General features: G+C 66.6%; 50 protein-coding genes and 6 pseudogenes (2 of these 56 cut by a window edge). 27 read left to right on the top strand and 29 right to left on the bottom strand.

Annotated elements, in window-relative coordinates:
• Together FDZ84_RS39040 and FDZ84_RS40040 are read right to left on the bottom strand one after the other, a co-directional pair.
• Window positions 1-159, bottom strand: the beginning of a protein-coding gene (locus FDZ84_RS39040) for a GNAT family N-acetyltransferase (protein ID WP_256413764.1). The gene continues 204 nt to the left of window position 1, outside the view; the window shows 159 of its 363 coding nt (coding positions 1-159); it begins with the start codon at window positions 157-159; its stop codon lies beyond the left edge, outside the window.
• Window positions 160-162: 3 nt separating this feature from the next.
• Window positions 163-291: a hypothetical protein gene (locus tag FDZ84_RS40040; RefSeq protein ID WP_256413549.1), complete on the bottom strand. Its 129-nt coding sequence runs from the start codon at window positions 289-291 to the stop codon at window positions 163-165.
• Between the two features lie 99 nt (window positions 292-390).
• On the opposite strand from FDZ84_RS40040, the gene FDZ84_RS20210 reads away from it, so the two are divergent.
• Window positions 391-951 carry a VOC family protein gene (locus tag FDZ84_RS20210; RefSeq protein WP_168587187.1) on the top strand — a complete coding sequence of 187 codons (561 nt, stop codon included), beginning with the start codon at window positions 391-393 and terminating at the stop codon, window positions 949-951.
• Between the two features lie 511 nt (window positions 952-1,462).
• Here the strand turns inward: FDZ84_RS20210 and FDZ84_RS20205 are convergent.
• The 5 genes and pseudogenes from FDZ84_RS20205 to FDZ84_RS20190 form a co-directional block, all read right to left on the bottom strand.
• Window positions 1,463-1,813, bottom strand: coding sequence for a MazG nucleotide pyrophosphohydrolase domain-containing protein (locus tag FDZ84_RS20205; protein ID WP_168587186.1), 351 nt, complete (start codon window positions 1,811-1,813; stop codon window positions 1,463-1,465).
• Between the two features lie 72 nt (window positions 1,814-1,885).
• On the bottom strand, window positions 1,886-2,311 hold the full coding sequence (locus tag FDZ84_RS39035) for a DNA glycosylase AlkZ-like family protein (protein WP_371812637.1): 426 nt from the start codon (window positions 2,309-2,311) through the stop codon (window positions 1,886-1,888).
• A pseudogene (locus FDZ84_RS40780) lies at window positions 2,311-2,523 on the bottom strand (DNA glycosylase AlkZ-like family protein); the annotation flags it as partial. The gene FDZ84_RS39035 and the pseudogene FDZ84_RS40780, both read right to left, overlap by 1 nt.
• Before the next feature lie 56 nt (window positions 2,524-2,579).
• The gene (locus tag FDZ84_RS20195) at window positions 2,580-3,635 is read right to left on the bottom strand and encodes a trans-acting enoyl reductase family protein (protein WP_168587184.1); all 1,056 of its coding nucleotides are present in this window, start codon (window positions 3,633-3,635) and stop codon (window positions 2,580-2,582) included.
• A gap of 375 nt (window positions 3,636-4,010) precedes the next feature.
• Window positions 4,011-4,757, bottom strand: coding sequence for an IclR family transcriptional regulator (locus FDZ84_RS20190; RefSeq protein WP_168587183.1), 747 nt, complete (start codon window positions 4,755-4,757; stop codon window positions 4,011-4,013).
• Between the two features lie 320 nt (window positions 4,758-5,077).
• Here FDZ84_RS20190 and FDZ84_RS20185 point away from each other — a divergent pair, with 320 nt between their 5' ends.
• A complete protein-coding gene (locus tag FDZ84_RS20185; RefSeq protein WP_168587182.1) occupies window positions 5,078-5,461 on the top strand; it encodes a hypothetical protein in 384 nt (127 codons plus the stop codon).
• A 337-nt stretch (window positions 5,462-5,798) separates the two neighbouring features.
• On the opposite strand, the gene FDZ84_RS20180 is transcribed toward FDZ84_RS20185, so the two are convergent.
• The 6 genes from FDZ84_RS20180 to FDZ84_RS20155 form a co-directional block, all read right to left on the bottom strand.
• The gene (locus FDZ84_RS20180; RefSeq protein ID WP_168587181.1) at window positions 5,799-6,266 is read right to left on the bottom strand and encodes a hypothetical protein; all 468 of its coding nucleotides are present in this window, start codon (window positions 6,264-6,266) and stop codon (window positions 5,799-5,801) included.
• Between the two features lie 421 nt (window positions 6,267-6,687).
• Window positions 6,688-7,470 (bottom strand): putative hydro-lyase, encoded by a 783-nt coding sequence (locus FDZ84_RS20175; RefSeq protein WP_168587180.1) that lies wholly within the window; start codon window positions 7,468-7,470, stop codon window positions 6,688-6,690.
• 91 nt (window positions 7,471-7,561) lie between these two features.
• Complete coding sequence (locus FDZ84_RS20170; RefSeq protein ID WP_168587179.1) at window positions 7,562-8,443, bottom strand: biotin-dependent carboxyltransferase family protein; 882 nt, start codon at window positions 8,441-8,443, stop codon at window positions 7,562-7,564.
• Entirely contained in the window at window positions 8,440-9,048 is a 609-nt protein-coding gene (locus FDZ84_RS20165; RefSeq protein WP_168587178.1) for an allophanate hydrolase subunit 1, read from the bottom strand. Before FDZ84_RS20165 ends, FDZ84_RS20170 begins: the two co-directional genes overlap by 4 nt.
• Entirely contained in the window at window positions 9,048-9,809 is a 762-nt protein-coding gene (locus FDZ84_RS20160; protein ID WP_210435013.1) for a LamB/YcsF family protein, read from the bottom strand. The genes FDZ84_RS20165 and FDZ84_RS20160 overlap by 1 nt, the downstream gene beginning before the upstream one ends.
• 7 nt (window positions 9,810-9,816) lie before the next feature.
• Complete coding sequence (locus FDZ84_RS20155; RefSeq protein ID WP_168587176.1) at window positions 9,817-11,037, bottom strand: NRAMP family divalent metal transporter; 1,221 nt, start codon at window positions 11,035-11,037, stop codon at window positions 9,817-9,819.
• 174 nt (window positions 11,038-11,211) lie between these two features.
• Here FDZ84_RS20155 and FDZ84_RS20150 point away from each other — a divergent pair, with 174 nt between their 5' ends.
• Window positions 11,212-11,913 carry a GntR family transcriptional regulator gene (locus FDZ84_RS20150; RefSeq protein ID WP_168587175.1) on the top strand — a complete coding sequence of 234 codons (702 nt, stop codon included), beginning with the start codon at window positions 11,212-11,214 and terminating at the stop codon, window positions 11,911-11,913.
• 352 nt (window positions 11,914-12,265) lie between these two features.
• On the top strand, window positions 12,266-12,976 hold the full coding sequence (locus tag FDZ84_RS20145) for a maleylpyruvate isomerase family mycothiol-dependent enzyme (protein WP_168590203.1): 711 nt from the start codon (window positions 12,266-12,268) through the stop codon (window positions 12,974-12,976).
• 9 nt (window positions 12,977-12,985) lie between these two features.
• Here FDZ84_RS20145 and mshB read toward each other — a convergent pair whose 3' ends face one another.
• On the bottom strand, window positions 12,986-13,810 hold the full coding sequence (gene mshB, locus FDZ84_RS20140; RefSeq protein WP_168590202.1) for an N-acetyl-1-D-myo-inositol-2-amino-2-deoxy-alpha-D-glucopyranoside deacetylase: 825 nt from the start codon (window positions 13,808-13,810) through the stop codon (window positions 12,986-12,988).
• Between the two features lie 208 nt (window positions 13,811-14,018).
• Here mshB and FDZ84_RS20135 point away from each other — a divergent pair, with 208 nt between their 5' ends.
• Together FDZ84_RS20135 and FDZ84_RS20130 are read left to right on the top strand one after the other, a co-directional pair.
• Window positions 14,019-14,909, top strand: coding sequence for an endonuclease/exonuclease/phosphatase family protein (locus FDZ84_RS20135; RefSeq protein ID WP_168590201.1), 891 nt, complete (start codon window positions 14,019-14,021; stop codon window positions 14,907-14,909).
• Between the two features lie 437 nt (window positions 14,910-15,346).
• Window positions 15,347-16,219, top strand: coding sequence for a DUF559 domain-containing protein (locus FDZ84_RS20130; protein ID WP_168587174.1), 873 nt, complete (start codon window positions 15,347-15,349; stop codon window positions 16,217-16,219).
• Between the two features lie 627 nt (window positions 16,220-16,846).
• Here the strand turns inward: FDZ84_RS20130 and FDZ84_RS20125 are convergent.
• Window positions 16,847-19,999: a discoidin domain-containing protein gene (locus FDZ84_RS20125; RefSeq protein WP_168587173.1), complete on the bottom strand. Its 3,153-nt coding sequence runs from the start codon at window positions 19,997-19,999 to the stop codon at window positions 16,847-16,849.
• 881 nt (window positions 20,000-20,880) lie between these two features.
• Window positions 20,881-21,330 carry an Lrp/AsnC family transcriptional regulator gene (locus tag FDZ84_RS20120; protein ID WP_168587172.1) on the bottom strand — a complete coding sequence of 150 codons (450 nt, stop codon included), beginning with the start codon at window positions 21,328-21,330 and terminating at the stop codon, window positions 20,881-20,883.
• Between FDZ84_RS20120 and FDZ84_RS20115 the strand changes: the two genes are divergently transcribed.
• Window positions 21,329-24,928: an indolepyruvate ferredoxin oxidoreductase family protein gene (locus tag FDZ84_RS20115; RefSeq protein WP_256413548.1), complete on the top strand. Its 3,600-nt coding sequence runs from the start codon at window positions 21,329-21,331 to the stop codon at window positions 24,926-24,928. The genes FDZ84_RS20120 and FDZ84_RS20115 overlap by 2 nt on opposite strands.
• Before the next feature lie 130 nt (window positions 24,929-25,058).
• On the opposite strand, the gene FDZ84_RS20110 is transcribed toward FDZ84_RS20115, so the two are convergent.
• The 3 genes from FDZ84_RS20110 to FDZ84_RS20100 form a co-directional block, all read right to left on the bottom strand.
• Entirely contained in the window at window positions 25,059-25,517 is a 459-nt protein-coding gene (locus FDZ84_RS20110; RefSeq protein WP_168587170.1) for a GreA/GreB family elongation factor, read from the bottom strand.
• A gap of 98 nt (window positions 25,518-25,615) precedes the next feature.
• The gene (locus FDZ84_RS20105) at window positions 25,616-26,347 is read right to left on the bottom strand and encodes a Clp protease N-terminal domain-containing protein (RefSeq protein ID WP_168587169.1); all 732 of its coding nucleotides are present in this window, start codon (window positions 26,345-26,347) and stop codon (window positions 25,616-25,618) included.
• 49 nt (window positions 26,348-26,396) lie between these two features.
• Entirely contained in the window at window positions 26,397-26,711 is a 315-nt protein-coding gene (locus FDZ84_RS20100) for a hypothetical protein (RefSeq protein WP_210435012.1), read from the bottom strand.
• A gap of 1,218 nt (window positions 26,712-27,929) precedes the next feature.
• Here FDZ84_RS20100 and FDZ84_RS40775 point away from each other — a divergent pair.
• Both FDZ84_RS40775 and FDZ84_RS40770 read left to right on the top strand, forming a co-directional pair.
• A pseudogene (locus FDZ84_RS40775) lies at window positions 27,930-28,082 on the top strand (transposase); the annotation flags it as partial.
• 7 nt (window positions 28,083-28,089) lie between these two features.
• A pseudogene (locus FDZ84_RS40770) lies at window positions 28,090-28,236 on the top strand (transposase); the annotation flags it as partial.
• Window positions 28,237-28,503: 267 nt separating this feature from the next.
• On the opposite strand, the gene FDZ84_RS20090 reads toward FDZ84_RS40770, so the two are convergent.
• Entirely contained in the window at window positions 28,504-28,794 is a 291-nt protein-coding gene (locus FDZ84_RS20090; RefSeq protein WP_210435011.1) for a hypothetical protein, read from the bottom strand.
• A 238-nt stretch (window positions 28,795-29,032) separates the two neighbouring features.
• Here FDZ84_RS20090 and FDZ84_RS20085 point away from each other — a divergent pair, with 238 nt between their 5' ends.
• A complete protein-coding gene (locus FDZ84_RS20085; protein ID WP_168587167.1) occupies window positions 29,033-30,418 on the top strand; it encodes a PLP-dependent aminotransferase family protein in 1,386 nt (461 codons plus the stop codon).
• An 81-nt stretch (window positions 30,419-30,499) separates the two neighbouring features.
• On the opposite strand, the pseudogene FDZ84_RS40765 reads toward FDZ84_RS20085, so the two are convergent.
• Window positions 30,500-30,592: pseudogene (locus tag FDZ84_RS40765) on the bottom strand (aminodeoxychorismate/anthranilate synthase component II); the annotation flags it as partial.
• A 160-nt stretch (window positions 30,593-30,752) separates the two neighbouring features.
• On the opposite strand from FDZ84_RS40765, the gene FDZ84_RS20075 reads away from it, so the two are divergent.
• From FDZ84_RS20075 to FDZ84_RS20035, 9 genes are all read left to right on the top strand, one after another.
• Window positions 30,753-30,980, top strand: a complete 228-nt coding sequence (locus FDZ84_RS20075; protein ID WP_246868292.1) for a 3-deoxy-7-phosphoheptulonate synthase — start codon at window positions 30,753-30,755, stop codon at window positions 30,978-30,980.
• Window positions 30,981-31,219: 239 nt separating this feature from the next.
• The gene (locus FDZ84_RS20070; protein ID WP_168587166.1) at window positions 31,220-32,515 is read left to right on the top strand and encodes a prenyltransferase/squalene oxidase repeat-containing protein; all 1,296 of its coding nucleotides are present in this window, start codon (window positions 31,220-31,222) and stop codon (window positions 32,513-32,515) included.
• 66 nt (window positions 32,516-32,581) lie between these two features.
• Entirely contained in the window at window positions 32,582-33,817 is a 1,236-nt protein-coding gene (locus FDZ84_RS20065) for a cytochrome P450 (RefSeq protein WP_168587165.1), read from the top strand.
• A gap of 72 nt (window positions 33,818-33,889) precedes the next feature.
• Window positions 33,890-34,735, top strand: coding sequence for a terpene synthase family protein (locus FDZ84_RS20060; RefSeq protein ID WP_168587164.1), 846 nt, complete (start codon window positions 33,890-33,892; stop codon window positions 34,733-34,735).
• Between the two features lie 290 nt (window positions 34,736-35,025).
• Window positions 35,026-36,027, top strand: coding sequence for a family 2 encapsulin nanocompartment cargo protein polyprenyl transferase (locus FDZ84_RS20055; RefSeq protein WP_168587163.1), 1,002 nt, complete (start codon window positions 35,026-35,028; stop codon window positions 36,025-36,027).
• 194 nt (window positions 36,028-36,221) lie between these two features.
• A complete protein-coding gene (locus FDZ84_RS20050) occupies window positions 36,222-38,594 on the top strand; it encodes a LuxR C-terminal-related transcriptional regulator (RefSeq protein WP_168587162.1) in 2,373 nt (790 codons plus the stop codon).
• A gap of 307 nt (window positions 38,595-38,901) precedes the next feature.
• Complete coding sequence (locus FDZ84_RS20045) at window positions 38,902-39,474, top strand: helix-turn-helix domain-containing protein (RefSeq protein WP_168587161.1); 573 nt, start codon at window positions 38,902-38,904, stop codon at window positions 39,472-39,474.
• Between the two features lie 43 nt (window positions 39,475-39,517).
• Window positions 39,518-40,957, top strand: a complete 1,440-nt coding sequence (locus tag FDZ84_RS20040; protein WP_168587160.1) for an FAD-binding oxidoreductase — start codon at window positions 39,518-39,520, stop codon at window positions 40,955-40,957.
• On the top strand, window positions 40,954-42,471 hold the full coding sequence (locus FDZ84_RS20035) for a peptide MFS transporter (RefSeq protein ID WP_210435010.1): 1,518 nt from the start codon (window positions 40,954-40,956) through the stop codon (window positions 42,469-42,471). Before FDZ84_RS20040 ends, FDZ84_RS20035 begins: the two co-directional genes overlap by 4 nt.
• Window positions 42,472-43,515: 1,044 nt before the next feature.
• Here the strand turns inward: FDZ84_RS20035 and FDZ84_RS20030 are convergent.
• A complete protein-coding gene (locus FDZ84_RS20030; RefSeq protein ID WP_168587159.1) occupies window positions 43,516-43,755 on the bottom strand; it encodes a hypothetical protein in 240 nt (79 codons plus the stop codon).
• A gap of 116 nt (window positions 43,756-43,871) precedes the next feature.
• On the opposite strand from FDZ84_RS20030, the gene FDZ84_RS20025 reads away from it, so the two are divergent.
• A complete protein-coding gene (locus tag FDZ84_RS20025) occupies window positions 43,872-44,666 on the top strand; it encodes an energy-coupling factor ABC transporter ATP-binding protein (RefSeq protein WP_210435009.1) in 795 nt (264 codons plus the stop codon).
• Between the two features lie 79 nt (window positions 44,667-44,745).
• On the opposite strand, the gene FDZ84_RS20020 is transcribed toward FDZ84_RS20025, so the two are convergent.
• The 4 genes from FDZ84_RS20020 to FDZ84_RS20010 form a co-directional block, all read right to left on the bottom strand.
• Window positions 44,746-45,303 carry an Lrp/AsnC family transcriptional regulator gene (locus FDZ84_RS20020; RefSeq protein WP_168587158.1) on the bottom strand — a complete coding sequence of 186 codons (558 nt, stop codon included), beginning with the start codon at window positions 45,301-45,303 and terminating at the stop codon, window positions 44,746-44,748.
• A 78-nt stretch (window positions 45,304-45,381) separates the two neighbouring features.
• A complete protein-coding gene (locus FDZ84_RS39030; protein ID WP_256413763.1) occupies window positions 45,382-45,906 on the bottom strand; it encodes an oligopeptide/dipeptide ABC transporter ATP-binding protein in 525 nt (174 codons plus the stop codon).
• Window positions 45,837-46,571 carry an ATP-binding cassette domain-containing protein gene (locus tag FDZ84_RS39025; protein ID WP_246868290.1) on the bottom strand — a complete coding sequence of 245 codons (735 nt, stop codon included), beginning with the start codon at window positions 46,569-46,571 and terminating at the stop codon, window positions 45,837-45,839. Before FDZ84_RS39025 ends, FDZ84_RS39030 begins: the two co-directional genes overlap by 70 nt.
• Window positions 46,572-46,618: 47 nt before the next feature.
• Window positions 46,619-46,831 carry a hypothetical protein gene (locus FDZ84_RS20010; RefSeq protein WP_168587157.1) on the bottom strand — a complete coding sequence of 71 codons (213 nt, stop codon included), beginning with the start codon at window positions 46,829-46,831 and terminating at the stop codon, window positions 46,619-46,621.
• Between the two features lie 809 nt (window positions 46,832-47,640).
• Between FDZ84_RS20010 and FDZ84_RS20005 the strand changes: the two genes are divergently transcribed.
• The 7 genes from FDZ84_RS20005 to FDZ84_RS19975 all read left to right on the top strand — a co-directional run bounded on the left by FDZ84_RS20005 (window position 47,641) and on the right by FDZ84_RS19975 (window position 53,716).
• The gene (locus FDZ84_RS20005; protein ID WP_168587156.1) at window positions 47,641-47,964 is read left to right on the top strand and encodes an urease subunit gamma; all 324 of its coding nucleotides are present in this window, start codon (window positions 47,641-47,643) and stop codon (window positions 47,962-47,964) included.
• A 2-nt stretch (window positions 47,965-47,966) separates the two neighbouring features.
• Window positions 47,967-48,518, top strand: a complete 552-nt coding sequence (locus tag FDZ84_RS20000) for an urease subunit beta (protein ID WP_168590197.1) — start codon at window positions 47,967-47,969, stop codon at window positions 48,516-48,518.
• Window positions 48,518-50,446 carry an urease subunit alpha gene (ureC, locus tag FDZ84_RS19995; RefSeq protein ID WP_210435007.1) on the top strand — a complete coding sequence of 643 codons (1,929 nt, stop codon included), beginning with the start codon at window positions 48,518-48,520 and terminating at the stop codon, window positions 50,444-50,446. Before FDZ84_RS20000 ends, ureC begins: the two co-directional genes overlap by 1 nt.
• Window positions 50,447-50,456: 10 nt before the next feature.
• Entirely contained in the window at window positions 50,457-51,116 is a 660-nt protein-coding gene (locus FDZ84_RS19990; RefSeq protein ID WP_168587155.1) for an urease accessory protein UreF, read from the top strand.
• Window positions 51,117-51,129: 13 nt separating this feature from the next.
• Window positions 51,130-51,831 (top strand): urease accessory protein UreG, encoded by a 702-nt coding sequence (gene ureG / locus FDZ84_RS19985; RefSeq protein WP_371812905.1) that lies wholly within the window; start codon window positions 51,130-51,132, stop codon window positions 51,829-51,831.
• Window positions 51,828-52,640: an urease accessory protein UreD gene (locus tag FDZ84_RS19980; protein WP_168587153.1), complete on the top strand. Its 813-nt coding sequence runs from the start codon at window positions 51,828-51,830 to the stop codon at window positions 52,638-52,640. Before ureG ends, FDZ84_RS19980 begins: the two co-directional genes overlap by 4 nt.
• 506 nt (window positions 52,641-53,146) lie before the next feature.
• Window positions 53,147-53,716 carry a DUF6431 domain-containing protein gene (locus FDZ84_RS19975; RefSeq protein ID WP_168587152.1) on the top strand — a complete coding sequence of 190 codons (570 nt, stop codon included), beginning with the start codon at window positions 53,147-53,149 and terminating at the stop codon, window positions 53,714-53,716.
• A 166-nt stretch (window positions 53,717-53,882) separates the two neighbouring features.
• Here FDZ84_RS19975 and FDZ84_RS19970 read toward each other — a convergent pair.
• From FDZ84_RS19970 to FDZ84_RS19960, 3 genes and pseudogenes are all read right to left on the bottom strand, one after another.
• Window positions 53,883-54,392: pseudogene (locus FDZ84_RS19970) on the bottom strand (ATP-binding cassette domain-containing protein); the annotation flags it as partial.
• A 322-nt stretch (window positions 54,393-54,714) separates the two neighbouring features.
• Window positions 54,715-56,064, bottom strand: a complete 1,350-nt coding sequence (locus FDZ84_RS19965) for an MFS transporter (RefSeq protein ID WP_168587150.1) — start codon at window positions 56,062-56,064, stop codon at window positions 54,715-54,717.
• 376 nt (window positions 56,065-56,440) lie between these two features.
• Window positions 56,441-56,992: pseudogene (locus FDZ84_RS19960) on the bottom strand (SDR family NAD(P)-dependent oxidoreductase) (it continues 136 nt past the right edge of the window).

Genomic DNA, 56,992 nt, shown 5'->3' with positions numbered 1-56,992 from the left:
CGCTCGGCCCACGCCGCGCCCCGAGCTGTCCGGGGCGACCATGAAGCTGGCCGTCGCGACGTGCGCCGCCGGGCCCTCGTGGTGCGGGCCCGACACCGCCGTGCCCAGCACCCGCCCCTTCTCGTCGACGGCTACGACCGTGCGGCCCGGCCGGGGCAGGAATCAGCGCTGCCTGGCCCGCTGCTCGTCGATGTCGCGATCCCAGGAGAATGTTTCCCCCGCCGTCACGATCTCCTGCATGAACGGCCGGATCTCCGGCCAGTCGTCCTGGTGCGCATCGCAAATCCGCATGGGCCGGAAGCTACGACTACCGCCGGACAGTTCGCCACCTCGCCGTTGGCTGCCGAGGCGGAGTTGTGCGCACCCGTGGGGTGCCCGTACTTTCGCGGCATGGCATCGGTCGTCGTGGAGTTCTCGGCGCAGGAGCCGGAGCGGCTCGCGCGGTGGTGGGCCGACGTGCTCGGATGGCACCTCGACACGCGCGCCAGGACCGTCGTCCAGCCGACTGGCCCCGGGGTGCCGCTGCGGTTCGTCGGGAGCGCCCGCGCCAAGACCGGGAAGAACGGCGTGCACCTGGACCTGCGCAGCGAGTCGCACGACGAGCAGAACAGGATCGTGGAGCGGTTGTTCAACGCCGGCGCCCGGTTCGCCGACATCGACCAGAGTAGCGACGTGCCGTGGGTGGTGATGGCCGACGTCGAGGGCAACGAGCTGTGCGTGCTGGAACCCCGGAAGGTATACGCCGACACCGGGCCGGTCGCCGCAGTCGTGATCGACACCTCGGACCCGCGCTCGGACGCCCGGACCATTGCGACGGCGACCGGTATGGAACTGGCGGGCGAACGCTCCGAGTTCGCGTCGCTGCGCCCGCCGTCCGGCGAAGGGCCCTTCCTGGAGTTCCTGGAGAGCGAGTCCGGGCCGGAGGGCATGCTCCGCGTCCTCGTGGAGTGACCCCGCGGGGCCTCGGCTAGCAAGCCTCGTGCCGATACATGACTCCACAGTGGATGTTCCGATTCCACATTGCGGAGCCAGCCAGCAAAGCAGGTCGGTTCCGCCTCGAAAATGCACGCGCCAACCTCGGTTCTCGCCACACTCGTGCCATCCGGCGCCGTCGCCTCCGCGTACACCTCGACCCAGCTGCGGCAGGTCGGCAAGTCGCCGCATGGTGGTGATCAGGTGCGGGAGGTCTGCGGAACCTGGCGTGTAGTCCCTCGCGCTACTGGGTAATTACGCTTCTCGTCCCGCTGCGCAACCCTTTCACGAACACACGGCCCTGCGGCGTGTCCAGGGTCGCGGCTACGGCGGAGTTCTGGCCGGGGCCGACCGTCGTGGCCGACAGCACGGGGCCGGTCAAGGCTTCAACGACGCTACATGCGCGGGATGAGACCTGCTCCCAGGCAATACGCGGAATGGCCATCCATCTGTCCCTGTTTCGCACTCGGGCTGCACGGGCACTGAATGATCAGTTCAGCCCAAGATCATGGCTAGCACTCTCGGCTGTCCAGATTCGCGTTTCGTTGAGGAGTTCCTTTGCTCGCAGCGCCTCATCAAGGCTGATGCCAAGGCGGTTGGCGATTGCGCACACGTAGATCAGGACGTCGGCTAGCTCCTCGTCCACGGTCCCGGTGATCGAGCTGTGGTTCATCGAGAGGTGTTCCCGCTTGCGGATGGCCTTGAACAGCTCGCCCACCTCCTCACCAAGTTTGAGGGACTGCTCCAGCACGGTGCTGTGGGAGAACCCGCGCTCGGTCTCCATGTCGGCCACGTAGCGCTGAAGGTCGGCGAGGGTCGCGCCGGAACGGAGCGGCAGCATGCTGCTGGTCCTCCTGGACTCGGTGGGCGGATGGGGCACTGTACCCGGCTGGCTGTCTGAAGCATGGTCGGGTCACAACAACGCCAACTGGTCTTCCGCAGGTGTGTGCAGCGTGCTGGACCATCCCAGCCGGAGAGCGCCGCTCAACAGCGTCGCGTGGTCTGCGACTGCCTTCCGCTGCTGCGGAGTGGTTCGGCGTCGTGCGAGGGTGTACGCAACGGTCTTGGTGGCTCCTTGCCACGACCACGTGCCGATAACCTGGCCGTCCCAGATGATCGTGGGAAGTACCTCGCCGATCTGGTTGAACGCCTGCCGTGGAGGTAACGAACCGAGATAGCGGCTCCTGGTCTCGAAGTAGGCTTTGAGCGCCACGTCCTCGTGGGCCAAAAGTTGAGACCGGAGGATGATTGCTCGGGCGTGCTGGCCTGGAACTCTTCCCACCGTCGATGGGGCATGAACATCGGCGACGGACTCCACGGCGCGAGCACTCGCACCCATTCGTCACGTGCTTCCGTCATCGCGGAGAGGATCGCGGTCCGGCTGAGCCCGGACCACCACATCGCGTCCCTGAGCGTGGCCGGGCCATAGCGGTCGAAGTAGGTGGAGATCAGTTCGTTGGTCGCGGTGTCCCGTTCAGGAGTCATGTCGAGTCCGGGATGCCGCTTCGCGGTCACCGCGAACGTACGGTGTTCCCTGTTCCAGCACCCGGACGAGTTGACGTAGGTGAGGAGTCGATCTCGTCACGCTTCGTGCATTGTGGACGGTGTCAGCGGCGGGCCGGTTCGATGATCTTGACCCCGTGGAGGCGGCGGACGAAGTCCGCGCCGAACGCCGTGGAGGGGGTGTGAGCGCCGGGCGCCGGGGGTTCCGCGCTCAGGGAGTGGACCGCCCGGAGCACCGCGTCCGCAGTGAGGTCGTAGGTGTCCGGGCCGATCAGGGCCGCCGACACGCTCGCGCCGTCCGGTGCCGTCGCCTCCGCGTAGACCTCGACCCAGCTGCGCGAGCGGGTGGCCCGACCGGGGCCGCGCACGATTACGCCGATCGCCGCCTTGCCCAGCCGCTGCACGATGTGCGACCCCATCACGACCTGCGACAACCGGGTCGAACGGCGGCCGGTCCGGTCGAGTCCGGGCAGGTGGGCGAAGGCTGTGATGTTGCCGATCCCGGTGCTGCGGTAGGCCGTGCTGACATCACCCCAGGGCAGCGAGGTGACCCGCCGCGGCCCGGACGGGAACGGGATCTCACGTCGACGCCACGCCAGCGGCACGGTGCGCACCTCGCCGTCCACGCGCGCCCTGCCGCCCAGCGCGGCACCCTCCAGCGCGCTCTTCAACGTTCCGCCGCTGATCCCGCCGCTGGTGTGGAAGGCAAGGTCCAGATGGGTCGCGGTGGGCAGGTCGGCTGCAACCATCGCGGCCAGGCAGTCGGTGGGCACCACGTCGAAGCCCGAGCCCGGCAGGAGCACCACACCGGCGCGCCGAGCGTCCTCGTGGCGCGCGAAAACCGCCTCGAAAACGTCGATCTCGCCGGTGATGTCGAGGTAGTGCGCGCCGGCTCGCAGGCAGCCTTCGACCACCGGCGCCGACGTCGCGGAAAACGGACCGGCGCAGTGCGCGACTATGTCGATGCCCCGCAGCCCCTCGGCGACCGCGTCGGGGTCGCCGAGGTCGAAGACCCGGTACGGCAGGCCCCTGGGCGTGGCGAAGGCCGCGATCTTCGCCGGGGAGCGACCGGCCAGCACCGGCCGCTCCCCGCGGTCGAGCGCCCGGTCGGCGACCAGCCGACCGGTGTAGCCGCTCGCTCCGTAGATCATCCAGGTCATCGCGATCCTCCCGGGTAATACCGAACATCCTGGTAACGAACACCGCTGGGAACGGTCACGGGTTGCCCGGAGTTGTTCCGATCACCCGACATCGCGAACTAGGACGTGATTTATAAGCGGCGGCAGCCGCTTGCGGTGTGGGACTCAACTGGCACGCAACTTGGCACCGCCGCGGGTTCTCAGGGGCTGTGCCCGCCGGAGGGCTCTCGGCGAGGCCAGTCCCCGACGCGATGAATTGGCATTCATGATGTCGGGGAACACATGCGCGAGAAGGCCTCTGAGGTTCCGCTACCCGCACCGCTACGCAAACCACTTCCGAAACAGGCCTTAGGAAAGCCCCGGCCTCCTTCGGACCCGGCACACCCCGACCGGTGTTCAACCCGCCTGGTGGCCGAGGGCAACGGCGATCGCGGTGGCCGTGTCCCGGACCTGGCCGAGGAGGCTGCCGAGCTCGGGCAGATTTGTGTCGGCGCGCACCGTCGTCAGCGACACGGCCGCCAGGAGCTGCCCGGTGACGTCCGGGATCCGGACGCCGATGCAGTGCACCAGCGGCTCAAATTCGGCCTGGTCGGTGGCGTAGCCGAGCCGCGCGACCTCGACCAGGTGGTCCCGGAACTCGGCTTCGCCGGTGATGGTGCGCTCGGTGTAGCGGGTGAAGGCGTGCGCGGACAGCAGGCGATCCCGGTGGTCAGCCGGCAGGGCGGCAAGGATCACCTTGCTGGCGGCGGCGGTGTGCAGCGGCACTGCCCGTCCAATCCGCGACCAGGTGCGGATCGACGCGGCGCCCTCGATCTTGTCGACGTAGACGATCTGGTCGTCCACCAGTTGCGCCAGGTGCACCGTCGAGCGCGTGGCGTCCGCGAGCGAGATCAGGTGCGGCCTGGCGACCGCGCGCAGGTCCATCTCCTCCAGCACCTGCTGGCCGAGCTCGACCAGCCGGAACCCGAGGCGGTATCGGCCGTCCGGTCCGCGGGCGATCAGGCCGCCGTCGGCCAGCGGCTGCAGCATCCGCAGCGCGGTCGAGCCGTGCACCCCGAGCTCGCGCGCCAGCTCCGCGACGGTCTTGGGCGCTCCGGCAAGGGTTTCGAGCACGTGGACCGCCTTGGCGACCGTCTTCGACATCCACACCCCCTCGATCGGGCTTGCGATATTAACAGAGGCATTGCAAATATTGCAGGCGCGCGACGGCTGCCGTCCGAGATCACCCGGACGCCGCGAACCGGCCGCAAATCGCGTTCAGAAAAACGCCCAATCCGTCCTCCTCCCCTGGCGTCCGGCCAAGCCGGCCGGGCAAACCTCCATCCTCTGAACAACTACTAATGACTAGCCTCGCCCGGGTGAAAAACTGCGCTCCGACCAATTCCAAATTGACAGCCATCGTGGCGGGTGATCGACTCCGCCTTGTATCCGTCAGCAATTCGGTACACGGAAGAAGGCCCCGAATGCGACACTCGCCCGTCCTGTTCAGCGCCGCGTTGACGCTTGCGGCGTTCGCGGTCGCGCCCGCCGCCCCGGCGGTCGCCGCCGAGTCCGCCCCGGCGTGCGCACTGTTCGCCTACCAACCCACGCGCGAGGGCAACACCCTGACCGCCACCGGCGGGCGCACCGGTTGCCTGAACACCGCGACGGTCACCGTGCGGATCGTCGTTGAGCAGAAGGACGCGACGCCCAAGGTGCTCGGCGAGCTGGCGCAGAGCGGCACCGAGATCAACCTGGCCACGAAGGCACCATGCAACTCCGGCGCGACCGTCAAGGTGCACACCGAGACGATCAGCTCCACCGGCGCAATCGCCCACTCCCCGACGAGCACCTTCGAGAAGTGCTGACCCGGATCTGAACGGGACAGCCGAGGACGATACCCCGGCGACGATCCTGCAGATCCCCCATGCACCGCCTCGCACGGACCTCCCCGACAGCGTGCACTCGGGGCCCTCCGGCGAGGCGGTGCCTTCTTTTGCCGACTGGCGCGGGCGAAACAACTGCGATATCGGAACCACTCGCCTTCTCACCTCGCAAACCCTCCTCCCAATTTCCGCAGAATGGCAATTCCCCGATTCCCGCGACCGCGTATCGAGCGGGAATCGATTCCAGGTTCAACAATTCTTCGACGCCCGGCGAATGTCCGATTCGCCATTCCCACCGATCTCGACGCCGGGCCGCGGGTCAGGTCTCAGCGAGCATCCGTCCCGGGACGTCCGAGTCGCAGCCCAGTCGGGGCAGCTGTGCGCGGACCGCTCCGCGGGTGCGGCCGAACTCCTCGGCCAACTCCTCGATCAATCGGCTCGCGGGCTCACCCAGCGAACCCAGCCACCGCTCCCGGAGCCGCTCGCCGTCGGGCTCGGTCCACGGTCGACCGGCGTTGGGCGGGCGTGGTCGGCTCCGCCCGTGCCCGGCCGTCCAAGGCACGTGCAGCGCGGCCAGCCTGTCCAGGGTCTGGGCCAGGAACGCGTTCGCGTCGCCCAGCCCATCGACGGCGATCAGTAGGTTGCCTTCGGCGACGACGCGGCCGTCTGCATCCGCTCCGGTGAACTCCACCGCGACGGTGGCCGGCTGATCCGCACTGACCGGTTCGCGCTTGGCGGTGACTCCGTAGGTGTGTTGTCCGACTCGTACTTCGTTGCTGAAATCCATGCCTCGAAGCTACGAGCCGCGGTCGCCGAATCCCGGGAGTCAAGCATCGAACCGACGCGTGTCGGGACGACTTCTCGATCGAGTGAGGGGCGGCTCACACCGGAAGCCGGAACACCGCCTCGGGTCCGGCCGTTGAACGGTCCGGTCGGTGCGCCCGTGTCCCCCGGGCCTCAATCACCGCCTTCGCGGAACACCGTTCGGCTGGAGCCGCGTAGCGCCAATCGCCGCAGAGGCGACCGGCGCATCGGCCGCCAAGCGAAACAGACCGCGCTAAGGAGATTATCCCGGGGTCGAAGGCTCGATCGGGGTTTTCTCCCTAATCATCGTGTTGTCAACATGGAGGACAGCGGAGTTCGCCGCTGCCCTCCATGTTGTTGATGCGTGCTTGCTGGTGTCTCAGTCTCCGAGTCCTGGAGGCCTCTTACGGGACGAGAAAACGGCTGTCGCGGGCGTCGGTGATCGCCATGAAGCCGGGCGCGTGGCCGATGACGAACGGCAGCTTGGACTGCATCACGGCCGCCTGTGGCGTCACCCCGCAGGCCCAGAACACCGGGACCTCCCCGGGCCGGATCTCCACCGCGTCGCCGAAGTCCGGCCGGTCGATGTCCAGGATTCCCAACGCTTCCGGCGCGCCGACGTGCACCGGGGCACCGTGCACCGCCGGGTACCGGGAGGTCACGCGAACCGCGGTGGACACCAGCTCCGCCGGGATCGGCCGCATCGACACCACCATCGGTCCCGCCAACCGGCCCGCCGGGCGGCATTCCCGATTCGTCCGGTACATCGGCACGTTGCTGCCCGCCTCGACGTGGCGCACCGGGACCTCGGCCTCCAGCAGCGCCGCCTCGAAGGTGAAGCTGCAGCCGACCAGGAACGACACCAGGTCGTCCCGCCACAGGTCGGTGACCTCGGCGCGCTCCCCGGCCAGCTCGCCGTCCCGGTAGACCGTGTAGGCGGGCAGGTCGGTGCGCAGGTCGCCGGCGAAGACCGAAGCGCTGGTCTCGCCGGGCTCGGTCACGTCGAGCACCGGACACGAGCGCGGATTGCGCTGCGCGAACAGCAAGAAGTCGTAGGCGTACTCGCGGGGCAGCGCGATAAGGTTCGCCTGGGTCCAACCCGCGCTGTAGCCCGAGGTCGGTACGCGCAATCCGACGCGGAACGCCGCGCGGGCCTGCTCCGGCGACATCGCTTTCGGCTGCGTCATCGAAATCTCCCTACCTCTGCTGTTGAAGCCGATCTGATCTGCTGCCTTGAAGCGGCGGGGATCCGCGGACCGGGCGGCGTCTGAGGTCCTGCTATGCGGAACGAGGTTTGAAGCCGTTCCTCAACCGGAAGCGGATTCGCTGGCCTGGCCTGGCCTGCGCCGCATTGTCCACGTCCGCCGCGGTGACCACCGCGATCACCGGGTAGCCGCCGGTCACCGGGTGATCGGCGAGGAACAGCGTGGGGCGCGCCGACGGCGGCACCTGCAGCGCACCGGCGACCATGCCTTCGCTGGGCAGTTCCTCGGTGCGGCTGCGCTCCAACGCCGGTCCGTCCAGCCGCATGCCGATCCGGTTGCTGTCCGGGGTGACCTCGTACGGACGGCTGACCAGAGTCGCCAGGGCGTCGCCGGCGAACCAGTCGTGGCGCGGTCCGGGCTCCACGCGCAGCACGATCTCGCCGGCCGCGCACATCGCCACCGGGGCCACGTCCACCAGCGGAAACCGCGCGGGCGCCGGGCCGACCGGCAGCAGCGCGCCGGGGGTCAGCGGGTCCGGGCCAAGCCCGGCGAGCACGTCGGTGGCCCGGGAACCGAGCACCGGTGGCACGGCGATGCCGCCGCGCACCGCGAGATAGCTGCGCAGACCGCGGCCGGGCACGCCCATCCTCAGCTCGGCACCGGCCGGGATCCACAGCACCGAGTTCACCGCCACCACCCGACCATCCACAGTGGTCGGACAGGGGGCGCCGGTCACCGCGGCGGTGAGGTCGCGGGTCGCGCGGACCGCGAGCCCGCCCAGCGTGACCTCGATGGCCGCCGCTGTCTCGTCGTTGCCGACCAGCCGGTTGGCCAGCCGGAACGCGCCGCCGTCGGCCGCACCGGAGCGACCCACGCCGATCCCGGCCAGGCCCGGCCGGCCCAGGTCCTGGATCGTCGACAGCGGACCCGCGGCCAGGACTTCCAGGCAGCTCATGGGACCTCGCGGAACTGCACACGCACGCCGGGCCGCAGCAGCGCCGGCGGTTCCCGGTCGACCCGCCAGATCTCCAGGCCGGTGCGCCCGATCAGCTGCCAGCCCCCGGGCGATTCGCGCGGGTAGATGCCGCTGAACGCGCCGGCGAGGCCGACGGAGCCGGGCGGCACCTTGGTCCGCGACTCGGTGCGGCGCGGCACCACCAGCTCCGGCGGGCCGCCGGCGAGGTAGCCGAAACCGGGGGCGAACCCGCCGAAGGCGACCGTCCACTCCGCACTCGTGTGCCGGTGCACGACCTCCCACTCGGTCAGACCGGTCAGCTCCGCGACCTCAGCCAGATCCGCGCCGTCGTAGACCACCGGCACCTGCAGCAGGTCGCCGCTGGCGGGTGCGCCCTCGCGCGGCTCGACCGCACGCACCGCCGCCTCGACCGCCGCGGTATTGGCGCGCGGGTCCAAGTGCAGCAGCAACGTCCGGGCCGCCGGGACGAGGTCCGTGACGCCCTCCGGCGGATCCTCGACGAGCACCGCGTAAAGCGCTTGCACGGCTTCGAGATCGGCCAGCTCGATGAGCAGCCCCGAGTCGGCGCATCGCAGGAAACGCATCACCGGCCTCGCACGGTGAACGGCTCCAGCGCCACTCCGCCGGCCACCAGCCGGGCCCGCACGGCCTCGGCGATGGCCACCGCGCCCGGGCTGTCGCCGTGCACGCAGATCGAGTCGGCGCCGATCTTGATCTCGGACCCGTCGACGGCCTCGATCGGCTCCCCAGCGACCAGCTTCAGGCAGCGGTCAGCGATGACCTCCGGGTCGTGCAGCACCGCGCCGGGCTCGCGGCGCGACACCAGGGTGCCCTCCGGGGTGTAGGCGCGGTCGGCGAAGGCCTCGCGGAACACCTGCAGCCCGGCCCGCTCAGCCTGGGTCAGCCACTCCGAGCCCGGCAGCCCGAGCACGGCCAGCGACGGATCGTAGCTGCGCACCGCCTCGACCACGGCGGACGCCTGTTCGGCGTGGTGCACGATCGCGTTGTACAGCGCGCCGTGTGGCTTGACGTAACCGACCTCGGTGCCCGCGACGCGGGCGAACCCGGCCAGCGCGCCGATCTGGTAGATCACGTCGTTGGCCAACTCCACCGGCGGCACGTCGATGAACCGGCGGCCGAACCCGGCCAGGTCCCGGTAGCTGACCTGGGCGCCTACCACGACGCCCAGCTTCGTGGCCTGCTCGACGGCCTGACGGATCACCGTGGCGTCGCCCGCGTGGTAACCGCAGGCCACGTTGGCGCTTGTGACGATGCGCAGCAGCGCCCCGTCGTCGCTGAGCTCCCAGCGCCCGAAGCCCTCCGCAAGGTCCGAGTTGAGGTCCATGCCCACCTCACTTCCACAGCGCGGCGATGCCGCCGAGCGAGTTGTATCCCAAGTACAAGGTCAGCAGCCAGGCGACCACACCCACGATCAGCAACCAGCTCGGGTACCGGTATCCGCCGAGCAGGTCCCGCCGCTTGGCCGCCACGAACACCAGCACCCCGAAACCGACCGGCAGGATCAGGCCGTTGAGCGCGCCGGCCAGCACCAGCAGCGTCGTCGGGGCCTGGTCCATCAGCAGAAACGCCACGGCCGACACCGCCACGAAGCCGACGACCAGCCAGTTGCGGGCGCGGGCCAGCTTTGGCGAGAAGGTCACCAGGAAAGACACCGAGGTGTAGGCGGCGCCGACGACCGAGGTGATGCTGGCCGCCCAGAGGATCATGCCGAACAGCCGCAGGCCGACCTCGCCCGCCGCGTGCTGGAAGGCCTCCGCGGTCGGGTTCGACGAGGCCAGCGTGACGCCGCCAGCCACCACGCCGAGGACCGCGAGGAACAGCACCAGCCGCATCACGCCGGTTACCAGCAGCGAGATGACCGAGGTGCGGCTGACGTCGACGATCCGCTCTGGGCCGGTCACCCCGGCGTCGACCAGGCGGTGCGCGCCGGCGTAGGTGATGTAGCCGCCGACGGTGCCGCCGATCAGGGTCGTGATGGACAGGAAGTCGACCTCCTCCGGCCACACCGCCTGGACCAGGGCCTGCCCGACCGGCGGGTGCGAGGAGAACGCGACGAACGCGGTCAGCAGGATCATGACCACGCCGAGAACGACGACGATGCGGTCCATCGCCACCCCGGCCTTCTTGCTCAGGAAGATCCCGATGGCGATGACGGCCGAGACGGTGCCGCCGATCTTGGCGTCCAGACCGAACAGCGCGTCCAGGCCCAGCGAGGTACCGGCGATGTTTCCGACGTTGAACACCAGGCCGCCGAAGACCACCAGCGCGGCCATCAGGTAGCCCAGGCCGGGCACCACGCGGTTGCCCAGGTCCTGGGCCCGCATCCCGGAGACGCCGATGACCCGCCACACGTTCAGCTGCACGGCGACGTCGACCAGGATCGACACCAGGATGGCGAAGGCGAACGCCGCGCCGAGCTGGACGGTGAACTCCGTGGTCTGGGTGATGAAACCGGGGCCGATGGCGCTGGTGGCCATCAGGAAGACCGCACCCAGCAGCGTGCTGCGCTTGGCCGCCGAAGGCTTGTTCTCGGCCGTGGACGTCTGGGCCATGGCACTCCGATCAGCAGGTACACCGGTTCACCACCGGTATCGGGGATGTCGCGTGTCAGCCGCGCGAACCGCGGTTCCGGCCAACATAGTGAGTTGTTGAACAATTCTGCAATCCCCCGTGCGCACCTTTCTCGTTAGACTGCGATCAACTGCTGCACGTCGTTAGGAGCTCGATTGACCACCTCGGATCCGTGGGTGGACCTGCTCACGGCCGACCGGGCGCTGCTGGACCGCACGAGCACGGCCGAGCGCGTCGCCGATGTGCTGCGGCAGCGCGTCATTGATGGCGCACTCGCCCCCGGCACCCGGCTGTCCGAGGAAAGCGCGGGCAAGGCGTTGGCGGTCTCCCGCAACACGCTGCGCGAGGCGTTCCGGCTGCTGGTGCACGAGCGGCTGCTGGTGCACGAGTTCCACCGCGGCGTGTTCGTCCGGGTGCTCAGCGCCGACGACGTGATCGACCTCTACCGCATCCGCCGGCTTCTTGAGACCAGCGCGGTGCGCCGGGCAAGCGGGGCCGCGCCGGAGCTGGTGGCGGCCGTCGACGGCGCGGTGGCCGACGGCGAGCGCGCGGCCGAGAACGAGCGCTGGGGAGACGTCGGCACCGCGAACATGCGCTTCCACGAGGCGCTCGCGGCGCTGGCCGCCAGCCCCCGGGTGAACGAGACGATGCGGCAACTGCTGGCCGAGCTGCGCCTGGCGTTCCACGTGATGTCGCGCCCCCGGGAGTTCCACGAGCCGTACCTGGAGCTCAACCGGGAGATCGCGGACCTGATCACCGACGGCTCGATGGACGCGGCGGCCGAACGCCTCGACGAGTACTTCGACGCCGCCGAGACCCAGCTCGTCGCGGCGTACCGGAACCACAACACGGGTTGATCGGGCCGGATGGCGATTTCAATGGGCGTTTTCCATCCAGCCTCTTCTTGCGTTGCGTGCGGGTAGCGGAACCTCAGCGGCCTTCTCGACTCCGGAATCCGGGACTTGTGTATGACCAGCTGTCCTCGCGAGGAGACCGCTGAGAACCCGCGGCGGCGCGAACTGCGCGGGTGGGCCAAGGCGGCTACGCCACTTGCGGCAGCCCCGTGCCGCAGGACTTCAGGCGTTGCGGCAGCGGATCAGCCAGGATGAAAAGGCTCAACGGAAATTAACGTGCTGGTTCCATTGAAACCGCCGGAATCGGCATCCCGGGGTGGGGCCGGGTGGCGTGGGTCTAGGATCCTGGCGCGTGATGCCTCCGTTGAATGCTGTTGCGCAGGGCCATCGGCGACTTCTAGAGGTGCTCTCCGCCCTGACCGACGATCAGGTCGCCGAGCCGTCGCTGCTCCCCGGCTGGAGCCGGGGCCACGTGCTGGCTCACCTGACCGACAACGCCCGCGCCTTCGCCCGGATGTCTGCGCTCGCGTTGCGCGGCGAACTGGCCGACGCCTACGAAGGCGGGCAGACCGAGCGCGACGCGATCATCGAAGGGCTCGCCGACCGCAGCGCCGACGAGCACCGCGACTCCATCGCCCGGCACTCGGCCGCCCTGGAAGCGGTGTGGTCGCAGGCCGCGGCCGACGATTGGGAACGGCCGGTGCGGTTCCGCAACGGCGACCTGAGCGGGCTCGTGCACATGCGGTGGCGGGAGGTCTGGATCCACCTGGTGGACCTCGACCTGGGCGTCAGCCCGCAGGAGTGGAGCGACGAATTCTCCTGCCACGCCGTCGATTTCCTGCTGCCCCGGCTGCCGGGCGGCATCGCGCTGCGGCAGACCGACGGCCCGCGCCGGTGGCCGGCCGACGTCGACGGCGTCGAGATCACCGGCCGGGCCCGCGACCTAGCGGCCTGGCTCGCCGGCCGGACGCCGCAGCAGATCCCGACCGGTCCGCTCCCGGACCTCCTGCCCTGGCCCGCGCACCCCACGCCGATCCCAGCCGAACAGCGCCTGTCCACCCGGTGACCGGTCGGGTCAGTCGAGTCCCGCGAACAGGTCGGATTCCCAGTCGTGGGGGCCGGTTCCGGGGCCCCGGTCGCCGCGGACCAGCAGGTAGTGCTCCATCGCGAACTCCGGACGGGCCACCATCTGGGCGAAGAACCCGCCGTCATCTAGGTCGACCTGGCTGCGGTAGTGCCGCAGCGCGGCGATCTTGGCGGCGTGGAAGGCGCGGCCGTCGACCATCGCGGTCAGCTCCTCATCGGGCACCGTGTACGGCTCGAAGCCCTCGATACCCGCCCCCTCGATGCGCTTGAGGATCGAGCGCGGCAGGGTCGTCCAGTACACCTTCGGCACCTGCCACGGCTCGCCGAGTTCCGGCGCGTAGCCGGGGTCCGCCGCCGGGTCGAGGGAGGTCATCACCGCGCGGTGCGCGCCGATGTGGTCCGGGTGGCCGTAGCCGCCGAACTCGTCGTAGGTGATCATCACGTGGGGCCGTTCGGCGCGGAGGATCTCGACCATCGCACGGGTGACCTCGCCCGGGTCGGCCTTCGCGAAGGCCCCGTCCACGCCGTTGCCCGCCTCGCCTGCCATGCCGCTGTCCCGCCATCGCCCCGGGCCGCCGAGCCAGTGGTGCCGGACGTCGCCGTACTCGGCCAGCGCCGCGCGGATCTCCCCGCGCCGGTACTCGCCCAGCGCGTCGGGATTTCCGCGCAGGTGCGCCAGATCATCGGCGATGACCTCGCCGAGCTCCCCGCTGGTGCAGGTCACCAACGACACCGATGCGCCGTCCGCGCAATACCGGGCCATCGTTGCGCCGGTGGCGGTGGACTCATCATCGGGGTGGGCGTGGACCAGCAACAGACGACGATCGCTCATGGGAACCGAGCCTAGCCACGGGCACCGACACCGGGCCGCCTCCGCCGACCAGGTCACATTCGGCCCGTTGCGGAATTCCGGCAATGTTCGCCTAACGGTCAACCACTCCTGGGCTGCTGCGCGTGAGGATCTTGACACGTCAATCGAGGAGGCAGATGTGTCTGGATTTACCCGACGGGGAGTTCTCGGCATGGCCGGAGCCGCCGCAGCGGCCGGCGCGGTCGGTGTGTTCGGCACCGGTGCGGCGGCCGCGCGGCCCAGCGACAACGCGTTGATCGGGCCCGCGCGCGGCGATTCGCTGCACGTGATGACCTTCAACATCCGCTTCGACGCCAAGGCCACCCCGCCCAACCCCGACGCCTGGACCACCCGCCGCCCGATCCTCGCCGAGCTGTTAAACGCCGAGCAGCCCACCCTGCTCGGCGTGCAGGAAGCGCTGTACGGCCAGGTGAAGGAGGTGCTGTCGGACGTTCCGCGGCACTACGACTGGATCGGGCTAGGCCGGGAGGGCGGCGGTCGCGGCGAGTTCATGTCGGTTTACTACGACACCCGCCGGGTGGAGCCGCTGGACTACGACCACTTCTGGCTCTCCGACACGCCGAACGTGATCGGTTCGAAGAGCTGGGGCAACAACGTGGTCCGGATGGTCACCTGGGTGCGATTCCTGGACCGCCGGAGCGGCCGCGAATTCGTCCACGTCAACACGCACTTCGACCACCAGTCGGAGCCATCGCGGCAGCGCAGCGCCCAGTTGGTGCGCGACCGCATCGCCGGTTTCGACCCGGCGCTGCCGGTGGTGCTCACCGGCGACTTCAACACCGCGGCCGAGACGTCGGAGTCGTACCGGATCCTGACCAGCGGCGGCCTGGCCGACAGCTGGGCGACCGCCGCCGAGCGGCTCACCCCCGCGTGGGGCACCTTCGCCGGCTACAAGGAGCCGGTCGAGGGCAAGGAGCGGATCGACTGGCTGCTGCACAACGGTCGCGTCCGGGTGTTGAAGGCGGCGATCAACACCTACCGCAGGGACGGCTACTTCCCGTCCGACCACCTGCCGGTCCACGCGCTCCTCGAGCTCGCCTGATCCACAGGGGCTGTTTCCAGACTCGTTTCGGATGGCGGAGCGGGTAGCGGAACCTCAGGCGACGGCTGAGGTTCCGCGGCAGCGCAAGCTGCGAGGGTGGGCCAAGCGCCTCCGGCGTTTCAAAAACGAAGAACAACCCGTGAGCGTTTTTTGGTTGCTACAGAGGCTGTTTGAGACTCGTTACGCGTGCCAGTGAACGGCGGCTCTACGGCAGCGGATGGCGATTTCGCGCGAAATCGCCGCAGGCCCCTCATGGGCGCCGTCGATTTCGCGCGAAATCGCCGCGGCCCCCTCGTGGGCGCCGTCGATTTCGCGTGAAATCGCCATCCTTCTAACGGGTATCCCGAGTTGTCCACAGTGGGCCGACTTATCCACAGATTTACAGACCGGGGATGACAACACCGAACTGAGCCCGGATTCTAAGATGCATGACATCTTTGACACGTACCATCACACCAGCAGACCCCGGACTACTCACTCGCGCTCAGGCACTGGCCCAGGGGATCACCGACCGCCAGCTGCGGGAAAGCAGCGAATACCGACGAGTTATCCACGGCGTCTACTGCAGTAGCGCCATCGAGGCGACCCACGTACTTCGCTGCCATGCCGCGGCGCTTGTCCTGCCGACGCCCGCGATCATCACCGGTCGCTCAGCCGCCACCTTGTACGGGGTGCAGTTGGCGAGGGCTCATGACCGGGTCGAAGTTCTCGTAAGCGGCCAGAAGTACATGAACAGACGTTTCGGCCTGCGATGTTGGTCCGTCAGGAGCTGGGACTTCGAGCGGGTGGAGTGGGGACGAATCCACCTTGCCACCATCGAACGCACGATGCTGGACCTGCTCGCCCGGAACCCGTTACGGTCGGCGGTCGCGGCTGGGGATGCACTGATCCACGCTGGGCTGATCAACCAGGAGACGGTCTACGCTTTCCTCGCGAGACGCCATGACCACGGCATAGTCCGGGCACGTAGGGCCGCCGCGCTCTTGGACGGACGAGCGGAGTCACTGCCCGAATCCGAGCTGCGTGTCGTCCTGGTACAGGCAGGCTTTCGCCCCACACCACAGGTGGAAATCCGCGACGGCTACGGGTTCGTCGCTCGTGTGGACCTCGCGTTGGAAGAGGCGAAGATCGCTCTTGAGTATGACGGGGCATGGCATGCTGACCCTGCTCAACATGCACTCGATCAGGAACGGTTGCGGCGAATCCGGGCATGCGGCTGGCATGTCATCGTGGTGACAGCGGAACGCCTCTACCAGCGATTGCCCGACCTGCTCGCCGAGGTCCAGGCCGCTTTCACAGCCCGTCGCTGATTCTGGCGATTTCGCGCGAAATCGCCACTGGCCCCTCATGGGTGGCGGCGATTTCGCGCGAAATCGCCACGGCCCCCTCGTGGGTGGTGACGGTTTCGCGCGTTAATGGTGCTGGTCACCGGCCGGGGCGTTTGAGCAGTTCACGGTGTGTCCACACTGGGCACAACGTGCAGTGTGTGCGTACAACTTCCGCGCGCGCTTGGACGCCCCGCCGGGGCCGCTACCGTGCGACATGGCCCACGTGTGCGCCGACCCCCAACCGGGAGGGTCGACACGGTGGCCACCGCCAGCGCCCGCAAGCGCGCCCGCCGCACCCTCAGATACCGCCGACACGCCCACACCGCCCTACGCGGCTGGTGTCGAACGGCCTCATTTTCATCGCAAGACCGATCCAGACAAATCGCGCAGAGCTGAGATTGCCATAGGCGGCCGGAAAGACGGTCGCCGACCGAATCAGCCCACCCTGAGCCTCGAAGTTCGAGGCGCCTGCTTGACTTTCCCCGAAAAACACCAGCCACCTACTAGTAACCCGCACCGAGGGCGCACCGAGGGGCGTGTCCGTCTCGTATCGCTATGCCGCGAATTGGCCAGGAGCTCGGCTATCCCCGGACGAGGCCGGCCACATGATCAACCGAACCCTGCTGGCCGCACCCTCATCGTGGTGAGTTCGGCGTCCCCGGCATGACCGCCGTGTACCCGGATCGCCACGTAGCGCGCGGCACCGGCCAAGCGCACTGTCGTGCTCCGGCGGGAGGTCGGTGGAGGCGCTGGCGTGTACGTACGCCCGTCGGTACTCGTTTCGACGGTGACGGCGGGCGGCAACCCGTCGGTCCACGTCAGTTCGACCTCACCGAGCTGCCAGACCGCGCCGAGGTCGACGACCATCCGGCCGTTGGGGCCCGGGTGCCAGGAGGTCCGCTCGTCGCCGTCGACCGCTGCGCTCGGTGCGGACATCCCCGGGGGCAGCGGTTCGGTCGGGAACGTTGTGGCCCCCAGGGCGAGATCATCCAGTGGGTAGGGCCGGGTGGCGCGGGCCTTGATCGTCACCGTGCGGCGTCCCGGCACCGCCACGTGGCGCGGTGGCTCGCCGGCGGGCTGCACCTGGAGGCGCAGTGGCGGTCCGGCGGGTGCCGTGAGCCGGAGTGTCGCGCCGTCGGCGACGGTCGCCTGTAGGCCGGCGGGCAGCTGCGGCCCTGCGGCGGCGCGCACGGTAAACCAAGCCGGTTCGACCCGTCCTTCCGCTTCGGCCAACGACATCGCGAGTTCACTGCCGGCCTTCGTGATCACCTGAACGCCACGGTAGAGCGAGACGGCGCCCCCGGACTCGGGCAGTGCGACGGTCCCGCGCACCGCCGAGCCGGACAGATTGAGCATGACGAGGTATCCGTCGACCACGGAAGTGCGCACCGCGGCGACACTGGACGTCGGACGCGGCGCCGTCGCCGCAGTGGCCAGGGTGTGCGGATCCGGGTGGCATTCGACTTGCAGGGGTGCCGCGCTGCCGTCGGAGAGCAGGATCTGGTCACCGGCGACGATGATCGGGTTCGGGGAACCGGTCACGACGAACCCGGCACGCCCATCGACGTTGAGCCAGTTTCCGTTGGTGCTGACCGCCGGTCGCGGGTAGGTCGCCGCGGCGGTCCAGGTATCCCCGTCCTGCGAGGTCTCGATGCGGTACCACCGTCCGGCCGCAGCCTCCCAAACGATTCTGACGCGGTCGAACCGCTGTGCCGAGCCAAGATCGACGGCGAGCCAGCTGTCGGCGCGCGGGCGATCGGCCGTGGCGACCGCCCAGCGCGTGGTCGCATCGCCGTCGGTCGCGTACTTCGCTTCCTTGCCTGGCGATGCTGACGAGGCGAACGCGGTACCCGCGCGGGCAAGGTCGGTCCCGTCGGCGTCGTCGCGCAATTCGAAGGAGAACACGGAATAGCCGTACGCCGGATCCGGTAGCACGCCGAGCATCCGGACGTAGCGTGCCTTGACCGCAGGGAAAGCGACCTCGTCGGTCCGGCCGCCGCCGGGCGGGAGTACGGGAGCGGCCGGGACGGTCACGGTCCCCTCGGCGGTGTGGTAACTGCGTTTACCGTTCAGTCCCGGAATGCCAGGCATGTCGAGGTTGTAGACCGACACGACGCCCTCTCCCGAGGCCAAGCCGGTCGTCGCGTATACTGCGGCGCCCGAGGGCAGCGTGGCGAAACCGGCGTAGCCGTTGCCGAACTTCAGCACCGCTGCGGTCGCGTCGAAACCGTCCCGCACCTTCGTCCAGGTCGCGGCGTTCCGCTTCAGTGTCTTGAGCGCCGTCGACGGCAAGAGCATCGGCGTCGCGCCGCTTACGACGAACAGCCAGTCGTCGTGATGGGGCTGCCAGGCGAACTTGACGAAGCCCGGCTTGCTCACCGCCGCCGTCCACGCGGAAGACGTTCGGTGCGCCATCAATCCGGGCCCCTCACCGAAATCGCTCACGCCTATCGCGTACGCATCGAACTCGGCCTGGCTCACCGCCTGCACCGGGCCACCGTGACTCGCGCGCCATTCGTGCAGCAGGTAGCTGATCGCGATTTCCGCGCGGGCCTCTGGCTCGTACTTCGGCTCACCGGAGAACTTCGTGATGCGATCGGCCGGCGGGTACGCCTGGTAGGGCTCGAGCCGCTCGGCAAGCTGCACCTCGGCGCGTGCGGCGTAACGGTCGCCGAGGACTTGGGCGCGGAAGGCGAGCGGAAGGACATCGCGACCGTAAAGATGCTCGCGGTCCGCCACCATCGGCATCAACGGTTCGCCCGCGTCGCTGGCCATCAGCAGCATGGTGTGCCACAGCCGCTCGCCGTTCGGCTGTGCGGTGAGCACCTCCGGCAGCGGCTGCCCCGCGAGCAGGAAATGCATCGCGTTGCGCCCGGAGGTGCGCCACAGCTCCTCCTGATAGTGCGGGCCGAACGAACCGTGGTTCTCGACCAGGAACGTGTCGTACAGGTTCTCGGAGGTGTTGGCCGAGATCGGCACGCCGTCCACCACACACGGGTTGGCCAGGTCCGCGGCGGGCAGGCTCGTCTCGTTGCGGCTCCACTTACCAAACCACTCACGCCACGCCACGGCTTGCGGGTCGTCCGGCGCCCAAGCGATTCCCGGGGTCAGTGCCTGGGCGTAGACGCCCATCTCCTCTAACTTGGTGTCCCCGACGTGCCCACCGGACAATCCGAGTGGTGTCCAGCCACCCGACAGCGGGTCGTCACCCGAGCCCAGTCCCGCCGTATAGACTGCTTGGCCGATCGCGATCTTGTCTAGGTTCGCCCTTGTAGCATCGTCCAGATCGCTCCACAGTAGACGACCGGCGAGCTGGAAATAAGACTGGAACGTCGTGTCGAAGTACAGCCGGCGCCCCCACTCGGTGCCGCCGGTGATCACGTTCGATGCAGCGAAGTGGCGGATCGTGTCGACGGTGTGCCGGTGCAGCACCTCCTGCTCGACCCCAGCGACCGTCGCGTCGTAACCCTCCCTAGTCAGCAGGACGGCGTTGCCGAGAACCACGGCGAACGTGAAGTCCTTGGCAGGGTAGATTCCCGCGGCCCGGTCGAACCGTCGCTCGGCCCAGCGCGTGTGCCGCAGCAACACCCGCAGGTAAGTTGCCGCCACGTCGTCCGAGGCGCCCGGGCGCTGCGAAACGATCGGCTGCGCGGCCACGGCCCGAGCCCAGGCCATCGGCGTCACCAATCCGGCGGCCACGAGCGCGAGTCCACCTGCGCCGGACGCCTGGAGAATCCGCCGGCGAGAGTGCTCAATACTCAATGATCACCACCCCGTTGACAACGCTGTCAGCGACGATTACTTGATTCTGGTTCGTTCCGGCGCGGAGAGGCAATGCCGCAGGGCAAACCTGTCCATTTTCGGACAACCGCACTACCGGCCGGGGACGATCTGCGCGACCCGAACCCTGGCGCCGCCCATGGGCGATCCTGGCATTCCGCTGAGGTTCCAGCCAGATTCGTGCGCGAATCCTGGCGCTGACGCTGGCGAGCCCGCCGGATGAGACGGGCCTGTTCGCATTGGTCGAACCGGCGGATGGCCGGCTATATCAAGCGCACCGAGGACGTGGTCGTGTCTCACATCTATGTGGCGAAACTGTGGCGTGATAACCGAAGAAGTCCGCAGCGAGAACTTCCCTGCACCCGAGCACTGCTATGGAATCAAGCAGGCGGAATTGGACCAGTTCACGGCGGATGTGGAGCCGACGATCCCCACGCAGAGCTCCTTGTCTTCCAGGAACCCAGTCGCAGTGGGCGAGTACGCGGCGAATAGCCAGCGGTGAAAAAGCTAGTGTCCTGCGCTGGCAGTTCTACCACGTCCTGGAACGGCGAACCCGGCACCGGAACTTCCTGCAGCACAACAGTGCTCGCGGCGAGCCGGCCAGTGTCGGTCGCCGAGAACGGGAGCCCGTCCATCGACGCCAACCAGCTCCGCTCTCCCGGCGACCAGGCGAAACCGACGCGGGCGGCCCGGTAGGCAATCTCCTAACGGCCATCCGGCACGCCGCCGGGCGGGGCCGGGCCGAACAGTAGCGGCGCGTTCGCCGAGCACTGTTGGGCCTTACTCATGCAAAAGATCCGTGAGTGTTTTTGGGTGCTATGGCGCCCAAAAACACTCACGGATCTTCTCTCTGGAAACAGTATTTAGCGGCGGCCGCGTTGCCAGGAGTCGAGCGCTATCAGGGTCTTGGTGCTGGTGACCCGGTGGCTGCGGCGGATCTCGTCGATGGTGCGCTGCAGGTGCGCAATGTCGCGGACGCGCAGCCACACCAGCGCGTCGGGGTCGCCCGCGATGGTGAACACCGCCTGCGCCTCGGACATTCGGGTCGTCGTCTGGATGATCTCGTCGACTCCGCTGGTGCCCAGGAACCGCAGCTCGATGAACGCTTCCACGCCCGAACCGAGCTTCGCGTGATCCACCTGCACGGTGTAGCCGAGGATCACCCCGATCTCCTGCAGCCGGTCGATCCGCCGCTTCACGGCCGCCGTGGACAGCGTCACCCGGGTCGCGATGTCCGACAGCGTCCGCCGCGCGTCCTCGCGCAGCAGGGCCAGGATTTCGTGATCTGTCGCATCGAGCGTCGCTTCGGCCATGGACAGCGATGGTACGCAAAATTCGGGCGCGCAAAAGCCCCTGAACCGCCGATGTTTGCGTGTGGACCATCGTTTCGGGTCGCGGTGTTGTGCGCCACACCCACCTTCGGTTGAAGTGGCGTCGATCACGACCCGCGGGTCCGCGACAAAGGAGTTCGACATGGCCGCCTACACCCTGGACGACCGCTACCTCCAGGAATCGGGCACCGTCTACGTGACCGGGGTGCAGGCCCTGGTGCGGCTGTTGTTCGACCGGATCCGCCACGACCGCCGCGCCGGGCACAGCACCGCGGCGTTCGTCTCCGGCTACGAGGGCTCGCCGCTGGCCGGGTTCGACCTGGAGCTGGCCCGCCGCTCGAAGCTGCTCGCCGATCACGACGTGGTCCACCGGCCGGGCCTGAACGAGGAGCTGGCCGCGACGTCGGTGATGGGCAGCCAGCTCACCGAAGGCCTCGGTACGCAGCGCCCGGACGGGGTGGTGGGCGTCTGGTACGGCAAGGCACCGGGCCTGGACCGGGCCAGCGACGCCCTGCGCCACGCCAACCTCGCGGGCGCGAACCCGCGCGGCGGCGCGGTCGCGCTCGTCGGCGACGACCCGAACGCGAAGTCCTCGACGGTTCCGGCGGCCTCGGAGGCGGCGCTCGCGGACCTGGCGATGCCGGTGTTCTTCCCGGCGGACTCGCAGGACCTGCTCGATTTCGGGCTGCACGCGGTGGAGCTGTCGCGGGCCAGCGGATTGTGGACGTCGCTGAAGGTCGTCGCCAACGTGGCGGATGCGGCCGGAACAGCGGTTGTGGCGCCGACCTGGAACGCACCCGCGATCCCGGCCGAGTTGAAGCCGTACTCGCACCGCCCCAGCGCCCGCCTGCTCGGTGCCGAGCTCGCGGGGTTGGAGCACAGCCTGCACAACCTCCGCCTGCCGCTGGCGGTCGAGTACCTCCGGCGCAGCGGCGTCAACCACGTGGTGCGCTCGGGCCCGGCAGACCGGATCGGCATCGTGGCGGCTGGGAAGTCCTATTTGGACATCCGGCAGGCGCTGCGCGCGCTCGGCCTCGACGACGCGGACCTGGCCCGGTACGGCATCCGGCTGCTCAAGCTCGGCGCGATCTACCCGCTCGACCCGCAGCTGGTCCGGGACTTCGCGACCGGTTTGAGCGAGATCGTGGTGGTCGAGGAGAAGCGCTCGTTCCTCGAAACGGCGATCAAGGAGATCCTCTACGGCCGCCCAGACGCCCCGGCCGTCCACGGCAAGAAGGGGCCGGACGGCGGCACCCTGTTCACCGAGCTCGGCGAGCTCGACCCGGACCGCATCGCCAAGGGTCTGGCCGGGCGCCTGACCGCGCACGGCGAGGTGGAGCCGATCAACGCCTGGCGGCAGCGCCGCCGCCGCGAGCGCATCGCCGTGCCGCTGCTGGCGCGCACGCCGTACTTTTGCTCGGGCTGCCCGCACAACTCGTCGACGAAGGTGCCGGAAGGGACCGTGGTAGGCGCCGGGATCGGCTGCCACACGATGGCGCTGTTCATGGACGCCGACCAGGTCGGCGACGTCGTTGGCATCACGCAGATGGGCGGCGAGGGCACCCAGTGGATCGGCATGTCGCCGTTCGTCGGCACCGAGCACTTCGTGCAGAACATCGGCGACGGCACCTTCACGCACTCCGGCAGCCTTGCCGTCCGCGCGACCGTCGCCGCCGGGGTCAACATCACCTACAAGCTGTTGCACAACTCGGCGGTGGCGATGACCGGCGGCCAGGACGCGGTCGGGGCGCTTCCGCTGGCGCGGCTGGCGGAAACGCTGCTGCTGGAAGGCGTCGCCAAGGTCATCGTCACCAGCGACGCGCCCAAGCGGTTGAGCGGCAAGCTTCCCCGGGGCGTCGAGATCCGGCACCGCGATGATCTGCTGCGCGTGCAGGAAGAACTGGCCGCTGTCCCCGGCGTCACGGTGCTCATCCACGACCAGGAATGCGCGGCCGAGAAGCGCCGCAAGCGCCGCCGGGGCAAGCAGCCCACGCCGGCGCAGAAGGTGCTGATCAACGAGCGGGTGTGCGAGGGCTGCGGGGATTGCGGCGCCAAGTCCAACTGCCTTTCCGTGCAGCCCGTCGCCACCGAGTTCGGCCGCAAGACCCAGATCCACCAGTCCTCGTGCAACGTCGACTACTCCTGCCTGGCCGGCGACTGCCCGTCGTTCCTGACCGTGGTATCCAGCGGCCGCACGGCCCGCCGCAAGATCAGCGAGGTCAGCGCCGGCGAACTGCCCGAGCCGGAGCACGGCGCGGGCGACTTCACCGTCCGCATCACCGGCATCGGCGGCACCGGCGTCGTCACCGTCACGCAGATCCTCGCGACGGCGGCGGTGATCGACGGCCGGCAGGTCCGCACCCTCGACCAGATCGGCCTCGCGCAGAAGGGCGGCGCGGTCGTCTCCGACCTCAAGATCACCGCGGAACCCGTTGCGCAGGCACCGAAACTGGCCGCCGGCGAATGCGACCTCTACCTGGGTTGCGACCTGCTGGTGGCGGCCGACCCGGTGCACCTCGCCGCGGCCGACGCCGGCCGGACGACGGCGGTGGTGTCCACCACCGAGGTCCCGACCGGCCGGATGGTCGTGGACACCGCCGTCTCGTTCCCGGTGCAGTCGGGCATCCGGTCCGCCCTCGACGACGCGACCGCGCGGGCGTTCTACCTGGATGCGCGCGGCCTTGCCGAGAAGCTGTTCGACGACGACCAGTTCGCCAACATCCTGCAGCTCGGCGCGGCGTACCAGGCCGGTTCGCTGCAGCTGCCGGCGGAGAGCATCGAGCGGGCGATCGAGCTGAACGGGACGGCGGTGGCGGCCAACATCCAGGCGTTCCGCCGCGGCCGCCAGGCGATCGCGGACCCCGACGCGCTGCAGGCCGAGATCACCCCGCCGCCGGCGAAGCCCCGCGAGCCCAGCGCCGCGGCGCACCGGGTGCGGGCACTCGTCAGGGCCGCGGCGGGCTCGGAACTGGCGCGGCTGCTGGACATCCGGATCCCGGACCTCGTCGACTACCACGACGAGGACTACGCGCGGACGTACGCGGAGTTCGTCGAGGAGGTGCGCGGGCGCGGAGTCGATGCGGTGACCGAAGCGGTGGCCCGCAACCTCTACAAGCTGATGGCCTACAAGGACGAGTACGAGGTCGCCCGGCTCTCGCTCGACGAGAAGCTGCTGGCCGACGTCGAAGCCCAGTTCGGCGCGGGCTCCCGGTTCGCCTTCCGGCTGCACCCGCCGGTGCTGCGCGCGCTCGGCATGAACCGGAAGATCAGCCTCGGCCCCTGGTTCCGCCACGTGCTGCGCCTGCTGCGCGCGGCGCGGAAGGTCCGCGGCACCCGCTTGGACCCGTTCGGCTACGCCAAGGTCCGCCGCGTCGAACGAGAACTGATCGACGAGTACCGGAAGATGATCGCGGAGGCGCTGGCAACGCCGGACCACCCGGCGCTGCTGGAACTCGCGGAGCTCCCGGACATGGTCCGCGGCTACGAGGAGATCAAGCTCGCGAACGTCGCGGCCTACCGCGAACGCCAGTCGGAACTGCGGAAGTCCCTGGAGGCCAGGCCGGTAGGCGCCGCAACGTGAGAAGGGGAGTCTCCTGCCCGGCAGGCGACTCCCCCGATCTCCGCAGTGGCGCTGCCCAGCGCATCGGGCGCGCCGCTGCGGTGACGGAAGTCCACCCACGACTGTCCACAATGGCGAGTCGCGGAGCAGGTCAGCTCGGCGGCCGGATACTGATCACCTCGACCCGGTTTCGGCCTTCCGGGGTCGGGAAATCGACCGTCTCCCCCGGGTGGCTGCCGGCCAGCGCCAGCCCCAGCGGACTGTCGGAGGTCAGCGAGGTATCCTCCGCGCCCGATGGGATCTCCTCCGGGATGGCCACGACCCGGAAGTCCTGCGTCGTGCCGTCGGGCAGCCGCAGGCTCACTTCGGTACCGGGCGCCAGTCCTCCGACGTCGGGCTGCCCACCGGCCAGCAGCCCCTCCAGTCCGGCGATGCGGTCGTCGATCGCGACGAGCTCATCGCCGCCCTGCAGCTCCTGCGCGGCGTCGCCGCGGTCCCCGGGGTCGTCGGTCTGCCTCAACTCGTCGACCAGCTGCTGCCGCCGCGCGCGCAACGTGCGGATCTCCTCGGTCAACCGAGCCCGACCCACCGCCGATTCCTCGCCACCCATGACCCGATCCTTCCGCCCGGAGACGACCGCCTACCGACTGCCATCTTCAGCGGATGCCCGAGCCGGGGCGACACGAAACCGGCGGCTGGGCCGGTGGATCATTTCTTCATCTGGGCAACGACGGCGGCGAGCGCGGCGGTGATGCTGGCCTCAGCGGCGGCCTTGTCGATGCCGAGCCCGGAGAGAACGCCGTTGCCGTCCTCGTTTTCCAGCAGCGCGAGCAGGATGTGCTCGGTGCCGATGTAGTTGTGCCCGAGCCGCAGGGCCTCGCGGAAGGTGAGCTCCAGCGCCTTCCGCGCCGACCCGTCGAACGGGAGGATCTGCGGCGCCTCGTCGGCCGCCGGCGGCAGCGCGGCGGTCACGGCCTCCCGGACGGCCTCCAGCGTTACCCCTTGCGCGACGATCACCTGCGCGGCGATCCCATCGGGCTCGCCGAGCAGCCCCAGCACCAGGTGCTCGGGCAGGATCTCGACGTTGCCCGCGTCGCGCGCCGCGTTCTGCGCCAGCACCACGACGTTGCGGGCCCGAGGGGTGAACCGGCCGAATCCCTGGCTGGGGTCGAAACCCGCTGCGTCGCCCTTCGGCACGAACCGCTTCTGCGCGGCCTGCTTCGAGACGCCCATGCTCTTCCCGATCTCGGTCCAGGAAGCGCCCGAACGCCGGGCCTGGTCGACGAAGTGCCCGATCAGGTGATCGGCGACCTCCCCGAGGTGCTCGGCCGCGATGACGGCGTCGGTGAGCTGGTCGAGGGCGTCGCCGTGCGCCTTCTTGATGGACTGGATCAGGTCGTCGAGCCGAACCTGACCGGAGAACTCAACTGAATCAGCCATGCGTCAACCATAAGTTGACGACGCCGGATCGTCAACCTCGAGTTGACGATCATTGGGGTAGTCGCTGACGAAGAGCCCGAGCGAACGACAGGGCCGCCGCATCGATCTCCTCCTGCCCGGCGGCCGCCCGGAGCCACGCGGCGAGCGGCTCCACGAGAGCGGGCGAAAGAGCGGCGATCCACCGAGCACTACCGGCCCGAGCCTCGGCAACGTGCTCGGTAGCCCCACCCTCGAAGTGAGCGACGACCTCCGGCCGAGTGGCGAGCAACCCCTCGACCTGCCAATCGCCACGCGTCGAAACGGCGGCAAGCCGCTCAAGCGACTCGGCCACCCCCACCAGTTCATCCCGCTGACCCACATCCACGACTACATCATCCGGCCAACGCCCCGGGCCGCGGCAGCCGCACTCGCGGTCCCGCGTTCAGACCTCGTCGTCCGAACCGAGCGGAAGGGACAACGGCGGTCAGCCACTCGAACGACGAATCGGTGAAACCCGGGCTCAATGCAGCATCCCGAGAAGCCTCAACAGCAGCAGGCCCCCAGAACTACGCCGGCAACCAATGACGTGGTCAGCGCTTCCCACCACGAAAACGACAAAGAGAAATGCTCAGTCCGCGCGGTAGAAGCACGTAGCGGCGACGCGCCGCAGCGGGCTTCCCGGCGATCTCGTCCGTTCCCGAATCGGCCGATTAGAGGATGCCTGACGGCGGACCCGGAAGGGAATAGTTTCGTGCCCGCACGGGCAGATCCGTTCGCGCCCTGTTGCAGGGCCGAATCTCTCCGGCATAGTTTCACAACGCAATTCTCGTGTGCCCGCAGCAATAGTGGTTCGACGCAGAGACGCTGAAACGGAGAAAACATGCCCTTCGCGAACGCACTCAAGCGACCAAATTCTTCCGCCATCGCTGTCGGTATCCCAGCATCTGCCGCCGTGCTGGCTGCTACGACGCCCGCCTCAGACGCCACCAGTCAGCAGTGAACAGTGGTCAGTGCCAGAAGTTCACTGGTTTTGGGTCCGGCACCGCCGCCGAGCCGATCAACGACTTCGGCACCCGCAGCCCGTCCACGTTCTGGATCCAGAGCGGCAATTTCCGTCCAAGCCGCGGCGGAAACATCATCACATACGGATTCTCGGCCCACGCATGAGCGTCGACCCAGTGCCGACTCCGGCTGTCTGACCCATAGTGTCAACTGGGGAAGCAGGTCCACGAAATCCTGTGGCACACAACGTCACAGGATTTTGGATGCGCGCCCGCAAGAAGTGAGCGCTACTGGCATCACTTCGGCGGGCCGGTGGCTGTCACCTTTGGTGAGCACGGAACTGATCTCGGCATCGAAGTGCGGGCCGGTGATCGGCTCGCTCGGTGACAGGCCGGGCTGAGGGGCCGTTCTCGATGGCAGCGGATTTCGCGCAGGCGGACTCGCGTCGCCGTGCCAGGTGAGTATGTGCCGGGGTTGGCTTCGGGTTGCAGCGGAAGAACTCGTGGGGGCTGGCCGAGCAAGCCGGGGGCGTTACCTCCGACGGCCTGCAGCGGTTGCCGGACTTCTACCGCTGGAACGCCGGTGAGATGCGTGATGATCCCTGGAGTACGTACTCGGCAACCTTGGTGATCGCGGCGGGATCATGCTCGCTGATGAGACGGGTTTTCTGCAGAAAGGCACCAAATCCGTCGGTGTCCAGCGCCAGTACTCGGGTACGGCCGGGCGGATCGAGAACTGTCAGCCGGGCGTGTTCTTGACCAATGCGTCGGTCAAGGGGTCGGGCGTTGGTCGACCGGGAACTGTATTTGCCGGCGTCGTGGACGGGCGACCGTCAACGCCTGGCCGAGGCGGGGATCGACGATGACGTCGAGTTCGCGACCAAACCCCAACTGGCGCAGCGCATGCTGGACACCTGCTGGACTCCGATGCGGGTGCCGGCATCGGCTGGTTCACCACGGATGAGGCCTACGGCGACAATCCTGGATTGCGGACGTGGCCGCCAATCCCGCGACCTGTACGTCATGGCCATCTCCTGCGATCAGCGTTTCGACACCCCGCCCGGACGGATTCGACCCGACGAACTCGCACGGACCGCACCACCCAACCGCTCCGTGATGGGCGCGGCGTCGAGCGAGGCCGCGGCAAGTCCCGCTGCGGCGGACAGCAGGACGGCCTCACGGACCGGACCGCGTTCGCCCTCGAGGAACCGCAGCGTGATCTCCGCGTTGTGGGCTGATCCGCGCACCCGCTGCCGCGGCGACGATCGCCGACATGGTGGAGATGTTCACCGTGCCGGCTTGGTCTCCGCCGGTACCGACGATGTCCAGGAACGGTTCGTCGACACCGATCTTGACCGCGTGCGCGTCCATGGCGCGAACCAGCCCGTCGAGCTCAGCGACGGTCTCTCCCTTGGACCGCAGGCCAATCAGCAGACCGGCCAGCCTGGCATCGCCGGCCTCCGCCACGCATGACCTCGCCCATGGCCCACTCCGTATCGCTCTCGGTGAGGTCCTGGCCGTCCGTGAGCGCCGAAAGAATCTCCGCCCAACTTTTTTCCGAATCGTGTCGAGTACGGGTGCCTGGCCGGTCATCGCTGCTCCTCCGCTGTTATTTCGTGTTCAGCGTTCCAGTCTGCGGAGGCGCTGACCAAGACCATTAGATGCCGCTGCCGGCCGGGCCATTTCCGCGCTGAAGAGGGGAAGAATGTTACCGATCGCCATCGACCGGAAGTCGCCGTTGTCCTTGACCGTTCAGATTCGGTCAGTCATCCGCGAACGAATATGGGACGGCACCCTGCACCCGGGTGTCCGGTTGCCATCGAGCCGCGATCTCGCTGCAGACCTCGGGGTTTCGCGCAGCGTCGTGGTCCAAGCCTACGAACAGTTGATCGCCGAGGGCTACCTCAGGGCCACTCAGGGGTCGGGAACCAGGGTGGCGACACATCTGCCCCACCTCGGCCGGGTTGCGGTCGAGCAGCCGACCGGGACCGCGGACGCCCGCTTCGACCTGCGTGTCGACGCGACCAGCACGGAGTTCTTCCCCGCGCGTGAATGGCTGAAGGCATACCAGGGTGTGGTTCGATCGATCGGTGGGCCCGGCCCCTGGCGGCGCCCACTCGGTGTTCCGGAGCTCCGTTCCGAGCTCGCGGCGTACCTCGGCCGTTCGCGGGGGGTCCAGGCGACCGCCGCCGAGGTCGTCGTCACCGCGAATTTCGACCACACCTTCGGCGTGTTGTGCCACATCCTTCGCGAGCTCGGTGTCGACCACATCGCCGTGGAGAATCCCGGTGCACCCTGGCAGGTCAGGATCGCCCAGCGGGCGGGCCTGTGGGTCACCGGAGTGCCCGTGGACGATGAGGGCGTCGACGTCGAAGCGCTCGCGCGGACCAAGGCGCGCGCTGTCCTGGTCACGCCGGTGGCGCAGGTACCGACGGGGGCCGTGCTTTCGCCTAGCCGGCGGGAGGCGCTGTTGCGCTGGGCCGTTGACGTGGACGGCTGGGTGATAGAACACGACCGCGACAGTGACCTCTGGTTCGGCGCCAGCAGTGGCCCGCTCGCCCTGCAGCGGGGTGGGGCGGAACGGGTGATCTACGCGGGGTCGACCCGTGGCCTGCTCGGTCCGAGCTTGCAGCTCGGCTGGTCAGTGGCGCCCGAGGTAGTGACGCGTCGGCTGGGCCGGGCGCAGTTGGGCGCTCCGGACCCGCTCACCCAGCTGGCGTTCACCCACTTCGTCTCGTCCGGCTTGCTGGACCAGCACATCCGGCAGGTCCGGCGCACCTACCGGGCGCGGCGTTCAGTGCTGCAGGACGCCGTCGCAGAACACCTGCCGAGGGCCCGGCTGGCCGGCGTACCCGCCGGCACGCACGCCTACGTCCGGTTGCCTGCCGGAGTCGACGACGTCCGGCTGGCAACCGTCGCGCGGACGAGGTCGGTTCTCGTACATCCTGGCAGGCACTTCCATTTCGACGGCCGGCCGTCCGCGCCCGGGGTGATGCTCGGTTACGGCGCGGTGCGGCGTGGCCTGCTCGCGGAGGCCGTCGGTGTGCTCGCCGCCGTGATGGCTCAGGTCACCGGGCTGCTTGCGTCGTGACGCCGGCCAGGAAGTTCGCGACCATCGTCGTGCCATCGGGGTGGCGATGCTCTCCGGGTGGAACTGCGCACCCTCGACAGGCAGATTCCGGTGACGCAAACCCACCAGATAACCGTCGTCGATCGACCGTGCCGTGCAGACGAGTTCCGCCGGAAACGGCTCGGCGACGACGATCGAGTGATACCGGGTGACCGTGCACCGGTCGGGTAGGTCGGCGTATACGCCGAGGCCGCCAAGCCCGAGTCGCGGTTAGCCAGACCAATCGATGCCCTGCCAACCGGACCACTCGGTCAATTCATTGCACGCCAGGCGGAGTTTGTGGTGGTCTGCGATCATGACGAATTCCGAGTTACTCGCCTCGTGGCGTGACGCGCCCGAAGCGCACCAACCGGAGTCGCCGGACCGCGCTGCCCTGAACAACGTGCTCGCCAGGCTGGCCGCCGCGCCGGCATTGGTCACCCCAAGCGCATGCGACTATCTGCGGTCCAGACTTGCCGCGGTGGCAATCGGCCCGCGAATGACTCGTTTGCAGATTTTTACTACCACTCCTGCTGAAAAATGAGGACTACAGTGCCGAACGGTTCATTCCGAGAAGCAAACCGGTTCGCTCCTGACTTGAAGGAAGAAACGAAACGGTCACTTCAGGCTGCTGTGCGGTTTGCCTGCAGCACTCAGCACCGAGACGGGTATTGGGAGACTCCGTCTGATCCCAGAATATTCGACACCGCTATCGTTTCTCTCTGCCTGGCAAAGGCAGGGAGCGGAGCGTCCATAGCGGTCGAGCGCGCACGGAAATGGCTCATGAACGCGGTGCCGCAGTGCCACGACCCCGTTGTGACAGAGCTAGAGGAATGGCTGCGCGTGCTGGCGCTTGGCGCCGAAAAGAAGCCAGCTCCCAACCTGTCGAACACTAGCCGAACATGGTCGGGACGGGTTCTGTTGGTCGAATCGATCTCCGTAATCGAAAATTGCCCATATTCGGATGCGGCGCACCTCCTCGACATCGTCGGAGCCCTTCGCGGAAAAAGGGTCAAGCAATGGCAGAGGACCCTGCTGGCAGCGGCGGAGATTATTGCTGACGCCCGCCTGGGAAACTCGATCTCCAGGAATGCAGTGACCGATCTTGTCGCTGAACAACGGACTGATGGTGGATTTTGCCTCATGCCCGCGATATCCGCGGTTGCATGCATAGCGCTGCTCGCTGCGAACGAGCAGGAGGCGGCCCGGAATTGCCTTACAAATTTACTTGAAAACCAATGCACTGACGGAACATGGCGTTATCTTCCATTTGATATCTGGGATACCGCGCTCATGGTTCGCGCCCTGCGCGGGTGCCGACTATTCGATGAAAAATCCTTGGCCGCCGCGTTGAGCTTCGTTGAACGAACTCAATCCGATGATGGCGGCTGGGCATGCAAAAGGGGTCTTGAATCAGATAACGATACAACTGGCGCCGCGCTCCTGGCGCTAGCGGGAAGCGCAGCGGGGCGTCGAGTAACAAGCCGCGCTGTGGACTACTTACGTCGCGTTCAACGTGATGATGGATTGTGGATGACCTGGCAGTCCGCGGACGATGTCCCGTCTCCTGACGTGACGGCTCACGTCGTTTCTGCGGCGACCACCCACTCCATGACCTCCCTCGATACTTCGCGGGCTGTGCGATGGCTGGTTAAGCAGTACGAAGAAGCCGGGTGGTCCGCTCATTGGTATCCGACAAAAAGCTATGCGGTGCGGGAGATTAGCGTTGCTATCGGCATCGACCACAAGACCAGCCGTCGCGCGGCCCAAGATCTGATCACCCGACAGCGTGCCGACGGGGGATGGCCTGCCTTTGATCACGACTCCAGTTCGTCTGCGGCCGCGACTGGCCTTGCCCTCTCGGTACTTGCCAGATCGAAAGAAACACCAGACCAAGTGCTGCGCAACGCGGCAAGTTTTCTCATAGGCAATCAGAGCGATCAAGGCACCTGGGTTGGCTCTCCGTTTATGGCAGGCCCTCGGCCACTTCTGAACCATTATCCGTCACACACTCACGCGTTCGCCTCCACCGGACTCCACGATTTCTTAAAGTTCGCATTAGGGAACGGCAAGAGATGATGCGTTGAGGCAACTCTGACGATAGAATGCGATACTAGTAGCGATTTGACCAATAAGGGGCTACGGGTGCCTAAATCTGTCGATTTCGATCCCTTTTCTACTCACCGGGAGGATCCTTATCCTTATCTCTTGTCCGCTCAAGAGACGCGCCCGGTGTTCTATTCCGATCGCCTTGAAGCGTGGTGTGTCACCAGGCATTCGGACATTGAGCGGGCACTTCGGGATAGCGCTCTCTTCTCGTGTCGTGATCACAACCCTCGCCCGCCGAAAACACTGTCTCCTGATTTGCTTCACGCCTTGGAGACCTGGCGTGGCAACGCGCCTCCTATGGGGTCCATCGATGGTCCCGAACATGCCAGAATCCGCGCCGTGGCGGGCCGCGGCTTCACCGCGCGTATACTCAACTCCTACGAGCCCCAGATCATCCGGGTCGCCGACTCCTTAATTGAGCGCATGAGCAGCAGGTCGACTTTCAGCTTTATTTCAGAATTTGCGTATCCCTTTCCGTTGTCTGTGATCTTGTCCGTTCTCGGCGTTCCGGAAGAATACCATGATTCGTGCCGAGAATGGACGGAACTGCGTATTTCGGTACTACTCCCTCGGGAGACTCCCCCCGCCGAGGTGCAACAGAGATGTCTCAAGGGGTTGCGCGACTTTGTCGCTATGAGCCGTAGTATAGTGGCGGACCGTTTGAAGCATCCGCGCGAAGATCTCATCAGCTACATGCTGCACAGCGATATCCGCGGGAACAGGATGACGGCTGATGAAGTGGTGGCGCAGATTCCGACGTTTATTTCCGCGGGGCATGAGTCAACCGCACAGGCTCTCGCATCTATCACATATAGGCTGCTTACCACGCCAGCCGGCTGGCGTGAGTTGGCTGAGGGTTCCGTGAAGTCGCCAGCCTTGGTTGAGGAAGGTCTCCGGTTCGATGGCCCGATCAGCGGTTTTTTTCGGACCGCGAAAGCTGATTGCGAAATAGCCGGAACTCCTATCCCTAAGGGGTCTAGAATATTCTTGGCGTTCGGCGCAGGAAGCCGCGACAAAGAGGTTTTCCCCGAGGCCAATAAATTCCTGACCGAGCGGTCGAACGCTCGGTCCCACCTAGCCTTCGGTGGTGGCCCGCACCACTGCGTGGGTGCCGCACTCGCTCGACTGGAACTTTCCATCGCACTCGACAGGCTTGCACATAATTTTCCGAATCTCCGCTTGGTCTCCGGACAAAGCACTCATCATCTGCCTAGGTTTCCGTTGCGGGCTTTGAGTGATTTTCTGGTATCTACCGATGCCGAATTGCCGTAAGCCACTAGCCGGCATGACATTCGTTCGGGTTCACGCCTCCAAAAATGACAATATAGCAGCCAAGGGAGAGAAATGGCTCCGGGCGAACGGAATCTGAAATCAATGCTGCAGCACATCGAATCTGCTACAAACTGGCTGCAGCAGCTTGATGACGAACGGTCGGCGGCACGAAAGCTCTTCATGCTATTTTATTACCTCGTAGACGGCCATTCCGTCAGAAAAATTGACGACAGACTGGTGGTCAACGTCGATCTGGTGCGCAACATTGCAGACAGCATGCATCGTGCCGTTGAGTTCAAAACCCCAGCCTCATCACAAGGATCACCCGCCAAGGTTTTTGCTGATTTTTGGGAACGTTTGACATCTCTGACCCCGCCAAACGAGTGGCCTGTTCTTGCCGGTTCCTTTCGACGCATGGCTGATTCCACGGTGATCAAATACGAAGCTATCGACGACGGCGTCACGATGCCACTTGATAGATTTATCCAGGTACGCCGCCATGTTCCGGTAATGACCTTTCTTAGCGTCGAGCGCGCGTTGCGCGGAATTCCAGTTTCGACGTCCGGAGAAGACGCGGTTCTTGCCGGCCTGGTAGCCGATTACATCGGATGGACCAATGACCTTTTCTCCGCGAAAAGAGAGATCGAGGAAAATTTCAACCTCGTACTGGTCGGCCGTGAAGCGTGGCAGCTTCCGATGGACAAAGCGGCAGACCGTGTCGTTGGTATGCTCGAGGAGCGACGGCGTGAATATGCGAGGAGAACCGGGGATCTCGGTCGATTTTCTGAGTTGACAGCTTCGGGTGTAGTGCCGTTCTACGATGAACTCATCCACGCAGCCACGCAGATATATCGCTCCTCCGAATGGTATCGCGCAGCGAAGGAGATACCTGATGCGATTGTCAGGCCGCCGCGGTGACGGGTGGCGTGGCTTGGTGGCACTGCGGTCGCGGATGAGGCAGTCCTCGACACGTTTGACGCCGGCGCGGCGGATCGCGGCCGGTGTCTGGTAGCCGGTCAGCAGCAAGACCGGGCCCGGTCGGTCAGGTCCAGCGCGGGGAAGATATCCAGCAATTGGGCCCGCAGCCGGCTGACCCGATTTCCTTCAGCCATCCAACGGCACCGAACTGACAGCCACACCCGGAGCACCTGGTCCCTCCGGTCCCACGAATGACCAGATCACATCCACACCTGAGAGGTAGGGACGCGATGACGGCATCTGACCTATTGTCGTGGCGACGGCAGATCTTGGACGACGAGTTGCGTGCAGCCGTCGACCGCCTGCCTGGCATGCTTCGCCGGATCGCCGGATACCACTTCGGGTGGTGGGACGCCGACGGAACGCCGGTCGATGGCAATACAGGCAAGGCCGTGCGTCCTGCGCTGGTACTCCTGTCGGCCGAGGCGGTGGGCGGATCGGGCGTCGACGCGCTGTCAGCTGCGGTGGCGGTGGAGTTGGTGCACAACTTCTCCTTACTGCACGACGATGTGATGGATGCCGACCAGCTGCGCAGGCATCGACCGACTGCCTGGTCGGTGTTCGGCATCCCGCAGGCGATCCTGGCTGGGGACGCAATGGTCGCGCTGGCCAATAAAGTGTTGTCCGATCGGGACTTTCCGTGGACGGCGACGGCGCTGCGCTGGCTCAACGAATCCGTGATCGAGCTGTGTGCCGGACAGCTCGCCGACGTGGCCTTCGAACACCGTGCTCAGGTAGATCTGGCCGAGTGCATCAGCATGGTCGAAGGTAAGACCGCGTCCCTGCTAGGCACGTCGTGCGCCCTGGGCGCACTCACCGCCGGTGTTGACGCCGATCGGGTGGAGCTGCTTCGCCGATTCGGCATCCACCTCGGGATCGCGTTCCAGCTGGTGGACGACCTGTTGGGGATCTGGGGCGATCCACAGGTGACCGGCAAGCCGGTGGGATCGGATTTGGCGCGGCGAAAGAAGTCGCTGCCGGTCATTGCGGCACTGGCCTCCGGCACAGCTGCGGGCGCGGAGCTGGCCGCAGTTTATGCGGCCGAGGACCCGATCCGGGTCGATCGAGCTTGTGAGCTGGTGGAATTGGCCGGGGGCCGTGACTGGGCGCGTACCCGTGCGGACGAGGAAATGACGGCGGCCGTTGCTTGTCTGGACGCCGCGGACTGCGTACCCGCCGCCCGCGCTGGTCTGACCGGCCTTGCCAGCCTTGTCCTGCACCGCAACCACTGAGTAGATCATGTACCGGAACACCGGCGGCTCTGTGCAACAGCCGGTTGCCTCATCGGCATCCAGCTCACGCGCTCGCGCCCGCTCAGCCACATACCGCTCCAGCCTGTCGGACCATGATCAACAGGGCGCGCGCAGGCGGTCACGGCGCTGGCCGTGACTGCGTAGCCCTCGTAAGCTCGGTATCGAGGACTGCGATGAGTACTGTGCTCCAGACCCGTGTCGGGCAGCTTCCCACCGAACTGACGAGCTTTGTAGGTCGGCAGCGGCTGTCTGCTGAGGTGAAGAAGCGGCTGTCGGGGTCACGGTTGGTGACGTTGACCGGTCCGGCCGGGGTGGGCAAGACCCGGCTGGCACTGCACGTGGCCCGGGAGCTGCAACGGGCGTTCCCGGATGGCGTGCGGCTGGTGGAGCTGGCCCAGCTGCAGGACCCCGGGATACTGGTGAACGCGATGACGGCGGCCCTGGAGTTGCCGGATCAGTCGGCGCGGGAGCCGCTGACCGTCCTGGTGGAGTTCCTGGCGGACAAGCGATTGCTGATCCTGCTGGACAACTGTGAGCACGTGCTGGCGGCAGCTGCGGCGGTGCTGAGTGCGGTGTTGCGGTCGGCGCCGGGGGTTCAGGTGCTGGCTACGAGTCGGGAACGAGTGGGCGTTGCTGGGGAGCAGGTGCTTTCGGTGCCCCCGCTGACGGTACCCCGGCTGGAGCCGTCGAACGGTGGGCGACCGTTGCAGGACGACGGCGTCGGTCAGCATGAGGCAGTGACGCTGTTCGAGCAGCGGGCGGCGGCCGTGCAGCCGGCGTTCACGGTGGACCCGGACAACGAGGCCGAGGTGGCGCAGTTATGCCAACGGCTGGACGGGCTCCCGTTGGCGATTGAACTCGCCGCGGTGCGGCTGGGGGCCATGTCGGTTGGCCAGATCCTGCAACATTTGGAGGACCGGTTCCGGTTTCTCACCACCGGGCACCGGATGGCGCCCGCCCGACAGCAGACGTTGCGGGCAGCGGTGGAATGGAGTTTCGGCCTGTGCTCGCCGGCCGAGCAGGTGTTGTGGGCTCGGCTGTCGTTGTTCGCGGGTGAGTTCGATCTCGAGGCGGCCGAGCAGGTGTGTGCCGGTGCCGGACTGGCCGAGGAGGACATCCTCGACGCCGTGTCCGGACTGGTGGAAAAGTCAGTGGTGTCCCCGGTGCAGGGCGGTACCGCGACGCGGTACCGGATGCTGGAGACCATCCGCCAGTATGGGCGAGAGCAGCTGGCCGCCCGTGGCGAGGAGACGCTGCTGCGGCGTCGGCACCGGGACTACTACCTAGCGGTGGCCAAGCAGGCCGACGCGGAATGGTTCGGGCCGCAGCAGCGGAAATGGTGGCAGCGGTTCCAGAGCCAGAACCCGAACCTGTGGGCGGCGCTGGACTTCTGCTGCACCGAGCCCGGTCAGGCCAGGACAGGACTGCTGCTCACCGGTGCATTGTGGTTCCACTGGATCGGCAGCGGTTTCGTTCGGGACGGCCGGTACTGGCTGGACCGGCTGCTGGCGCTGTCGCGGGAACCGAGCCAGGAACGGGCGAGGGCCCTGTGGGTGCGCGGTTGGATCGCCATTGTCCAGGGAGACCTCCCTAATGCAGAGCGTGCATCGCAGGAGGGCATCGAGGTGGCCGACCACGTGGGCGATCGGGCGGCCAAGGCCCACGCTACCCATTTCCTGGGATGGCATGCATGGTTTTGCGATGATACGGCGCGGGCGTCCGAGCTGGCGGAGCAGGCGCTGGCCGGGTATCGCGCAACGGGGCAGCTCAGCACTTCCGCCCCCGCCCTGCTCTCCTTCAACCTTCTGGCCAGCGTGCATTTCGCACGTGGCGACTTCGAACGTGCCGGCGAGGCCTGTGCGGAAGGCCGGTCGATCTGTGAGCGGGCCGGCGAGGAGTGGATGCTGGCCTGGATGCGCTGGTACCTGGGGCATGCTCGGCGGCTCGCCGGCGACGTTCAGGCAGCAGAAGAGGAGGCACTGGCCGCCCTTCGCATAAAGCGCAACTTCAATGACCCGCTGGGCCTGGCGCTGTGCATCGAGCAGCTGGGTCTGGTGGCGATGGATCGCGGTGACGCGGGGCGGGCCGCTCGACTGTTCGGTGCCGTCGAGCCGCTGTGGAAGCTCCTGGGCAGCAGCCCCCTGCTCAACGCGAGTTATTGGTTGCGGTGGCACCGCGACGGTGAGCGCCACGCCAGGAAAGTCCTGGGTGATCAGGCGTACGAAAAGGCTTATCGGCAGGGCACGCAGCTAGGCAATGACCAGGCGGTGTCCTACGCGCTCGGTGAACAGGCTCCGGCGACTCCGACGCTAGCCCAGGTTCCTGCCGCGGATTCCGCTTTGCCAGTACTGACCCGGCGGGAGCAGGAGGTCGCCATGCTGGTCACGCAAGGGCTGTCGAACAAGGAGATTGCCCAAGCGTTGGTGATCTCGCAGCGCACCGCCGAAACGCATGTCGAGCACATTCTCTGCAAGCTCGGAGTCACCTCTCGGGTGCAGATCGTCACCTGGGTCAGGGATTGTCTGACGAAACGATCATCAACCTGATCGGCGCCACGATCACCGCCACCGACCCGACCGTCGCCCTGTTGCAGAGAGAACACGCAGCTCCGCGAAGCACTCACTGTTGTCCTTGGGGAACGGCGAGCGGCGGACCTTCATGGCAGCCCTGGCGACAGCCGGGGGAGCCCATCCTGGCGTGCGGAGAGCGGCAGAGCTCTACAGAGCCCCTTCAGTGACAGCCGGCGTCTCAACCCACTCACAACCCGCCTGCACCAGCCCGGTGGATCAAAGAAAAATTTGATGAGGCCAAAAGGCATTGTGATCATATCAATGTCCTGTTAGGTTTCCCGCCATGTCGAAGGCATATCCCGACGTCCGAGCGGGTACCGGTGCTCGCCTGCGTCGGCGTAGACGAGCTCTTCAGCTGACGCTGAGAGACGTGGCCAACCAGTCCGGTCTCACCGAGGGCTACCTGTCTCAGGTCGAGCGCGACCAGGTCAACGCGAGCGTACGCACCCTTCAGCGGCTGTGCGGGGTCCTGAAACTCACGGTCGGTGATCTCTTCGAGCAGGGCGAGTCCACGGCCAGCCCGGTGCTGCGGTTCCGCGACACCCACGGCATGTCATTCGGTGACGGCGCCACGAAGGTCAAGCTCACCCCAGGATCCTTCGATCACCTGGAGGTACTGCTCGGGCACTTCTGTCCTGGTGGTTCCACCGGCGTGGAGCCCTACACCCACGGCAGCTCCGAAGAACTGCTGCTGGTCCTGTCCGGTGAGGTGGAGGTGTGGGTCCGCGAGCAGCGCCACCAGCTTTCCGCCCTGGACTCGATTCACTATCACAGCAGCGACCCGCACCGGGTTGTCGAGGCCACCGGCTCACAAGAGGCTCGAATCCTGTGGGCTTTGGCACCCCCCACCTATTGAACCTCCCTACCTAGTCACTGGCGTGCCCTTGTTGGAGTTACTGATGTCCCCGTATCGCAACGGAGAGATTTCGCACTGGATGGCGACCGGTCGCACCGCGGATGCGTCGGCGGGCCCGGCGCGGGCTCAAGCCGACCTGCCCGACGAGGAGCAGAACCTCGTCGTTGTGGGCGGTGGCTTGACTGGGCTCTGGGCCGCGTATCACGCGGCGGTGGAGAACCCCGGGATGACCGTGACCGTTCTCGAGGCGGAGGAGGTCGGATACGGTGCCTCCGGCCGTAATGGCGGCTGGCTCTCGCCGCTCATCCCGGGCAATCGCGCCGTGTATGCCAAGGCTGCGCGCAAGCGGGGGCGCAATGGCGCCGCTGCCGTCGCCGCCTTCCAGCAAGAGATGGACGGCGCCGTCGACGAAATACTCCGCATCCTGGATCGGGAAGGCATCCAGGCGGACCAGCAGCGGGGTGGGCACCTGCGCGTGGCCACGACCCCGGCTGCGATGAAACGCCTCGAACAGACCTACGCCGCGGATCTCGCGAACGGCTACCGTGCCGAGGACCTCGAACTACTTGATGCTGACGCCGTGAAAAAGCGGATCACCATCCGGCCGGCGCTAGGCGGCGTGTTGACCCGCACCACGGCGCGCGTCGATCCAGCCAAGCTCGTTCACGGCCTTGCACAGGCAGCGGAAAGCAAGGGCGTACGCATCGTGGAGGGCACACGCGCCACCCGTATCGCGCCCGGTGTTGTGACCACGTCACGCGGGACCGTGCGGGCCAGGACCATTCTTGCTTGCCTGGAAGCCTATTCCGGGCAGGTTGACGGTGCCATCCGCGGTCTCGGCAAGCGCGAGGTCATCCCCGTCAACTCCTCCATGGTCGTCACCAACCAGCTCCCAACTCATGTGTGGGACAGGATCGGCTGGCAGGCACGGGAATGTCTGGGCGATGCCGCGCACACCTTCGTCTATGCGCAGCGCACCGCCGACGACCGCATCGCCATCGGCGGCCGCGGTACGCCTTACGCCTTCAACTCCGGCACTCCCGGCCGAGGCGAGGTGGACGCCCGCACCGTAAGAACCCTGCGTGAACGGCTCCAACTCTTCTTCCCAGATGTGCAGTTCAGCATTGAACACGCCTGGCGGGGCGCCATCGGCGTGACCCGCGACTGGTGCGCCGGGATCACGTTCGATCCAACCACCAGAATCGGCGTCGCGCGCGGTTTCGCCGGGCACGGCGTCACCGCCACCCATCTCGCGGCCAAGACCCTCTTGGACCGGGCGGCCGGGCGTGATACTGAGCTGACTCGGCTACCGTGGAACGATCACGACTCCGGGCGCTGGGAGCCTGAACCCATCCGCTGGATCGGGGTTCACGCCATGTACCGGCTCTTCGGCGTCGCCGACTGGTGGGAAGAACGCAGGCACTCCCAGGACACTTCTCTCATTGCTCGTTTCGGCTCGCGACTGGCAGGACTTAGCGAATGAGCACCACACCGCACCAGAACACGACGGCTGCAGGCGGCAATCCCGACAAGGCATCGCCCGAAACGTCAGGGCAGTCAGGGCATTCGCCCCGGCGCGGCCTGTGGAGTATGGCCTTCACTGAGTTGTGGGAGCGCTACTCCTTTTACGGCCTCCAGGGCATCCTTTCGTTCTACCTGCTTTACGCGCTGGCAGCCGGCGGTCTTGCCGTGGCCCCGGCCGTCGCGGCGGGCATCGTCGGTGCCTACGGCGGCGCCGTGTACCTGTCCCAGATCTTCGGGGCCTGGCTGGGCGATCGGCTCGTCAGCCCGCAGCACATGGTGCTGTCCGGCGCCATCGTCATCACCGCCGGGCACGTGGTGCTCGCCTTCGCGCCCGGCTTCGCCGGGCTGGGAATCGGTCTGGTGTGCATCGTTGTCGGCACCGGGGCGCTGAAGACGAACATCACCTCGATCGTCGGCTTCGTGCTGGATCAGAACCCCGACGGGCGTTATCGGGATGCCGGTTTCTCCTACTTCTACATGGCCATCAACATCGGTGCGGTGGTCGGTCCGCTCACCACCGGCCTCGCCCAGAACGAACTGGGTTTCCACTACGGATTCGGGCTGGCAGCTATCGGCATGGTGGTGGCGCTGGTCCAGTACCTCGTTTCGATGAAGCACCTGCCCGAGCGTGCCCGGATCGTCAACAACCCCCTGCCCCCGAACCGCCGCCCGCTCGTCGTCATCGTGGGCCTCGTCTTCGTCGCCGCCGTGGGCTCGGCGCTCGCCACCGGACTGCTCCGGGCGGAGAACCTGTCCACCGTGGTGACCGTCGCCGCGCTGCTGGCTGCGACCGCGTACTTCCTCACTATGACCACCTCGTCGGCCGTCACCAGCGACGAGCGCCGGCGCATCCTCGGCTATCTTCCCCTCTTCCTGGCCTCCGGCGTGTACTTCGGTTTCCTGTTCCAGAAGTTCACCGCGATATCGATCCTCATCACCGAACGCATCGACCTGCACATCGGCGGATGGACGTTCCCGGTCGCCTGGATCACGACCGTCAGCCCGCTGGCGGCCGTCCTCATCACCCCGCTCATCGCCCGGATGTGGAACACCATGGGACAGCGGCAACCCGGGCCGGTGACCAAGTTCGCCATCGGGCTGACCCAGATCGGCTGCGCCTACCTGTTCCTGCTCATCATCTCCGAGGCAACCGGAGACGCCGAGATCCCACTGGCCCTCATTCTCCTGTTCATGATCGCGGCCGGTTCCTCAGAAGTCTTCGTCGGCCCGATCGGGCTGTCCCTGGCCACGAAGATCGGCCCCAAGAAGTTCCGGTCACAAATGGTCGGCCTTAACTTCCTCACGCTCGCGTTGGGCTCGTCCCTGGCAGGCCTGCTCGGCCAGCTGTTCACCGCGATCAACAACGCCTCCTACTTCACCATCACCGCCGTGTGCGGCATCGGAATCGGCCTAGCACTCCTCGCCGGGCGCGGACCGCTGGGACGTCTCCTGGGCGCAGGGCTGGAACGCTGACCCGGTCCAAGAAGTGACAGCAGAACGCACTTGGATGACGCAACACCCTGCTGCGACCTTTTATACGCAAGTCATGTCCACAAGAGACAGTGAGCTGCAAGAACACCAGAAAAGAAGGGCTCTTGTGACGTTTCCGTGGGTGGTGTGAGCTGGGTTTTTGGGCCCAGAGACGGGGGCACGCCGTTGCTTGGTCTGGGTTTCTGGCTTGTCCAGAGTCAGGAACCGAAGGGACGTAGAACGGCGTGCCGAAGGCCAATGGCGTGCCGTGGTGGGCGTCCTCGGTGGCGGGCGCTGGATCTCGGGACCACCCGGGTGTTTTTGGAACGGAACAGTCACTCACGACGAGCATCCGTCCGGTCGTGAGTGACAATGCCGGCTCTTACCGGAACCACCACTCACGACCGATACCCGGCCCGTCGTGAGTGACAATGCCGGCTCTTACCGGAACCACCACTCACGACCGATACCCGGCCCGTCGTGAGTGACAATGCCGGTTCTTACCGGTGCCATGTCCCGGTAGACGTGTCAATCCCCGGACTCGCCTAGCCCACGGAAGAAGCAGAAGAGCCAAAAGGAAGGTCAAGTCCGTGTAGCTCGGTACCGTTCAACGCAGCACAACGCTGTTCAAGCCCACGCGGTCCTCATCGGGGGCTCCGGTGGGGATCGCAGCCCCCGTCGGCGTCGGTGGTTGCAGAAGGCGATCCAGCGAAAGACCTGCTGTCTGGCCTCGGCTTCACTACTCCACGCCAGATCGTCCATTGTGGAGTAGTTCGCGTTTGAGCGTCGCGAAGAATGCGTCCGTTAAGGCACTATCGTAACTGGAGCTAACCCGGCACATTGACCTTCGAACGCCATGATCGCCGCAGACGGCGGCGAAGGCCCGAATCGCCGAGACCGTCCCGCCCGCTGTCACACCGTCCACCACGGCGGCGGGGACCACGGTTCGGGCTCGGCGTGTTCCGATAAGTCATCGAGGCAGTCTCGGCTGGCCGCACTGGCCCCGCACTCTGCGAATCCGGGTCGACCACGCGCAACGAGCCGACCTCACAGCTGGACCCCGCGGGCAGCGTCCTGATCTTCGACATCGTCCGGGAACTGAAGGCTGCCGGGAAGACTGTCGTCCTCGTGGAGCACAAGATCGATCTGATCGCCGAGATCGCCGATGCCGTATCGGTCCTGGACGGTGGTCGCGTGGTCGCCTCTGGAGCCGTAGCGGAGGTCCTTGCGGATCCTGACCTGAGCACCTTCGGGGTCGCGCCGCCCAGCTACGCGCGGTTCGGACACCTGATGGCGGAGGCCGGCGGGCCGCTTTCCACCGTACCGACCACCCTCGAAGCTGCGGCAGACGCGCTGCACGACTGGCTGGAGACCGTCCGATTAGCCTGCTTACCGTCACCGGCGTGTCCTACGTCTACCCGAATGGCCATCCGGCCGTCGAAGGGGTCTCGCTCTCCGTCGAGCGCGGCGAGTCCGTGGCCGTGATCGGCCAGAACGGCGCCGGCAAGACCACGTTGGTCAAGATGATGAACGGCCTGCTCCGGCCGTCGACCGGGAGCATTGAGGTCGACGGCGTGCACACCCGGGGACGTTCCACGGCCGACGTCTCCCGGCAGGTGGGGTACGTCTTCCAGAATCCGGACGACCAGATCTTCCACGATGACGTCGCGAGCGAGATCGCGTTCGGGCCCAGGCGCCTCGGCTTCGACCGCGAGAAGGTGATCGCGCAGGTGCTGCGGGCCGCCAAGCTCTGCCGGATCGACGACCAACTGACCGAGAACCCGTACAACATCCCTTTCGGCCTGCGGAAGTTCGTCACGATTGCCTCGGTCATTGCGATGGACCCTGACGTCATCATCCTCGACGAGCCCACCGCAGGCCAGGATGCCGCGGCGACTGCCCTGCTGTCGGACCTGCTGCGCACCCTGACGAACGACGGTAAATCGGTCGTCACGATCACCCACGACAGGGAGTTCGTCGCGGAGAATTTCGCCCGGACTGTCGGGATGGCGGATCGGCGGGTGCTCGCGGACACCAAGACCGCGGAGGCATTCGCCGAGCCCGACCTTCTCCTCGCCGCGGGCCTGGCCGCCCCCGCCGCCCGCAAACTCGCTGACCGTATCGGCCTGGGCGGCTCCGCCCTGTCCATGCCCGAACTGGTTTCCCAGCTAATGGGGCGGTCGACGGCCGGAGTCTGAATGGCCGTGAGTGATTTTGGGTGCCATAGCACCGAAAAACGCTCACGGGCCTTGGTCCTGCACCGCGCACACCCCGGGCTCAGGACTCCTGATCCCCTTGCAGCACGCCGATCATCCCCTGCAGGTAGTCCTTATGGGTCGTCTCGGCAAGGCTCACCAGGGTTTCGACCCGAACCACACCGGGAATCTGCCAGATCGCCTCCAGCAGAACCTTGCGCAGGTGCGTTGGGTCTCGCACCCGCAGTCGCGCCAGCAGATCCATCGAGCCGGTGACCACGGACACCTGCTCGACCTCCCGGATCTCGTGCAGCGCCTTCAGCACGGTCGCCTGGTTGGAGGCAGCGATGATGGAGGCGAACACCTGCATCGGGAAGCCCAGCGCACCCCAGTCCACCTCCGCCCGGTAACCGCGGATCACGCCTTCGCGTTCGAGCCGCGCAATGCGCTCACCGACGGTTGGAGCAGAGATACGCAACTCCCGGGCGATCTTGCGCTGGCTGGCCCGGGCGTCATCGGCGAGCAGGTTCAGCAGCCGGAGATCGATCGCATCGAGATCGGCTTTCCGGGAGTCACCCAGCACGAACTCGGTCATGTCGTTTCGCTCCCGGTCACCAGCAGCGGAATCCCGGTTCGCCATACCAACCTCTCCCTCATGTCGCGCGGCATGCGGCTCGCAGCTGCGATCGTCCGCCGAGTATGCACTTGATCTCGTCGATCATGCATCGGCGAAGTGACACGCGGCCCAATGGCCTGGCCGAACCTCGCGCAGCGCGGGCTCTTCGACAGCACACACATCCCGAGCCTTCCAACAGCGAGTACGGAAACGGCAACCGCTCGGCGGGTCAAGCGGGCTGGGCAGACTTCCCGAGAGCACGATCCGCTCCCGGCCGCCGGCCTCGCCTGCCGGGATCGCGGAGAGCAACGCCTCCGTGTAGGGCATGCGCGGGTTCGCGTAGAGCGCCCCCGTCTCGGCCAACTCCACCAGTTTCCCGAGATACATCACCCCGACGCGGTTGCTCACATGCTCGACAACGGCGAGGTCGTGCGAGATGAACAGATACGCCAGACCCAGATCCCGTTGCAGGTCACTCATGAGATTGAGCACCTGCGCCTGGACCGACACGTCCAGCGCGGAGACTGCCTCGTCGGCGATCACCAGCTTCGGGTTCATCACCAGCGCGCGGGCGATCCCGATCCGCTGCCGCTGACCGCCGCTGAACTGCTGCGGATAACGCCGCATCTGGTCACGGCGTAGACCGACGCGTTCCAGCGCCTCGGCCACGCTCGCGGCCCGCTCCCGGCGGCCAACCCCTGGACGGCAAGGCCCTCGCCGACGATCCGCTCCATGCGCATCCGGGGGTCCAGGGATCTCATCGGGTCCTGGAAGATCATCTGCACCTGCGCGCGGGTCCGCTGAAGCGTACGGGGCCCGGCTCGGGTGATGTCCTGACCGGCCAGGCGGATCGAGCCGGAACTCGCCCGCTCCAGGTTCATGATCGTTCGCCCGAGCGTGCTCTTACCACAACCCGATTCGCCGACCAGGCCCAGCACCGCCACCGGCGGCAACACCCCACCCACCGACCGGCACGGCCGAGCGGCCACCCCGCTGCCGAGGGCAGCGGAATCCGTATCAGCCCCCACCCGCTCACCGTCACTGGTGGCGTTGTCCTCACCGGTAGCCTCGGGGACAGGCGGGTCGGTCTTGGTGTCGGTGACGTGGACACCGGCCGCAGCCGCCACTTCGGCGAAGGCGTCATGGACGGTGTGCCACGCCACCCCGAGCCCGGCGGCGACCCGGGACGCCGGCACCAGCCAGTCTCCCACCAGATGCCCCATCACCGTCCGGGCGTGCCCCGACACCCTCGCCCGCCGACCGGCCACCGGTCCCATCTCGGTGAAGCTCACCGTGTCACACTCGGTGTCCTCACACCAAAATCGGGACTTATGCCAGGTCAGCGCATCGCGACCAGCGTCGCATGGGCGAGGGTGTGGGTCGTGGACTCCTTGACCTGACTTGATGCTCCTCCGCAGCCCGGACAGCACGCCCGCCGTCCCGCCGCGGTCGTGACGTGCACCGTCCAGGAACCGTCGGCTTCCCGCTCGACGAGGTCGACCTCGACCCCCTCCAGCCCCAGCAACTCCGCCGACACCGTAGTCTGTGACACGCGCCCACCGCCCACCTGATGATCCTTGATCTTGGTCGAACAACGATCATCACAGGCCCGGTGGGCGCGCTTCGTCTCCGCCCTCGAGCGAACCGGCCACGGCTACCGAACGCAACACCCGGCTATCACCACACGTGATCACTCGGATACAGAATCCGCTCCACCACGAAGAGCCAGAAATGCCCCAACCCAAACCGGAAATCAAAGGACAATCAATGTCCACTATGGAATTGATTCCATGCGGCGCTGGCACATCTGTTGGCAGGCGGACACTCCATACTCCACCCCGATGTATGTGCTCGTCGCAGCATGTAACCACCCGAATGGGTCAATCTTTCATGCTTCTGCCAGAGCAAGGGCTGCCCACTCTTGCTCTAGGGTCGCACTGTGCTCATCGAACGCCCCGAGTGTTGCGGCTTTATCCCGCAGAAGGACTACACCACACCCGAATACGGGACGGCTCCCGACACCTCTGTTTGTCGGACCCGCCACTGTCATTCCGGGTTGCGATCCCCCTCAAGCGGCATGTGCCGGCTCTGACGAAGTCACTTCCTGCGGCCATATCGCGATCGCATGCGATCTTCACGCCACCGTTGCCATGATGCACCGAATGCGGACGGCGGTGGTGCCTCCCGAAGCTCCGCTGGGGACAAGCCGACAGTGCACAGCGCTGGTGTCGGCGCTTTGAGACATACCCGTGGGAGTTGCTCAGATGGAGGGCGCAAGTCCCTACGAGCTGATTGCCTTTCCCGAAGTGCAGCACGCGTCCGCGCGTGCGACCGAACCAGATTCAAGTGGAGGCGCCATCCATGCGTTTGTCCCCGAGAGATCGTGAAATGTTGCTGGTGCATGTTGCCGCCGACCTTGCCCGCACGCGGCGTTCCCAAGGAGTTCAGCTCAACTATCCCGAGGCGATGGCGATCATCACTGCCTACATTCTGGAAGAAGCCCGAGCCGGCCGTCAGGACGTTCCGCAACTCATGGACAGCGCCACCAAGGTGGTACGGCACAGCGAATGTATGGAAGGGGTGCCCGAGATGATGCGTGACCTCGCCGTCGAAGCGACATTTCCGGATGGCACCAAGATGGTTGTGCTGCAAAAGCCGATCCAGCAGGACGAGGTGTCGGTGTGAGCATGGTTCCCGGGCAAGTGATCCCCGGTGACGAGCCCGTTTCCTTCAACGACGAACCCGTCCCGCCTCCGCCCCTGCCGGAGGGTATGCCGTGGCGGCGCACGGTGTGGGTCAAGAACCTCGGAACCCGCGCCATTCAGGTAGGGTCACACTTCCACTTCTACGAGGCCAACTCCGGGTACGCCAACACCGAGTCCGACGCCTCGGCGAACGTCGGGCCGGCGGTAACCGGGCCAAAAGGTCTCGCGGTCCTTGCCGGCGCAGACGGGGATCCGGTCAGCGAGGAAGAAAAACGGAAACTGACCGCCGGATACCGACTGGATATCCGGGCGGGGACAGCGTGGCGGTTCGAGCCGGGATGCACCTACGAGGTGCCCCTCGTGGCGCTCGCCGGTGACGGGACGGTAACAGGGCTGAGCACGCGAGGAAACCTCAAGAACTGGGTCTGGTACCCAGAGCAGGAAAAAGACTCAGACGACGCCGAAACCTTTCAGTCGGCTTCGGTTGGTCAGGATGCCGTGCGTAGCTCGGACACCGCCAGGGGAGACGCGTGATGAGCGAGGAAACCGGGCGTGATTCGCGGGAGTTTCCCGCCTCCCTGAAGCGGCTTCACGGGACGGATCAACCCGTCCCGCTGCCCACCCCCGTCAGGACGATTGACCGACAGGCCTACTGCGAGAGCTTCGGCCCCACGAAGGGCGACCGAGTCCGGCTGGCCGACACTGACATCTGCATCGAGGTCGAGGAAGACTACAGCCGGGGCCAGCACGGCAGCGGCAACGAGGTGGTGTTCGGTGGCGGCAAGGTCATCCGCGAGTCGATGGGCCAAGCCTCCTCGTCCCGTGAGCAAGGCACCCCGGACACGGTCATCACCGGCGCGCTGATCCTGGACTGGTGGGGCATCGTCAAGGCGGACGTGGCGCTGCGGGACGGCAAGATTTACGCCATCGGCAAAGCAGGTAATCCCCAGTGCATGAGCGATGTGCGGGCCGCAGATCTTCCGATCAAGACCCACACAAATGACCCGGTGAACGATCTCGTGATCGGCCCGGAGACCGAGATCATCGCCGGCAACGGAAAGATCCTCACGGCCGGGGCGATCGACACGCACGTGCACTTCCTTCTGCCTGAGCTGGCCGCGCATGCGCTCAGCGGTGGTATCACCACCTGCGTTGGTGGCGGCACGGGAATGGCCACCGGCAGTCTGGCAACGACCGCAACCCCTGGCGCCTGGAACATTCAACAGGCGATCAAGGCAATGGACACCGTGCCGCTCAACATCGGTCTGCATGGCAAAGGCAGCGCAGGCGGCGGCCAACAAGCGTGGAAGGCGCTGGAAAGCCAGGCCAAGGCGGGTGCCTGCGGCCTGAAGATCCACGAAGACTGGGGGGCGACCCCGGTAGCCCTCAGAGACGCGCTCGCCGCAGCGAACGAGTTCGGGCTGCAGGTGTCACTGCATTCCGACACCCTCAACGAGGCCGGGTTCTACGAAAGCACAGCGCAGGTCATCAGAAACAGTGGCCGCAGCATTCACAGCTTTCATACCGAGGGATCCGGCGGCGGACACGCCCCCGATATCCTGCAGTTGGCATCGATGGACAAAGTTCTTCCGGCGTCGACAAATCCGACCCTGCCATTGACGAGGAACACCGCCGCGGAAGCCAAGTGGATGGTGATCCTTGCGCACCATCTGAACTCGCGAGACCCGAACGACATCGCCTTCGCCGAAAGCCGGGTCCGGCGGCACACCATCTTCGCGGAGAACGTGCTGCACGATCTCGGAGCGCTGTCCATCACCAGTTCCGACGCGCTGGCCATGGGACGTGTCGGGGAACTGGTGATGCGCACCTGGCAGACGGCTCACGTGATGAAGCAGTACTGGGCCGACACGATGCAGGGGCAGTTCCCGGACCGGGATCAGGCCGGCGACATGGACATGCGCCACGACAACGAGCGTGCCAAGCGCTACATCGCCAAGTACACCATCAATCCGGCGATCGCCCAAGGCATGGACGACGACATCGGGTCCATTGAGGTCGGCAAGTACGCGGACCTGGTGCTGTGGGATCCGCGGTTTTTCGGAGTCCGCGCCGAGATGGTGTTGCAGGCCGGAGTTCAGGTCTGGGCAGTGTGTGGTGACCCGAACGCATCCGTGTCACAGCCGGAGCCCTACTGGGGGCGCATCAACTGGGGCAGCTCGGGCAAGGCGGTGACCTCGTGCACGCGCGTGTTCGTGGCTCCCGTGGCGACGCCCAGCAAAGACGCCCTCGGAACCGAAACGCCGTGGGTGCCGATCAAACCGACCGGTCAACTGAACAAGACGAACATGAAGAAAAACGCTGCCCTGCCCACGATTCACGTCGGGAACAAGGAGGAGAACGCCGAGGACTCCTACGTCGTGACCATCCACGGCCAGGAGTATCCGGCGCCAGCATCACCACCGGAACGTATTCCGATGACGCAACGGTATTCCCTGTTCTAGGAGCGCTCGCATGCCCATCCTGCACGCAGCAGCGCTTCTGCTGGCTGATGGTCGACTGCCTACCGGTGGCCACGCGCACTCAGGCGGAGTCGAGACTGCGGTCGCGACCGGAGTGGTGCGCACCATTGACGAACTGCGGGAGTTCTGCCGGGGCCGGCTGCACACCACCGGCAGCACTGCGGCGGGACTGGCCGCGGCCGCCGCCAGCGGCGCTGACCTTGCGCACCTGGACGCCGAGGCGGATGCCCGCACGCCTTCGCCGGCGCTGCGGTCCATCTCCCGGCGGCTTGGCCGGCAGATGCTGCGCACAGCACGGCACCTGTGGTGGTCCCAGCGGCTGGCTGCCGCTGCAGAAACGCCAGACGGTCCGCACCACCCGGTGGTCCTGGGATGCCTGTCGGCTGCGGCCGAACTCACCCCGCGCGAGGCGGCGCTGCTGGCGGCAGTCGACTCCATCACCACTCCGGCCGCAGCCGCTCTCCGGCTCCTGGGCCTGGACCCGTTCCAAGTCTCCGGGGTGCTGGCGGAACTGTCGGGTGCGGCGGATGCCGTCGCCGACAACGCGGCCATGCTCGTCGCCGCCGGGACGCTGCCGTCTAGGGCCGCACCCTTGCTTGAGGTCTACGCCGAACAACACGCCGCCATGGAGGTGCATCTCTTTGCATCGTGACGACAACCATAATCTGCACTGGGGTGGTGGAACGGTCAGCGCCCCTGTCGCGGCCCCACCGGGAGACCCAGCCGAACGGGGCCTGTGGGTGGGCATCGGCGGCCCGGTCGGAGTCGGCAAGACCGCACTGGTGGCGGCGATCTGTGAACAGCTACGGGAACAGCTTCGACTGGGTGTCGTGACCAATGACATCTACACCACCGAGGACGCCGACTACCTCAAAAACCGGGGCGCACTCCCGCCCGAACGCATCGTCGCTGTGGAGACAGGAGCCTGCCCCCACAGCGCCGTACGCGACGACATTTCGGCCAACCTGGAAGCCGCCGAAGAGTTGGCAAGGAAGGCGCGGGCCCAAGACGGCGAGCCCCTGGACCTGCTGCTCATCGAAAGCGGCGGCGACAATCTCACCATGACCTTCAGCCGGGGGCTGGTGGACGCCTGGATCTTCGTACTCGATGTTGCCGGCGGCGACGACGTTCCCCGCAAAGGCGGTCTGGGGGTCACCAGCGCAGACCTCCTCGTCATCAACAAGGTCGACCTGGCGCCCTATGTGGGTGCCGACCCCGACCGCATGATCCATGACGGCCAAGCCAGAAGGGAAGGCCGACCCACGGTCATGAACTCCCTGCGGCAGGACCCGGCCGCCTCGCACGTGGTCGACTGGATTCGGCAACTGCTAGACGTGCGGCAACCGGCCCGTTCCGGACGATCATGACGCGCTCTGCCGCTCCCACCGTGGGGCGAACCGGCATTCGTGCGCGGGCCCGCCTCACCGTCCGGCAGGGAAAACGGGGCCTGACCGTGCCAACCCAGATGTTCGGAGAGCCCCCTTACCACCTCCAGCAGGTCGGCCGAGCCGACACCGCGCCACTCCGGGTGCTCATGAGCGGCTCCTGCGCCGGCCCGCTGGGCGGCGATCACTACACCGTCGACGTCGATGTGGGACGCGGTGCGGTCCTGGAATTCGGCAGTGCCGCGGCCGCCGTCGCGCTGCCCTCCTCCGACCAGTACCCCTCCCATATCGCAACGCACATCCATGTCGATACCGGCGGACGTCTCCTGTGGGCACCGCAACCCACCATCTACGGCGGAGGTAGTCGTCACCACACCACCACCAGCATTGAACTCCGCGATGGCGCCAGCCTCATCTACCGGGAGACCCTGGCGCTGGGCCTGCACGGCAGGCTCCCGGCCATGGCTCTCTCCCACATCAGGGTCACGCTCAACGGAAAACCGTTGTGGGACCAAGAAACCGCCATCGGAGACGAGGCCCCGGGCAGCATGGGGCCCGCCATCACCGCTGGAGCCCAAGTCCTGCAACAAACCCTGCTCGTCCGCCCCGACCTGTGGTGGCACAGCGCCACGCACGACGTACCAGCACAACTACTGGCCCCAGGTAGTTGCCTACTTCCCTTGGCAGGGGGCCCAGCACTGGTCATCAGCGTGCTAGCCAAGCACGTGGAGGAAGCAACCCGAATCTCGGCCAAAGGCTTGACCCTGGCTGGGCTCACCGACACGCCATAGCCGCGCCATAGCCCCGACCAACTTCGTCGCGCCTCCACCGACGTGCTCGACACGGCACAACCGGCAACGGAACAACCCGATCACGGGCCGTGGATGCGGGGGCGCCGACGCCAAAGTTGTCCACGTTCGGTGCAGCACGCCAGCTCACTGGCCCGGCGTGCTCCCGGACGTAACAGATGGCATTTTTTCGAGCTCGTGGGCAAGCTCTTCGAGCTCGGAACCACTGTTGTCAGGCGTTCTGGATAACGACGTGGAGCCCTGTCGGCGGCATTGACGGTGAGCACGCCCAAGAGCTTCGTCCCCGGCGGCAGAATGAACACCACGCGCGCCCGCCCAGCACAGGGCTGACCGCTCCTGATCCCTCATGTTCATCGTGACGGCAGCACATCGCCCGGCCGTCCGTCGACTGTGGACGATCCAGGACCACGATCAGCAACGCGAACTGGCCCCTGGACCGCCACAAGCGTGATAGGCATGCTGGACCACTGTGCGAGGAGCCCGCCGCCGTGATCATCGTGCTGGACGTCGAGCAGGCCGAGGTCGACCTGCACGCCGGTGCGCTGCGCTGTCCACACTGCTCGGCGGTGCTACGACCGTGGTCCTCCGCGTCGGCCCGACAGATCCGGCAGCTCGACGGTTCGCACCGCCTGGTGCGACCGCGCCGGGCACGCTGTTCGGGTTGCCGGGCCACCCAGGTGCTCATGCCGGCCTGGTGCCTGCCCCGGCGGGCGGACGCGGCCGAGGTCATCGGCGCGGCGCTGGTCGCGAAGGCGCGTGGGCAGGGTTACCGCTCGATCGCGCGTGAGCTGGGCCGCCCGGTCTCCACCGTGCGGCACTGGCTGCGCGGCGTCCGGGGCGATCAGGTGGAGTGGCTGCGGCGTCAAGGTGTGCAGCGGACGTTCGAGCTGGACCAGGACCTGCTGGTGGACCTCACGGTGCAGGCCACGGCGTTGGGCGACGCGCTGTGCGCGTTGGCTGCGGCCGTGCTGGCCTGGCGGCGCCGTTTCGCCCGACCTGTCCAGGCGTGGACGCTGATCGGGGTTTTCACCGCTGGCCGCCTGCTTTCTCCACCATGATCAACACGGACATGTCGTGGCATCAGTGTGTCCGCAGTTGGTCACCGGCACGGAGGGCGAGGTCCGACAGGATGAGCATGACGGCGTCACCGTGAGCACGAACGGTGCCCTGTTCGTGCTCATCTACAGCGCCGCCGCCATGTTCATTTTGAATGCCGGGCAACAAACCACCCGCCATCAGGTTCGTCAGTTCTTCCTGGGTGATCTCTTTCTTCGACCAAAAGCCCACGGGGCGCCCCCGCTTGAGGATCAAGAACCGGTCCCCGATAAGGTAGGCATGGTGCGGGTTGTGGGAGATGAAAATGACTCCCAAACCCTTTTCCCGTGCCTGAGCAACGTAGCGCAGTACCACGCCGGCCTGCTTGACGCCCAGCGCGGCAGTGGGCTCGTCAAGGATAAGCACCCGAGCGCCGAAGTACATCGCGCGGGCGATCGCCACGCACTGCCGCTCTCCTCCAGAAAGAGTACCGATCGGCTGTTCTACGTCGCGGAGGTCGATGCCCATCGCAAGCAGCTCTTGCTTGGTGATCCTGCGCATCAATTCGGAGTCGAGACGGGACACCGGGCCGAAGCGCTTTCGTATCTCGGAGCCGAGAAAGAAGTTCCGCCACACCGGCATCAAGGGCACCACCGCCAAATCCTGATAGACAGTGGCGATTCCTGCCTCCAGCGCCTCCAAAATTGTGCATATGACATATAGCACTACAGATCACCCGTTATGGCGCCCAGCGGCGCTGTTCAAGCAAAGAATTCATCAAGTCTCCGGCGAGCCTGACGCGATAGCCGAACTCACGTGGCGAATGCATGGCCGGAAGCTCCGCCGGGATATGGGGCGCATGACGAGGCCGAAGAATTCACAACGTTGTCCCAGGAATACCGCACAACTTCCTCCTCACATTCGTACGATCACCACACATGATGTTTCTCGAAACGACCCGAAGACCTCTATCCAGAACCTGGATAACCAGATGGGACGTCGGTCAAGGCGGGGTCATCGTTCAGGCCAAGCCGCTGTCGGCACGTCGCGGAGCGGTCTCGGGAAGCGTCAGAACGAAGATCGAGGCTGCGACCGCAATACATGTCATGTACGCCGCAGGCGCGATGGACCATCCGCTGCTGGCCACGAGCCATGTGGCCACCAGCGGCGCCGTGCCGCCGAAGACCAGGTAAGCCAGGTTGTAGGACACGGAAGCGGCGCTGTACCTGACCGTGGTCGGGAACATCTCCGCGATCACTACGGCAGTGATCGCGACACTCGCGGCCTGGCCGACGGCGATCAGCGCTAGCCCGAGGGCGACACCGGCGATGTTGCGTGTCTCGAAGAGCAGGAACGCCGGGATGGACGTCGTGGCGTAGAGGACTGTCGACGTCAGCATGATCGGACGTCGTCCGACCGCGTCCGACAGCCGACCGAACAGCGGCATGAGTATGCAGGCGAGAAGGAGCGCGCTCGCCTGCGCCAGGAGGAGGCCGCCTTCGTTCACGATGCCGACCGTCGTCCGCAGGTACGCCGGAAGGTAGGTGATCAGGAGGTAGGGCCCTACGGCGTTCGAGGTCAGGAAGCCGAAAAGCAGGAGAATGCGCTTGCCGTGGGTTCGCAGGGTAGTGCGCAGCGGCGACGACTCCAGGGACTCGTCGTTTTTGGCTCGTGCGAAATCGGGTGTATCGGCGACTCGCAGGCGAAGGTAGAGTCCGATGAGGCCGATCGGAGCGGCGAGCAGGAATGGGATCCGCCAGCCCCAGTCGTTCATCGCGTCGCCGCCGATGGCCGCACTGAGACCGAACGCGATCACAGTTCCCACGAAGAAGGCCAGGTAGGTACTGAGTCCGAGTAGCCCTCCGTAGTAGCCGCGCCTGCGCCTCGGGGAGAACTCGAAGATGAAGCTGGTGGCGCCTCCGTACTCACCGCCGGCGGCGAAGCCTTGTGCGCACCGGAGCAGTACGAGCAGGATCGGGGCCAGCCAACCGACCTGGTGATAGGTCGGCAGCAGCCCGAGGATCATCGTTGCGGCCGAGATGGTAAGGACCACCCACGCCAGGGTCGTTCGCCTGCCTATGCGGTCACCCAGCGGTCCGAGGATCAGACCACCCAGGGGGCGGAAGAAGAAAGCCACCCCGAACACGGCGAATGTGGCGAGCAACGGCCCCGCCCCGTCACCCGGGAAGAAGTTGTGGGCGAGCGGCAGGGCGAGAAATCCGTAGACCCCAAAGTCGTACCATTCGACGAAGTTCCCGATCATGCCCGCAGCGAGCGTCCGCAGCGGCGCTTTCTCGGAATCCAGCGGTGCGGGCGCCGACGCGGAGTTGTCCACGCCGACATTGGCCAGCGATTCCGTTGACTCAAACATTTACAGCTCCCCGTAGATGAGAGGTCTTCTAGGTGGCTGGTGTCGGACGGCCTCATTTTCATCGAAAGACCGATCCGAACAAATCATGCAGGGCTGAGATCGCCGTAGACGGCCCGAACGACGGTCGCCGATCGAATCCAGTCCACCCTGAGCCTCGAAGTTCGAGGCACCTGCCGGGCACTTCCCGAAAAACACCAGCCACCTAGGGTGGCTTGCCCTCCTACCCCAGCCCGTGTGGTTCCCGGGTAGGTGGGGCACTCGGATTCGGGTGCCAATGCACGACCGCTCCCACGTCTGCACTGCCGGGGCATTGACCCGTCTGGCTCGCCCGCTGCCGGTTGCCGATCACACGCACGCAGAGCACCGGTTTCAGCCCTTACTGGGCCAGGTAACCGCCATCCACAGGAACCGTGATGCCGGTGAGGTACGAAGCTTCGGGTGATGCCAGGAACGACACCACAGAAGCCACATCGGTGGGCGTGGCCAGACGGCCCAGCGGGACGTCCGCGATGACGTTGTCTTCCGCCGACGCCGGATCGGGCAGGCTGGCGAGCCACGCCTCGTATAGCGGGGTTCTCGTCATCCCTGGGGCGACGGAGTTGACCCGGATCGCCTGCGGCGCGAGTTCGACCGCCGCCGCCCTGGTGAGCGCTTCCATCGCACCTTTGGATGCGCTGTATATCCCCATCGTCGGCACGCCGATCAGTGCCAGTTTCGATGTGATGTTGATGATCGCGCCGCCGCGGCTGGAGGCGCCCATGGCGCGCGCCGGCCTGTAACAGTTCGATCGCGGCGAAGGTGTTGACGTCGAAGGTGTCCCGGATCTCGGCCGCCGGGGTCTCGGTCAACGTACCGGTGTGGTCCAGCGCGGCGTTGTTGACCACGACGTCGACCTGATCGTAGATCTCACACGCCTTCGTGACGACGT

The organism is Saccharopolyspora sp. ASAGF58, assembly GCF_012277335.1.
GTDB classification, from domain to species: domain Bacteria; phylum Actinomycetota; class Actinomycetes; order Mycobacteriales; family Pseudonocardiaceae; genus Saccharopolyspora; species Saccharopolyspora hattusasensis.
This window is presented reverse-complemented; position numbering and strand designations above follow the sequence as displayed.

Excerpts from the sequence above, each read along its gene's own strand:
- FDZ84_RS40040 (WP_256413549.1), bottom strand. The coding sequence starts at position 291 with ATGCGGATTTGCGATGCGCACCAGGACGACTGGCCGGAGATCCGGCCG.
- FDZ84_RS20210 (WP_168587187.1), top strand. The coding sequence starts at position 391 with ATGGCATCGGTCGTCGTGGAGTTCTCGGCGCAGGAGCCGGAGCGGCTC.
- FDZ84_RS20205 (WP_168587186.1), bottom strand. The coding sequence starts at position 1,813 with ATGCTGCCGCTCCGTTCCGGCGCGACCCTCGCCGACCTTCAGCGCTAC.
- FDZ84_RS39035 (WP_371812637.1), bottom strand. The coding sequence starts at position 2,311 with ATGGGTGCGAGTGCTCGCGCCGTGGAGTCCGTCGCCGATGTTCATGCC.
- FDZ84_RS20195 (WP_168587184.1), bottom strand. The coding sequence starts at position 3,635 with ATGACCTGGATGATCTACGGAGCGAGCGGCTACACCGGTCGGCTGGTC.
- FDZ84_RS20190 (WP_168587183.1), bottom strand. The coding sequence starts at position 4,757 with ATGTCGAAGACGGTCGCCAAGGCGGTCCACGTGCTCGAAACCCTTGCC.
- FDZ84_RS20185 (WP_168587182.1), top strand. The coding sequence starts at position 5,078 with ATGCGACACTCGCCCGTCCTGTTCAGCGCCGCGTTGACGCTTGCGGCG.
- FDZ84_RS20180 (WP_168587181.1), bottom strand. The coding sequence starts at position 6,266 with ATGGATTTCAGCAACGAAGTACGAGTCGGACAACACACCTACGGAGTC.
- FDZ84_RS20175 (WP_168587180.1), bottom strand. The coding sequence starts at position 7,470 with ATGACGCAGCCGAAAGCGATGTCGCCGGAGCAGGCCCGCGCGGCGTTC.
- FDZ84_RS20170 (WP_168587179.1), bottom strand. The coding sequence starts at position 8,443 with ATGAGCTGCCTGGAAGTCCTGGCCGCGGGTCCGCTGTCGACGATCCAG.
- FDZ84_RS20165 (WP_168587178.1), bottom strand. The coding sequence starts at position 9,048 with ATGCGTTTCCTGCGATGCGCCGACTCGGGGCTGCTCATCGAGCTGGCC.
- FDZ84_RS20160 (WP_210435013.1), bottom strand. The coding sequence starts at position 9,809 with ATGGACCTCAACTCGGACCTTGCGGAGGGCTTCGGGCGCTGGGAGCTC.
- FDZ84_RS20155 (WP_168587176.1), bottom strand. The coding sequence starts at position 11,037 with ATGGCCCAGACGTCCACGGCCGAGAACAAGCCTTCGGCGGCCAAGCGC.
- FDZ84_RS20145 (WP_168590203.1), top strand. The coding sequence starts at position 12,266 with ATGCCTCCGTTGAATGCTGTTGCGCAGGGCCATCGGCGACTTCTAGAG.
- FDZ84_RS20135 (WP_168590201.1), top strand. The coding sequence starts at position 14,019 with ATGGCCGGAGCCGCCGCAGCGGCCGGCGCGGTCGGTGTGTTCGGCACC.
- FDZ84_RS20115 (WP_256413548.1), top strand. The coding sequence starts at position 21,329 with ATGGACAGCGATGGTACGCAAAATTCGGGCGCGCAAAAGCCCCTGAAC.
- FDZ84_RS20120 (WP_168587172.1), bottom strand. The coding sequence starts at position 21,330 with ATGGCCGAAGCGACGCTCGATGCGACAGATCACGAAATCCTGGCCCTG.
- FDZ84_RS20110 (WP_168587170.1), bottom strand. The coding sequence starts at position 25,517 with ATGGGTGGCGAGGAATCGGCGGTGGGTCGGGCTCGGTTGACCGAGGAG.
- FDZ84_RS20105 (WP_168587169.1), bottom strand. The coding sequence starts at position 26,347 with ATGGCTGATTCAGTTGAGTTCTCCGGTCAGGTTCGGCTCGACGACCTG.
- FDZ84_RS20085 (WP_168587167.1), top strand. The coding sequence starts at position 29,033 with ATGTTACCGATCGCCATCGACCGGAAGTCGCCGTTGTCCTTGACCGTT.
- FDZ84_RS20075 (WP_246868292.1), top strand. The coding sequence starts at position 30,753 with ATGACGAATTCCGAGTTACTCGCCTCGTGGCGTGACGCGCCCGAAGCG.
- FDZ84_RS20070 (WP_168587166.1), top strand. The coding sequence starts at position 31,220 with ATGAACGCGGTGCCGCAGTGCCACGACCCCGTTGTGACAGAGCTAGAG.
- FDZ84_RS20060 (WP_168587164.1), top strand. The coding sequence starts at position 33,890 with ATGGCTCCGGGCGAACGGAATCTGAAATCAATGCTGCAGCACATCGAA.
- FDZ84_RS20055 (WP_168587163.1), top strand. The coding sequence starts at position 35,026 with ATGACGGCATCTGACCTATTGTCGTGGCGACGGCAGATCTTGGACGAC.
- FDZ84_RS20050 (WP_168587162.1), top strand. The coding sequence starts at position 36,222 with ATGAGTACTGTGCTCCAGACCCGTGTCGGGCAGCTTCCCACCGAACTG.
- FDZ84_RS20045 (WP_168587161.1), top strand. The coding sequence starts at position 38,902 with ATGTCGAAGGCATATCCCGACGTCCGAGCGGGTACCGGTGCTCGCCTG.
- FDZ84_RS20040 (WP_168587160.1), top strand. The coding sequence starts at position 39,518 with ATGTCCCCGTATCGCAACGGAGAGATTTCGCACTGGATGGCGACCGGT.
- FDZ84_RS20035 (WP_210435010.1), top strand. The coding sequence starts at position 40,954 with ATGAGCACCACACCGCACCAGAACACGACGGCTGCAGGCGGCAATCCC.
- FDZ84_RS20020 (WP_168587158.1), bottom strand. The coding sequence starts at position 45,303 with ATGGCGAACCGGGATTCCGCTGCTGGTGACCGGGAGCGAAACGACATG.
- FDZ84_RS39030 (WP_256413763.1), bottom strand. The coding sequence starts at position 45,906 with ATGCGGCGTTATCCGCAGCAGTTCAGCGGCGGTCAGCGGCAGCGGATC.
- FDZ84_RS20005 (WP_168587156.1), top strand. The coding sequence starts at position 47,641 with ATGCGTTTGTCCCCGAGAGATCGTGAAATGTTGCTGGTGCATGTTGCC.
- FDZ84_RS20000 (WP_168590197.1), top strand. The coding sequence starts at position 47,967 with ATGGTTCCCGGGCAAGTGATCCCCGGTGACGAGCCCGTTTCCTTCAAC.
- ureC (WP_210435007.1), top strand. The coding sequence starts at position 48,518 with ATGAGCGAGGAAACCGGGCGTGATTCGCGGGAGTTTCCCGCCTCCCTG.
- FDZ84_RS19990 (WP_168587155.1), top strand. The coding sequence starts at position 50,457 with ATGCCCATCCTGCACGCAGCAGCGCTTCTGCTGGCTGATGGTCGACTG.
- FDZ84_RS19980 (WP_168587153.1), top strand. The coding sequence starts at position 51,828 with ATGACGCGCTCTGCCGCTCCCACCGTGGGGCGAACCGGCATTCGTGCG.
- FDZ84_RS19965 (WP_168587150.1), bottom strand. The coding sequence starts at position 56,064 with ATGTTTGAGTCAACGGAATCGCTGGCCAATGTCGGCGTGGACAACTCC.